Origin of the sequence: Bradyrhizobium sp. DN3, assembly GCF_041357655.1 — a bacterium.
GTDB lineage: Bacteria > Pseudomonadota > Alphaproteobacteria > Rhizobiales > Xanthobacteraceae > Bradyrhizobium.
This window is the reverse complement of record NZ_JAULLN010000032.1, coordinates 1-56,067: the sequence shown is the minus strand read 5'-3', so window position 1 is coordinate 56,067 and position 56,067 is coordinate 1. Positions and strand designations below refer to the sequence as shown.

The 56,067-nt window shown below is 64.2% G+C and carries 53 protein-coding genes and 1 pseudogene (1 of these 54 only partly in view); 24 read left to right on the top strand and 30 right to left on the bottom strand.

Translation table 11 applies throughout. The features are described from left to right. From AAE027_RS33725 to AAE027_RS33710, 4 genes and pseudogenes are all read left to right on the top strand, one after another. Positions 1-154 carry the 3' portion of a hypothetical protein gene (locus AAE027_RS33725; RefSeq protein ID WP_370990290.1) on the top strand. Its footprint begins 53 nt before the window's first position, so the window shows 154 of its 207 coding nt (coding positions 54-207); its start codon lies off the left edge, out of view; it ends in the stop codon at positions 152-154. 25 nt (positions 155-179) lie between these two features. Further along, positions 180-656, top strand: a pseudogene (locus AAE027_RS33720) (copper chaperone PCu(A)C); the annotation flags it as partial. A gap of 521 nt (positions 657-1,177) precedes the next feature. Then, entirely contained in the window at positions 1,178-2,302 is a 1,125-nt protein-coding gene (gene nirK / locus AAE027_RS33715; RefSeq protein WP_164934739.1) for a copper-containing nitrite reductase, read from the top strand. A gap of 52 nt (positions 2,303-2,354) precedes the next feature. After that, a complete protein-coding gene (locus AAE027_RS33710; protein WP_370990289.1) occupies positions 2,355-3,233 on the top strand; it encodes an SUMF1/EgtB/PvdO family nonheme iron enzyme in 879 nt (292 codons plus the stop codon). A gap of 131 nt (positions 3,234-3,364) precedes the next feature. On the opposite strand, the gene AAE027_RS33705 is transcribed toward AAE027_RS33710, so the two are convergent. From AAE027_RS33705 to AAE027_RS33695, 3 genes are all read right to left on the bottom strand, one after another. Then, positions 3,365-4,000, bottom strand: a complete 636-nt coding sequence (locus AAE027_RS33705) for a GNAT family N-acetyltransferase (RefSeq protein ID WP_370990288.1) — start codon at positions 3,998-4,000, stop codon at positions 3,365-3,367. Positions 4,001-4,020: 20 nt separating this feature from the next. Further along, entirely contained in the window at positions 4,021-4,671 is a 651-nt protein-coding gene (locus AAE027_RS33700; RefSeq protein ID WP_370990287.1) for a CoA transferase subunit B, read from the bottom strand. Between the two features lie 68 nt (positions 4,672-4,739). Next, positions 4,740-5,447: a CoA transferase subunit A gene (locus AAE027_RS33695; protein ID WP_370990286.1), complete on the bottom strand. Its 708-nt coding sequence runs from the start codon at positions 5,445-5,447 to the stop codon at positions 4,740-4,742. Between the two features lie 272 nt (positions 5,448-5,719). On the opposite strand from AAE027_RS33695, the gene AAE027_RS33690 reads away from it, so the two are divergent. Continuing rightward, complete coding sequence (locus AAE027_RS33690; protein WP_176945633.1) at positions 5,720-7,612, top strand: AsmA family protein; 1,893 nt, start codon at positions 5,720-5,722, stop codon at positions 7,610-7,612. A gap of 96 nt (positions 7,613-7,708) precedes the next feature. Here the strand turns inward: AAE027_RS33690 and dctA are convergent, their stop codons facing one another. Together dctA and AAE027_RS33680 are read right to left on the bottom strand one after the other, a co-directional pair. Next, a complete protein-coding gene (gene dctA, locus AAE027_RS33685; protein WP_370990285.1) occupies positions 7,709-9,094 on the bottom strand; it encodes a C4-dicarboxylate transporter DctA in 1,386 nt (461 codons plus the stop codon). A 53-nt stretch (positions 9,095-9,147) separates the two neighbouring features. Beyond that, positions 9,148-10,221 carry a 4-oxalomesaconate tautomerase gene (locus AAE027_RS33680; RefSeq protein ID WP_370990284.1) on the bottom strand — a complete coding sequence of 358 codons (1,074 nt, stop codon included), beginning with the start codon at positions 10,219-10,221 and terminating at the stop codon, positions 9,148-9,150. A gap of 119 nt (positions 10,222-10,340) precedes the next feature. Between AAE027_RS33680 and AAE027_RS33675 the strand changes: the two genes are divergently transcribed. The 4 genes from AAE027_RS33675 to AAE027_RS33660 all read left to right on the top strand — a co-directional run bounded on the left by AAE027_RS33675 (position 10,341) and on the right by AAE027_RS33660 (position 14,910). Beyond that, a complete protein-coding gene (locus AAE027_RS33675; RefSeq protein ID WP_370990283.1) occupies positions 10,341-11,321 on the top strand; it encodes a LysR family transcriptional regulator in 981 nt (326 codons plus the stop codon). 388 nt (positions 11,322-11,709) lie between these two features. Beyond that, the gene (locus AAE027_RS33670; RefSeq protein WP_091888259.1) at positions 11,710-13,095 is read left to right on the top strand and encodes an ABC transporter substrate-binding protein; all 1,386 of its coding nucleotides are present in this window, start codon (positions 11,710-11,712) and stop codon (positions 13,093-13,095) included. Between the two features lie 94 nt (positions 13,096-13,189). Next, positions 13,190-14,062, top strand: coding sequence for a carbohydrate ABC transporter permease (locus AAE027_RS33665; protein ID WP_370990281.1), 873 nt, complete (start codon positions 13,190-13,192; stop codon positions 14,060-14,062). Beyond that, a complete protein-coding gene (locus AAE027_RS33660) occupies positions 14,059-14,910 on the top strand; it encodes a carbohydrate ABC transporter permease (RefSeq protein WP_370990280.1) in 852 nt (283 codons plus the stop codon). Before AAE027_RS33665 ends, AAE027_RS33660 begins: the two co-directional genes overlap by 4 nt. A gap of 101 nt (positions 14,911-15,011) precedes the next feature. Here AAE027_RS33660 and AAE027_RS33655 read toward each other — a convergent pair whose 3' ends face one another. Genes AAE027_RS33655 through AAE027_RS33635 form a run of 5 tightly spaced genes read right to left on the bottom strand, consistent with a single transcriptional unit; the run spans position 15,012 to position 22,164 of the window. Continuing rightward, positions 15,012-15,824 (bottom strand): ABC transporter permease, encoded by an 813-nt coding sequence (locus AAE027_RS33655; RefSeq protein ID WP_370990279.1) that lies wholly within the window; start codon positions 15,822-15,824, stop codon positions 15,012-15,014. Positions 15,825-15,828: 4 nt separating this feature from the next. Beyond that, positions 15,829-16,743, bottom strand: a complete 915-nt coding sequence (locus AAE027_RS33650; protein WP_370990278.1) for an ABC transporter permease — start codon at positions 16,741-16,743, stop codon at positions 15,829-15,831. Next, the gene (locus tag AAE027_RS33645; protein WP_370990277.1) at positions 16,740-17,912 is read right to left on the bottom strand and encodes an ABC transporter ATP-binding protein; all 1,173 of its coding nucleotides are present in this window, start codon (positions 17,910-17,912) and stop codon (positions 16,740-16,742) included. Before AAE027_RS33645 ends, AAE027_RS33650 begins: the two co-directional genes overlap by 4 nt. Positions 17,913-17,964: 52 nt before the next feature. Next, complete coding sequence (locus AAE027_RS33640) at positions 17,965-19,443, bottom strand: glycerol-3-phosphate dehydrogenase (protein ID WP_370990275.1); 1,479 nt, start codon at positions 19,441-19,443, stop codon at positions 17,965-17,967. Between the two features lie 33 nt (positions 19,444-19,476). Then, a complete protein-coding gene (locus tag AAE027_RS33635; RefSeq protein ID WP_370990274.1) occupies positions 19,477-22,164 on the bottom strand; it encodes a sensor domain-containing protein in 2,688 nt (895 codons plus the stop codon). 202 nt (positions 22,165-22,366) lie between these two features. Here AAE027_RS33635 and AAE027_RS33630 point away from each other — a divergent pair, with 202 nt between their 5' ends. Continuing rightward, positions 22,367-23,470, top strand: a complete 1,104-nt coding sequence (locus AAE027_RS33630) for an NAD(P)/FAD-dependent oxidoreductase (protein WP_370990273.1) — start codon at positions 22,367-22,369, stop codon at positions 23,468-23,470. Positions 23,471-23,575: 105 nt separating this feature from the next. Here the strand turns inward: AAE027_RS33630 and AAE027_RS33625 are convergent, their stop codons facing one another. Then, positions 23,576-23,755 carry a YdcH family protein gene (locus tag AAE027_RS33625; RefSeq protein ID WP_025034152.1) on the bottom strand — a complete coding sequence of 60 codons (180 nt, stop codon included), beginning with the start codon at positions 23,753-23,755 and terminating at the stop codon, positions 23,576-23,578. A 328-nt stretch (positions 23,756-24,083) separates the two neighbouring features. Between AAE027_RS33625 and AAE027_RS33620 the strand changes: the two genes are divergently transcribed. From AAE027_RS33620 to AAE027_RS33610, 3 genes are all read left to right on the top strand, one after another. Further along, on the top strand, positions 24,084-24,290 hold the full coding sequence (locus AAE027_RS33620; RefSeq protein ID WP_091888239.1) for a YdcH family protein: 207 nt from the start codon (positions 24,084-24,086) through the stop codon (positions 24,288-24,290). 139 nt (positions 24,291-24,429) lie between these two features. Then, on the top strand, positions 24,430-24,648 hold the full coding sequence (locus AAE027_RS33615) for a hypothetical protein (RefSeq protein WP_370990272.1): 219 nt from the start codon (positions 24,430-24,432) through the stop codon (positions 24,646-24,648). A 21-nt stretch (positions 24,649-24,669) separates the two neighbouring features. Then, positions 24,670-24,921 (top strand): hypothetical protein, encoded by a 252-nt coding sequence (locus AAE027_RS33610; protein WP_091888235.1) that lies wholly within the window; start codon positions 24,670-24,672, stop codon positions 24,919-24,921. A 2-nt stretch (positions 24,922-24,923) separates the two neighbouring features. On the opposite strand, the gene AAE027_RS33605 is transcribed toward AAE027_RS33610, so the two are convergent. After that, a complete protein-coding gene (locus AAE027_RS33605; protein ID WP_370990271.1) occupies positions 24,924-25,634 on the bottom strand; it encodes a GGDEF domain-containing protein in 711 nt (236 codons plus the stop codon). Positions 25,635-25,775: 141 nt separating this feature from the next. Here AAE027_RS33605 and purE point away from each other — a divergent pair, with 141 nt between their 5' ends. Together purE and AAE027_RS33595 are read left to right on the top strand one after the other, a co-directional pair. Continuing rightward, the gene (gene purE, locus AAE027_RS33600) at positions 25,776-26,264 is read left to right on the top strand and encodes a 5-(carboxyamino)imidazole ribonucleotide mutase (protein ID WP_370990270.1); all 489 of its coding nucleotides are present in this window, start codon (positions 25,776-25,778) and stop codon (positions 26,262-26,264) included. Then, complete coding sequence (locus tag AAE027_RS33595) at positions 26,261-27,367, top strand: 5-(carboxyamino)imidazole ribonucleotide synthase (RefSeq protein ID WP_370990269.1); 1,107 nt, start codon at positions 26,261-26,263, stop codon at positions 27,365-27,367. Before purE ends, AAE027_RS33595 begins: the two co-directional genes overlap by 4 nt. Before the next feature lie 136 nt (positions 27,368-27,503). Here AAE027_RS33595 and aqpZ read toward each other — a convergent pair whose 3' ends face one another. After that, positions 27,504-28,220, bottom strand: a complete 717-nt coding sequence (aqpZ, locus tag AAE027_RS33590; protein ID WP_370990268.1) for an aquaporin Z — start codon at positions 28,218-28,220, stop codon at positions 27,504-27,506. Positions 28,221-28,487: 267 nt separating this feature from the next. On the opposite strand from aqpZ, the gene rpsU reads away from it, so the two are divergent. Beyond that, positions 28,488-28,784, top strand: coding sequence for a 30S ribosomal protein S21 (gene rpsU, locus AAE027_RS33585; protein ID WP_008546194.1), 297 nt, complete (start codon positions 28,488-28,490; stop codon positions 28,782-28,784). Between the two features lie 128 nt (positions 28,785-28,912). Continuing rightward, a complete protein-coding gene (locus AAE027_RS33580; RefSeq protein WP_370990267.1) occupies positions 28,913-29,563 on the top strand; it encodes a tetratricopeptide repeat protein in 651 nt (216 codons plus the stop codon). Positions 29,564-29,584: 21 nt separating this feature from the next. Here AAE027_RS33580 and AAE027_RS33575 read toward each other — a convergent pair whose 3' ends face one another. From AAE027_RS33575 to AAE027_RS33520, 12 genes are all read right to left on the bottom strand, one after another. Beyond that, on the bottom strand, positions 29,585-30,529 hold the full coding sequence (locus AAE027_RS33575) for a hypothetical protein (RefSeq protein ID WP_370990266.1): 945 nt from the start codon (positions 30,527-30,529) through the stop codon (positions 29,585-29,587). A gap of 93 nt (positions 30,530-30,622) precedes the next feature. Continuing rightward, positions 30,623-30,907, bottom strand: a complete 285-nt coding sequence (locus AAE027_RS33570) for a cupin domain-containing protein (protein WP_128936488.1) — start codon at positions 30,905-30,907, stop codon at positions 30,623-30,625. A gap of 22 nt (positions 30,908-30,929) precedes the next feature. Further along, positions 30,930-32,027, bottom strand: coding sequence for a calcium:cation antiporter (locus AAE027_RS33565; RefSeq protein ID WP_370990265.1), 1,098 nt, complete (start codon positions 32,025-32,027; stop codon positions 30,930-30,932). Between the two features lie 49 nt (positions 32,028-32,076). Continuing rightward, on the bottom strand, positions 32,077-33,555 hold the full coding sequence (locus tag AAE027_RS33560) for a sodium:proton antiporter (protein ID WP_370990302.1): 1,479 nt from the start codon (positions 33,553-33,555) through the stop codon (positions 32,077-32,079). Beyond that, positions 33,509-34,306, bottom strand: a complete 798-nt coding sequence (locus AAE027_RS33555) for an alpha/beta hydrolase (RefSeq protein WP_370990264.1) — start codon at positions 34,304-34,306, stop codon at positions 33,509-33,511. Before AAE027_RS33555 ends, AAE027_RS33560 begins: the two co-directional genes overlap by 47 nt. Positions 34,307-34,517: 211 nt before the next feature. Continuing rightward, complete coding sequence (locus tag AAE027_RS33550) at positions 34,518-35,915, bottom strand: NAD(P)(+) transhydrogenase (Re/Si-specific) subunit beta (RefSeq protein ID WP_370990263.1); 1,398 nt, start codon at positions 35,913-35,915, stop codon at positions 34,518-34,520. Between the two features lie 39 nt (positions 35,916-35,954). Next, positions 35,955-36,272 (bottom strand): proton-translocating transhydrogenase family protein, encoded by a 318-nt coding sequence (locus tag AAE027_RS33545; RefSeq protein WP_091888212.1) that lies wholly within the window; start codon positions 36,270-36,272, stop codon positions 35,955-35,957. 11 nt (positions 36,273-36,283) lie between these two features. Next, complete coding sequence (locus tag AAE027_RS33540) at positions 36,284-37,411, bottom strand: Re/Si-specific NAD(P)(+) transhydrogenase subunit alpha (RefSeq protein WP_370990262.1); 1,128 nt, start codon at positions 37,409-37,411, stop codon at positions 36,284-36,286. Positions 37,412-37,551: 140 nt separating this feature from the next. Continuing rightward, entirely contained in the window at positions 37,552-37,704 is a 153-nt protein-coding gene (locus AAE027_RS33535) for an aa3-type cytochrome c oxidase subunit IV (RefSeq protein ID WP_008136857.1), read from the bottom strand. Between the two features lie 97 nt (positions 37,705-37,801). Then, positions 37,802-38,188, bottom strand: coding sequence for a type II toxin-antitoxin system death-on-curing family toxin (locus AAE027_RS33530; RefSeq protein ID WP_370990261.1), 387 nt, complete (start codon positions 38,186-38,188; stop codon positions 37,802-37,804). After that, entirely contained in the window at positions 38,185-38,451 is a 267-nt protein-coding gene (locus AAE027_RS33525; protein ID WP_370990260.1) for an AbrB/MazE/SpoVT family DNA-binding domain-containing protein, read from the bottom strand. Before AAE027_RS33525 ends, AAE027_RS33530 begins: the two co-directional genes overlap by 4 nt. A 106-nt stretch (positions 38,452-38,557) precedes the next feature. After that, the gene (locus AAE027_RS33520; protein WP_370990259.1) at positions 38,558-40,525 is read right to left on the bottom strand and encodes a M3 family oligoendopeptidase; all 1,968 of its coding nucleotides are present in this window, start codon (positions 40,523-40,525) and stop codon (positions 38,558-38,560) included. Between the two features lie 127 nt (positions 40,526-40,652). On the opposite strand from AAE027_RS33520, the gene AAE027_RS33515 reads away from it, so the two are divergent. From AAE027_RS33515 to AAE027_RS33505, 3 genes are all read left to right on the top strand, one after another. Beyond that, positions 40,653-42,149, top strand: a complete 1,497-nt coding sequence (locus AAE027_RS33515) for a sigma-54-dependent transcriptional regulator (RefSeq protein WP_370990258.1) — start codon at positions 40,653-40,655, stop codon at positions 42,147-42,149. Between the two features lie 347 nt (positions 42,150-42,496). Next, positions 42,497-44,674 (top strand): L,D-transpeptidase family protein, encoded by a 2,178-nt coding sequence (locus AAE027_RS33510; RefSeq protein WP_370990257.1) that lies wholly within the window; start codon positions 42,497-42,499, stop codon positions 44,672-44,674. Positions 44,675-44,956: 282 nt separating this feature from the next. After that, the gene (locus tag AAE027_RS33505) at positions 44,957-46,570 is read left to right on the top strand and encodes a peptidoglycan L,D-endopeptidase MepK (RefSeq protein ID WP_370990256.1); all 1,614 of its coding nucleotides are present in this window, start codon (positions 44,957-44,959) and stop codon (positions 46,568-46,570) included. A gap of 53 nt (positions 46,571-46,623) precedes the next feature. Here AAE027_RS33505 and AAE027_RS33500 read toward each other — a convergent pair whose 3' ends face one another. From AAE027_RS33500 to AAE027_RS33490, 3 genes are all read right to left on the bottom strand, one after another. Continuing rightward, on the bottom strand, positions 46,624-48,387 hold the full coding sequence (locus AAE027_RS33500; RefSeq protein ID WP_370990255.1) for an adenylate/guanylate cyclase domain-containing protein: 1,764 nt from the start codon (positions 48,385-48,387) through the stop codon (positions 46,624-46,626). An 86-nt stretch (positions 48,388-48,473) separates the two neighbouring features. Beyond that, positions 48,474-48,746 (bottom strand): DUF2312 domain-containing protein, encoded by a 273-nt coding sequence (locus AAE027_RS33495; protein ID WP_018641571.1) that lies wholly within the window; start codon positions 48,744-48,746, stop codon positions 48,474-48,476. 194 nt (positions 48,747-48,940) lie between these two features. Next, positions 48,941-49,246 carry a DUF1244 domain-containing protein gene (locus AAE027_RS33490; RefSeq protein WP_247465949.1) on the bottom strand — a complete coding sequence of 102 codons (306 nt, stop codon included), beginning with the start codon at positions 49,244-49,246 and terminating at the stop codon, positions 48,941-48,943. 169 nt (positions 49,247-49,415) lie between these two features. On the opposite strand from AAE027_RS33490, the gene AAE027_RS33485 reads away from it, so the two are divergent. Together AAE027_RS33485 and pyk are read left to right on the top strand one after the other, a co-directional pair. Beyond that, positions 49,416-50,009 carry a DUF1036 domain-containing protein gene (locus AAE027_RS33485; RefSeq protein ID WP_091888194.1) on the top strand — a complete coding sequence of 198 codons (594 nt, stop codon included), beginning with the start codon at positions 49,416-49,418 and terminating at the stop codon, positions 50,007-50,009. Further along, entirely contained in the window at positions 50,006-51,442 is a 1,437-nt protein-coding gene (pyk, locus tag AAE027_RS33480; protein WP_091888192.1) for a pyruvate kinase, read from the top strand. Before AAE027_RS33485 ends, pyk begins: the two co-directional genes overlap by 4 nt. 147 nt (positions 51,443-51,589) lie before the next feature. On the opposite strand, the gene AAE027_RS33475 is transcribed toward pyk, so the two are convergent. Both AAE027_RS33475 and AAE027_RS33470 read right to left on the bottom strand, forming a co-directional pair. Continuing rightward, positions 51,590-52,270, bottom strand: a complete 681-nt coding sequence (locus tag AAE027_RS33475; protein WP_091888190.1) for a TetR/AcrR family transcriptional regulator — start codon at positions 52,268-52,270, stop codon at positions 51,590-51,592. A gap of 448 nt (positions 52,271-52,718) precedes the next feature. Then, a complete protein-coding gene (locus tag AAE027_RS33470; protein ID WP_014492421.1) occupies positions 52,719-52,883 on the bottom strand; it encodes a Flp family type IVb pilin in 165 nt (54 codons plus the stop codon). A 389-nt stretch (positions 52,884-53,272) separates the two neighbouring features. Between AAE027_RS33470 and AAE027_RS33465 the strand changes: the two genes are divergently transcribed. Both AAE027_RS33465 and AAE027_RS33460 read left to right on the top strand, forming a co-directional pair. After that, positions 53,273-54,763 (top strand): hypothetical protein, encoded by a 1,491-nt coding sequence (locus AAE027_RS33465; RefSeq protein ID WP_370990254.1) that lies wholly within the window; start codon positions 53,273-53,275, stop codon positions 54,761-54,763. 306 nt (positions 54,764-55,069) lie between these two features. Continuing rightward, positions 55,070-55,813 carry a protein-L-isoaspartate(D-aspartate) O-methyltransferase gene (locus AAE027_RS33460; RefSeq protein WP_370990253.1) on the top strand — a complete coding sequence of 248 codons (744 nt, stop codon included), beginning with the start codon at positions 55,070-55,072 and terminating at the stop codon, positions 55,811-55,813. Positions 55,814-56,067: the final 254 nt, after the last annotated feature.

Genomic DNA, 56,067 nt, shown 5'->3' with positions numbered 1-56,067 from the left:
TATCCCGCGCTTCGACGACTTCCGCCCCGTCCCGGCAGCTCCAGCGACCGGCCCTGTCGGCATCGCGCGCGCTCTGGCCGCCGCAATCGCTGTCTTCATCGTGCTGTCGCTGGCGGTCTGGGCAACGGTCTTTCTCGCCATACAGCTGCTCTAGTCGCATCTTCGCGAAAGCCTCGATCATGATCTCATCCAGACGCATCCTCGCCGGCGCGGTCGCCTTGTCGTGCCTTGCCGGGCCGCCCGCCTTCGCCGCCGACACGACCCGTGGCGATCTCGTCATCACCGCAGCATGGAGCCGGGCAACGCCTGGTGGCGCCAGAGTCGCCGGCGGCTATCTCACGATCGAGAACAGAGGCCTCGCACCGGAGCGGTTGAAGACCGCATCGACCGCGCATGCGCTGAGAACCGAAATCCACGAGATGGCCGTCAACGACGGCGTCATGACCATGCGTCCCTTAGACAACGGACTCGTCATCGCGCCCGGCCAATCCCTCTCGCTCGCACCCGGCGGCGGACACCTGATGTTCATCGGGCTCGACGCACCGCTGCGCGTGGGCGACGAGGTGCCGGTGACGCTGTCGTTCGAACATGCCGGCGACGTGACGGTGATACTCGACGTTCAGGCCATCGGCGCACAGGCGCCGGACAAAGCCGGCAGCAAGCAGGCCGCCGAGCCCACGCCGCAGCCGAAACAAACGTTGTCGGCGCCGCCGGCGGCAACGTCCGAGGCGGACGAGAGCTTCTTCACCCATCTTCACGCAGAGAAGGCCATGGCGAACGTCACGGTCTCGCCCGGTCGCGCCGGGCCGGTCGAGATCGCGATCCAGCTCGAAGATGCGAACGAGTTGCCGCTGGGCGCCGATGCAGTGGCGGTCACGCTCGGCAATCCCGAGCATGGCGTGGCGCCGGTGACGGTAAACGCCGAACGTGTCGGCCACGATCAGTGGCGCGTCACAATGTCGGCGCCGTTGTCGGGCCGCTGGTCGCTCGGCCTCGACATCCGCATCACGTCCTCGGACGCGGTCAACGTCGTGTCGCCGATCCTACTCCGGTAAGCGACCTAAGTACTGTCGCGGAGGCAAATCCGACTCAAGGTTGTTGCAGCGCAAATCATCTTGCCGTGATCGGCGCACACTGCATCCGTCATCAAAACCATTTCAGATGAAGGATGCTTCCGATGTTCACCCGCAGAGCTGCATTGATCGGCGCCGCCGCGACTGCGCTGATGTTGGCGACCCCCGCTTTGGCCGCTGACGATCTCAAACTGCCTCGACAGAAGGTCGAGCTGGTCGCTCCGCCTTTCGTGCATGCGCACGAGCAAGCGACCAAGCAGGGCCCCAAGATCATCGAGTTCAAGCTCACCATCGAGGAGAAGAAGGTCGTCATCGACGAGAAAGGCACCACCTTCCAGGCGATGACCTTCAACGGCTCGATGCCGGGACCGCTGATGGTCGTGCATGAGGGCGACTACGTCGAGACGACGCTGGTCAATCCCGCCACCAACACCATGCCGCACAACATCGACTTCCATTCCGCGACCGGTGCGCTCGGCGGCGGTGCGCTCACGCTGGTCAATCCCGGCGAGCAGGTCGTGCTGCGCTGGAAGGCGACCAAGACCGGCGTATTCGTCTATCACTGCGCGCCGGGCGGCCCGATGATCCCCTGGCATGTCGTCTCCGGCATGAACGGCGCCGTGATGGTGCTGCCGCGCGACGGACTGAACGACGGCAAGGGCCACGCGCTGAAATACGACAAGGTCTACTATATCGGCGAGCAGGACATGTACGTGCCGCGCGACGAGAAGGGCAATTTCAAGTCCTACGATTCGCCCGGTGAAGCCTTCACCGAGACCGAAGAGGTGATGAAGAAGCTGACGCCGACCCATGTCGTGTTCAACGGCAAGGCCGGCGCGCTGACCGGCAAGAACGCGCTGACCGCCAATGTCGGCGAGAACGTGCTGATCGTGCATTCGCAGGCCAACCGCGACAGCCGTCCGCACCTGATCGGCGGCCATGGCGACTATGTCTGGGAGACCGGCAAATTCGGCAATGCCCCCGAAGTCGGGCTTGAGACCTGGTTCATCCGCGGCGGTTCTGCGGGCGCGGCGCTGTACAAATTCCAGCAGCCCGGCATCTACGCCTATGTCACGCATAACCTGATCGAGGCCGCAGATCTCGGCGCCACAGCGCACTTCAAGGTCGAAGGCAAATGGAACGATGATCTGATGACGCAGGTGAAAGCGCCGGCCGAAATTCCGGCGCAGACGCAGGGCGCGCTGGAGACCGGCCGCAAGACCAACTGACAAACAGAGGGGCCGGCAAGTCGCCGGCCCCTTTTTCTTTGCGGAGATCACCATGCTGATCGCATTCAAGCTGAAGTTGACGCTGGCCTGCGCGGCCGGGCTCGCGGGACCGCTGGCGGTCGCGCCTCTGGTCTCCGAGATGGCGACGCCGCGCGCGGGCGGCGAGCCGGCGATCGTCGAGATCGCCGCCGGCAGCTTGGTCTATCGCGAGGCCGGTGATTTCACGCGCGCCGGGCAGCAGGCCGAAGCGCCGCTGCGAAAGCTGCGGTTCAACAGACCGCTTCACATCATGCGCGAACAGGTCTCCTCCGCCGACTTTCAGCTCTGCGTGCAGGATGGCGCATGCCGCGCGCTGGGCCGCGATGTCGTCGTCGCGCCCGATCGCCCTGCGGTCCAGGTGAGCTGGTACGACGCCGAAGCCTATGCGGGCTGGCTGTCGCGCAAGACCGGCAGGCATTATCGCCTGCCGAGCGACGAAGAATGGGCATTTGCCGCCGGCAGCCGTTTTAAGGATGACGGCGTGCCGGTCGACGCAAGCGATCCTTCGAGGCGCTGGATCAGCCGCTACGAGCGTGAGTCCGAGCGCGACCTCGCCGACACCACCGCCTATCCGTTCGGCAAGTTCGGCCTCAACGAGCACGGTCTCGAAGACATCTCCGGCAACGTCTGGGAATGGACCTCGACCTGCTTCGTGCGCTCGCGGGTCGACGAGACCGGCAATGCCATCCGCCCGACCGTGAATTGCGGCGTGCGCGTCGCGGAGGGCGCGCACCGCGCCTATGTCACCGATTTCATCCGCGACGCCCGCGCCGGCGGCTGCGCGCAAGGCGTGCCGCCCGCCAATCTTGGCTTCCGCCTAGTGCGGGAGCAGACGTCGTGGGTCGCGAGCGTGTCGGCGCGCTGGGGCAAGGTGTGGTCGGCGCGGTCATAGCGCCCCTCCGGCTGTCATTGCCCGCGAAGGCGGGCAATCCAGTATTCCAGAGACGACAGTGATAGTATCGAAAGGCCACGGCGCCCCGCCTTCGCGGGGCATGACAGTTCAAAATGCCAACACAGGGCCGATCAAATTGCCCGAGCAAACATGCGAAAGCCCGGCGCGCCGATGATCGCCTCGAACGTGGGATCGCGCTTCTCTTCCGCAAAGACAAAACCCGCCTTGGCATAGGCGCGTTCGGCAGGTTCGTTGCCGATCAAAAACGAAATTGTCGCCCGGCCAAATCCAGCCGCCCGCCCTTTGTCCAGTGCGTGCCCGATCAGCGCCTGCACCAGGCCGCGACCGCGATAGCCGGGATCGGTTGCGATATACTCTATCATCCAGTCGCCCTCCCCGCCCTGAACCCAGCAGGCGCGCGTATAGGCGCCACGTTGACGGATAGCTTCCAGCTCCGGCGCGGCGAGCCCGGTCGCGACCGCGATTTCCTCGATCGCGCGCCTGGCCGCGGGTCCGGTGCTGGCCGCCGGCAGCGCGCACAACGCGGCGGCAGGCTTGCCATCGACCTCGGCGACCAGGAATTGCGAGACGTGCCACATCGACACGGCGCGTGCGACCGCGATGCGCGCGATGAAATCGCGGCACTGCGCTTCGGGCCAGCCCAGCGCGACGTCGAACCAGCCGCGCGGCCGATAGCCGCGCTGCGCCGCAAGGATGGTTTGGACGATGAAATCGGCGTCTTCGGGACGCGCAGACCGTATCGTCATGCGCGCCCCATTGCGAAGCCTCAGCTATTCTTCAGCGCGACGCGGAATTCGGCTTCGGTCTTGGCCTTGACTTCGTCGAGCGAGACGCCGTCGGCGAGTTCGATCAGGGCCATGCCGCCGTCGCCGTGCTTGTCGATGGTGAAGACGGCAAGATCGGTGACCACCATGTCGACCACACGCTCGCCGGTGAGCGGCAGATTGCACTTCTTCAGGAGCTTCGGACCGTCCTTGGCGGAATGCTCCATCACCACGACGACGCGCTTGACGCCGGCGACGAGGTCCATCGCGCCGCCCATGCCCTTGACCATCTTGCCGGGGATCATCCAGTTGGCGAGATCGCCGTTCTGGGCCACCTGCATCGCGCCGAGGATCGAAAGATCCATGTGGCCGCCGCGGATCATGCCGAAGGAATCGGCGCTCGAGAAATAGGACGTCGAGGGCAGCTCGCTCACGGTCTGCTTGCCGGCGTTGATCAGGTCCGCATCCACCTCGTCTTCATAGGGGAACGGGCCCATGCCGAGCATGCCGTTCTCGCTCTGGAGGCTGACGTCCATGCCGTCGGGGATGTAGTTCGAGACCAGCGTCGGAATGCCGATGCCGAGATTGACGTAATAGCCGTCGCGCAGTTCCTTCGCGGCGCGCGCGGCCATCTGTTCACGGGTCCAGGCCATCGTTGTGCTCCTGTCGATTCTTTAGTGGCGCATGATCTGATCGGAAAACCGGCTTCCACTTTTCCGGATCATGCGCTGGTGCGCGGGCGGGTGTTGCGGAACTCGATGCGCTTCTTGGCCGTGCCGACCTCGACGATGCGCTTCACGAAAATGCCGGGCGTGTGAATGTGGTCGGGATTGAGTTCACCGGCCGGAACCAGATGCTCGACCTCGGCCACCGTGATCCTGGCGGCGGTCGCCATCATCGGGTTAAAGTTGCGAGCGGTCTTGCGATAGATGAGGTTGCCGGCGGTGTCGCCCTTCCAGGCATGCACGATAGCGAGGTCGGCGAACAGGCCGCGCTCCATCAGATACTTCTCACCGTCGAACTCCTTCACTTCCTTGCCTTCGGCGATCAGCGTGCCGACGCCGGTCTTGGTGTAGAAGGCCGGGATGCCTGCGCCGCCGGCGCGAATGCGCTCGGCCAGCGTGCCCTGCGGGTTGAATTCGAGTTCCAGCTCGCCGGCGAGGAATTGCTGGGCGAACAGCTTGTTCTCGCCGACATAGGACGAGATCATCTTCTTGATCTGCCGGGTTTCCAAGAGGCGGCTGAGCCCGATGCCGTCGACGCCGGCATTGTTGGAGACCACCGTCAGGCCCTTGACGCCGGACTCCCGGATCGCGTCCGACAGCTCCTCGGCGATGCCGCAGAGGCCGAAGCCGCCCGACATGATCATCATGTTGTCTTTGAGAATGCCGTCGAGAGCCGACTTGGCGTCGGGATAGACCTTGTTCATGCAAATGACCTTCGACTGAACCTTCGGCTTGCGGGCGTCGCGCCTTATTGGCGGCGATTATTAGGCGAAATTCTCCGAGGCCGTCAATGATACGGGGTTCTCCGTTCCGCCCCTGGGTGGTAGAAGCTGCCCACGCCGTGGGCAGAATCGCCCGCGGCCTTGAAAGCGACAAGAAAACCCATCAAGTTGCGGGGGTTGGGCGTGGGCACGCAGGATTCCCGACCCGCCCTTCTGGCTCCAACGACCAACCCGATCAGGACATGCCATTGACCATGGCCCAAGGAATGAAGCGCCTCGGGACGCCGATCGCGGCGCTGCTCGGCGTGGCGCTGATAGCCCTGATCGCGACCTCCTGGCTCATCAACCGTGACGCGCTGCGCAAGGCGGTGGAAGCGCAGATCCGCGACGTGACCGGGCTCGAGCTCAGTGTCGCAGGCAATATCGACATTTCGGTCCTGCCGGCGAGCTACATCTCCTTCCGCGACGTCGGTCTCAAGGGCGGCGGCGCCAACGATCCCGCGCTCCATGTCGACGTGCTCACGGCCAATTTGCGGCTGCTGCCGCTGCTGCTGCAACGATTCGAGATCGCCGACCTGGCGCTGCTGCGGCCGCGCATCCATGTCAGCCTGAAGCCGGACGGCGAGAGCAACTGGACACCCTTCATCCAGACCATTGCACGCACCATGAAGCCCGGCGCCGACAACCAGGTGTCGTTCTCCGAGATCAGAATCCAGGACGGCGTACTCAATTACGAGGACGCCGCCACGCACGCCACCGAGAAGCTCGAGGACATCGACCTGTCGCTGGCCTGGCCCTCGATCTCGCGCTCCTTTGCCGCGACCGGACAGTTCGACTGGCGCGGCGAGCGCGTCGACGGCTCGATCAGCTTTTCCGATTTCGTCGCTGCCCTCTCCGGCGAGCGCTCGGGGTTGAAGGCGCGGATCGCGAGCGCGCCGCTCAAGCTCGCCTTCGACGGCAGCGTCGCCAATCGCACCAGCCCGATGATGGAAGGCACGCTCACCATCGACAGCCCGTCCTTGCGCAACGCCCTGCGCTGGACCGGACAGCCGCAGCCGGGCAGCGGCGGCTTCGGCCGTTTCGCGCTGAAGGCGCGCGCCAACGTCGTCGGTGCCTCGATCGCGCTCACCAACGTCAACGTCGAGCTCGACGGCAATACCGCCGAGGGCGTCATGACCTACGCCAATAACGGCCGGCAGACGCTGCAGGCGACGCTCGCCGCCGACGCGCTCGACTTCACGCCTTATATCTCGACCTTCCGCCTGCTCGCGAGCGGGGCGCGCGACTGGAACAGACAGCTGTTCGATCTCAACGGATTATCGACCACCGACCTCGACATGCGCCTGTCGGCGGCAAAGCTGACGGTCGGTCCCTCGAAGCTCGGCCGCACCGCGATCGGCGCCAATTTGCGCAACGGCACGCTGGCGCTCTCGGTGGGCGAGGCCCAGATCTTTGGCGGCATCGCCAGGGGCTCGTTCGGCATCGCGCGCGCCGACAGCGTCGCCGACATCAAGGCGCAATTCCAGTTCACCGATGTCGATCTGCAGGCCTGCGCCACCGAGCTGTTCGGCATCAGCAAGCTCTCGGGGCGCGGCAACATCAACGTCTCTCTCCTCGCCTCCGGCTCGAGTCCGTTCGGTCTCGTGCAGTCGCTCGACGGGACAGCTACCGTGACCGGGCATGACGGCGCGATCGCGGGCTTCAACGCCGAGCAACTGCTGAAGCGTCTGGAGCGGCGGCCGCTGTCCGGCGGCGGCAATTTCCGCAACGGCTCGACCCCTTATAACAATCTCACCATCGCGGTGAAATTCGCCGACGGGATCGCGACCGCCGAGGACATCCGCATCGAAGGGCCCGCGGCGAAGATCACGATGACCGGCACCGCCTCGGTGCCGACGCGCGAATACGACATGAAGGGCGTGGCGAGCCTCAACACCACGTCCGGCTTTCAATTGCCCTTCATGGTGCAGGGGCCCTGGGACGATCCCCTGATTTTCCCTGACCCCGAAAGCTTGATCCGCCAGTCGCCTGCGGCGTCTCCCTTCCTCGATCTCCTGAAGCAGCGCATCACCGGGGGCGGAAAGCGCCCCGCGCAGGATGGATCGCCGACGGCGGAGAATGCGAAGGACAGCGCCAAATCCAACTAGAGTGATCAACGTCGCTCTCTTAGGGGTCGGCAGCCTGCGGGCCACGGGCTCGATTTGGCTGCCGAATACTGCAATCGATTTCATGCAAACGCTACGTCAAGCGGCCGATTGCGTCGTCGAGATCCAGCTCTTGTCCTCCCGCACCAGCGCTGCCTCCCCCATCTTCGTCCCGGCCGCGGCCGTGACCGTGCCGCTCTGTCCCAGTTCACGGGCCAGCACCTCGCGGTCACAGGCGTCCTCCCACAGCGAAACGGTGATGGACGCGACACAGTTGCTGATCATGCTGGTCAGCGCCCGCGCCTCCGACATGAAGCGGTCGATGCCGACAAGCAGTGCCACGCCGGTCACGGGCAAATCCGGCATCACGGAGAGGGTCGCGACAAGCGCGACGAAGCCGCTGCCAGTGACGCCGGCTGCCCCCTTGGACGTCAGGAGCATCAGTCCGAGCATCGCGGCGATCTGCCCCCATGACAGGTGAATGTCACAGGCCTGCGCAATGAAGATGGAAGCCAAGGTGAGATAAATGGCGCTGCCGTCCAGATTGAAAGAGTAGCCCATCGGCAACACGAGCCCTGACACGCCTTTCCGGCATCCGAGCTGCTCCAGCTTGCGCAGCGCGCCAGGCAGCGCCGGCTCCGACGACGACGTGCCGAGCACGATCAGCAGTTCTTCCCTGAAGTAGCGGATGGTCTTCCACAGGCTGAAGCCGTTCAGCCGCGCCAGCGTACCAAGCACGACGACCACGAAGACGGAGCAAGCGATATAGAATGTCAGGATCAGCAGTCCGAGCGAACCAATCGAGCGGATGCCGTAGCGGCCTACCGTGAACGCCATGGCCCCAAAGGCGCCGAGCGGAGCGAGTTTCATGATGAAGCCGAAAGATACAAACAGCACGTGAGAGAACGAGGCGACTGCCTTTGTCACCACGACACCCCCATCGCCGGCGCGGCTTAAGCCAAAGGCGATCAGGATGGAGATCAGTAGCACCGGCAGCACTTCGCCATCGGCAAACGCTCCAAAGAACGAATGCGGGATGATGTGCAGCATGAAGTCCGCAAATCCGGTCGCACCTGCCTGCTTGGTGAATTTCGCAGCCACCGACGGGTCCAGCGTATTGACGGAAACATGCATGCCCGCGCCCGGCTGGATCAGCGATACGGCGATCAGCCCGGCCAGCAGCGCGAGCACGGTCAGCAGGTAGAACAGCGCCATGGATTTCACCAGCGTGCGGCCGACCTCGCGGGAATCGCTGATGCTGTTGATGCCGCTGACGATGGTGCAGAACACGATCGGCGCGATCATCATCTTGACCAGCTTGACGAAGCCGTCTCCGAAGGGCTTCAGCGCCGCACCAAATTCAGGCCAGAAATGGCCCGTGAGGACGCCCAGCAGGAGACCGATCAGCACCTGGACGTAGAGAATCCGGTAGAATGGCTTCCGCGCCTCGGTGTTCGGGTGTCCAACCAGCGCTTGCTTGTGCATTCTCGTTTCTCCCATGGCTCTGATCTTCTTGATGGCTGCGGAGGCGGCGGGCTTCAGGCCGCCAAGACCGAATGAGGCACATGCGACCGGCGGGCGAAGACGTGCCCCTCGAAGATCCGCCGGGCTGTCCGCTGCACCCGGGCGACCGGACCGGGCTCCAGCCGAACCACGAGCTGGCCGGAGGGATGAGCGAGCGTGATCGGCACCGGCGGCGCCAGCGATCCCACCATCTCTGCAGCGATCGTTCCGGGCGTGAGGCACGCAGTCGCGATCGCGACAGCGCCGGTCACCGCCAGCGCGCCATGGCAGTCATGCGGCATGAAGTACCGGGTGTTCAACGTCGCCTCTCCCGCAGACGCAATCAGAACCGGTTTTGGGATCACCATTGTCGCGGAATTTGGAAAACCCATCCGGCGGCCGGCCTCGATGCGCAAGTTCTCGAGACGCGCGCGGAAGCCGCTGTCGGCGAACTCCGAAGGTGTCTCACGGCCGGTCCATCCCAGATCCGACGCGCGGACCAGCATGACCGGCATCGCCGCGTCGATGCAGGTCACATCGATTCCTTCGATGCGGTCGATCGGACGTCCCGTCGGCAGCAGGCGACCGGTGCGTGCGCCGGCCGCGTTAGGGAATGACAGTTCGATGGGCGCGGCCGTTCCCGGTACGCCGTCGATCCGCGCCTCGCCCTCGTAAGTCACCCGCCCTCCGGGGGTGGCAACGGTCGCATCAATCAGCTTGCCGGTGTTGACATTGTGGATGCGGACATGGGTGCGATCTGCGGTCGCGGCGACCAGGCCGGCCTCGATTGCGAACGGTCCCACCGCCGCCAGCATGTTTCCGCAGTTCGGCGAGGTATCGACGATCCCTTCACGAACACGTACCTGGGCAAACAGGTAGTCAACGTCGGCGCCGGGCACCGTTGCCGGTCCGATGATCGCGACCTTGTTGATAACGGCATTGCCGCCGCCGATTCCATCGATTCCAAGATCGTGCCCACCTCCCATCACAGACAACAGGACCGCGTCGCGCGACCTGGGGTCGGCCGGAAGATCGCGGGCCAGGAAAAACGGCCCGCGCGAGGTGCCGCCGCGCATGACCACACAGGGAATGGCAATCTGATCGTTCATGGAGTTCTTCCGTTCGGCGTCATCTTCGCCCGAACCGAAGCATCCTCCCTCTGAACTCTTTTGTGAAATGCAAATATCTGAGGTATTATTTCGGTTACAGAAATAATGGGGGTCCTGCCATGAACGCAGAACTGCTCGACCTCAAGGCGTTCATCACCGTCGCGGAGACGGGAAGCTTTGTCCGGACCGCCAAGGCGCTGAACCTGTCTCAACCAGCGCTCAGCCGACGCATTCAGAAGCTGGAAGAAAGCCTCGGTGCGCCGTTGCTCGAGCGGTCGACGCGCCACGTCAATCTCACCATGACCGGCCGCGACTTCCTGCCGAAGGTGCGTCGCCTCATCGACGAGTTTGAGACCTCGGTGCTCGCCATCCATGATATCGGCGCGCGAAGTTCAGGCTTGGTCTCGGTGGCTGCGGTGCCGACAGCAGTGTTCTATTTCCTGCCGCGAGCGATCGGCCGGTTTGCCGAAGCGTATCCGCGCATTCGCATCCGGATTCTGGACATCGGCGCCAATGAGGGATTGGAAGCGGTGGCGCGCGGCGAAGCCGACTTCGGCATCAATTTCATTGGTGCTTCGCATGCCGAGATTGAATTTGAGAAACTGGTTGAGGATCCTTTCGTCCTGGCCTGCCGTCATGACCATCCGTTGGCATCGCGCAAACAAGTCAGTTGGTCGGAGATCGTGCCGCACCGGGTCATCACCGTCGGTCGCAACAGCGGCAATCGCGCGTTGATCGACAATGCGCTGGCGCGACACGGCCTGCAGCTGAACTGGTCCTATGAAGTCGCGCATCTCTCCGGTTCGCTTGGCCTGGTCGAAGCGGGACTCGGCATCGCCGTGCTACCGAAACTCGCGACGCCCGCCGCCGGCCATCCGATCATTCACACCATTCGGTTGATCGAGCCGGAAGTGTCGCGGACGATCGGAATCGTGCGCAGGCGCGGGGCGACACTATCCCCTCATGCCAGCCAATTTCTCAAGATGCTGCTCGAGGCATGGCGCTCTCCTTTCCGGACGAGCGGGCAAGGCAAGCCGCGGTCCCGATCCGCCGAGGCAAGTTCGAACACAGCAGCGACGGGTCTGAAGCGGAAACGCTGATAGCTCGCCGGCAGAGCGGGGCAAGACGTTCCCTGTCGAACCGGAGTTCCTCGGATCAATCCGCCCGTTTCACAGAGACATTTTTGGCCCTGCAGCCAGAGCACCGCTGCCTTGCGAGCGGGTTGCGTTGCGTTCAGTCCTCATACTGCCTAAAACGCCTTTCGCTGGCGGCGAGCAGCTGCGCATTGTCAGGCCAAGCCAGAACGCACAAGGCGAATTGATTGCCGCGAATTGATGCGGCGATTGGATCGATGCGCGCATTAAGCATCTCCGCGAGGCTCTATCCCCACGACATTGGTCTGACAAGATGGCGCTAGATCAGACTTCCGCCATGCGCTAGTGTTTTATACGACCGGTTAAAAACACCGGCCGTTTGAGGGAGAAAAACGTGAGATCCAAGGTTATTGGCGCAGTATCATTGGCGGTCGCTGCGGTTGGGCTGTTTGCGGCCACTGCACCCGCCTTTGCGCAGCAGAAGACGATTACGGTCTGGTGGGGCAAGGGCTTCTATCGCTCCGAAGACGACGCGTTGATCGACACGATCAAGAAGTTCGAAGCCAAGACCGGCATCAAGGTCGAATTGTCGCAGTACGCGATCCAGGACATGATTCCGAAGACGGTCGCCGCGCTCGATGCCGGCACCGTGCCCGATGTCGCCTATTCCGACTCGTATGACGTGCAAGCACAGGGCAAGTGGGCTTACGAGGGCAAGCTCGAGGACCTCACGGATGTCATGGAGCCGATCAAGGGCCGGTTCGTGCAGAACACGCTGGACGCGTCGATCCTCTACAACGACGTGACCAAGAAGAAGGCTTATTACGGCTTCCCGCTGAAGCAGCAGAGCATGCACGTCCAGATCTGGAACGACATGCTGGAGAAGGCCGGCTTCAAGCAGAGCGACATTCCGACCGACTGGACGGGCTACTGGACGTTCTGGTGCGACAAGGTGCAGCCGGCGATCCGCAAGGCGACCGGCCAGCGCATCTATGCCGTCGGCCAGCCGATGGGCGTGGAATCCACCGACGCCTTCCAGTCGTTCTACACCTTCATGGACGCCTACCACGTCAAGCTGGTTGACGACGACGGCAAGCTGCTGGTCGATGATCCCAAGGTCCGCGAGAACCTGATCAAGGCGATGAAGGACTACACCGACACCTACATCAAGGGTTGCACGCCGCCCTCCTCGACGACCTGGAAGGATCCTGACAACAACGTCGCCTTCCACAACAAGACCATCGTGATGACCCACAATTTCACGATCTCGATCGCGGCGAAGTGGTTCGAGGACTCGCAGAACCAGGCTCTCACCCAAGAACAGCGCGACGCCGGCAAGAAGGCCTATGAACAGGACATCATCACGGCGTCCTTCCCCAAGGCGCCGGATGGTTCGACCATCCGCTACCGCTCCGACGTCAAGACCGGGCTGGTCTTCACCGCGGCCAAGAACAAGGCCGAGGCCAAGCAGTTCATCAGCTTCCTGCTCCAGGAAGAGAACGTCCGTCCTTATATCGAGGGCGCACTGGGCCGTTGGTTCCCGGTGACGAAGGAAAGCCAGGAAAGCCCGTTCTGGCAGGCTGACAAGCACCGCAAGGCGGTCTACACGCAGTTCAAGGGCGGCACCGCCGCGTTCGACTTCACCAAGAACTGGAAGTTCACGATCCTCAACAACGAGAACGTGTGGGCGAAGGCGATGAACCGGGTGGTGAGCGAGAAGGTTCCGGTCGACAAGGCCGTCGACGAACTGATCGCCCGCATCAAGCAGGTCGCGGGTTAAGTCATCCGCCCCTCTCCCCGCGTTGCGGGGAAAGGTATAAGAACAACACCGGCCGCGTTTCGCGGCCGGCTTCTCTTTGAAGAGACCGAAAAGAATGGCGATCACGCTCTCTGGCGATCAGGCAATCCCCGGCCCGCCCCTGTCGTCGCGGCTGACCCCGGCGCAGGTCTGGGGCATCGTACTGCTCGCGCCCTATCTGCTCGTTTTCCTCGCCTTCGTCGTCTATCCCGTCGGCTACGGGCTGTGGCTGGCGCGCGCGCCGGCGAACTATGTCGCGCTGTACAACGACCCGATCTTCGCGCGCGCCGCGGTCAACACGCTGATCTTCCTGGTCATCGGCATCAACATCAAGATGCTGATCGCGCTGTTCCTGTCCGGCTTCTTCGCCCAGCAGCGCGCCTGGATCAAATGGCTCTCGGTGATCTTCATCCTGCCCTGGGCGGTGCCGTCGATCCCGACCATCCTGTCGGTACGCTTCATGCTCAATCCCGAATGGGGCATGATCAACCACTTCATCTTCACCCTCACCGGCGACGACGGCCCGAACTGGCTGAACGATCCGACCGTGGCGCTGACCATGGCGATCGCCGTGCACATCTGGAAGTCGCTACCGTTCTGGACGCTGATCCTGATCACCGGCCGCCTTGCGATCTCCCACGATCTGTTCGAGGCCGCCGAGGTCGACGGCGCGAGCTGGTGGCAGAAATTCCGCTACATCACTTGGCCGTCGATGCAGACGCTCTACGTCACCTGCACGCTGCTCTCGATGATCTGGACGCTCGGCGACTTCAACAGCGTCTATCTGCTCACCGGCGGTGGCCCGGCCGACCTCACGCACGTGCTGTCGACGCTCGGCATCCGCTATCTCCGGCTCGACCAGCTCTCGCTGGCCATGGCGTCGATCGTCTGCGCGATGCCGTTCGTCCTGCCGCTCGTGTACTTCATGATGAAACGGTTGTCGCGATGAAGCTCCCCTCCTTGCGCGAAGTCGCGGTCGAAGCGCGGCTGCTGCTGATCGGCATCCCTGTCTTTCTGTGGACGATGATCCCGATCTATCACATGTTCCTGTTCGCGATCTCCCCGAAAGAAGACGCGTTCTCGGGCAAGCTGTGGCCGGATCATCCGACGCTGCATAACTTCGAGATCGTGTTCAAGCAGCAGCATTATTTCCTGCGCGACTTCTACGTCCAGTTCTGGAATTCGACGCTGATCGCGGCGTCCGTCGGCGTGCTGACCCTGTTCATCGCGACCGCAGCGGCGTTCTCGATCTCGCGGCTGAAGGTGCCGGGCGGACGCATGGTGTTGAACCTCGCGCTCTTCACCTATTTCATCCCTGCAGCGTTCCTCGCCGTGCCGATGTACCGCACCATGGGCAATTACGGTCTGCTCAACAATCACTGGTCGCTGATCCTGGCCATGGTGACGATCGCCAGCCCCTATGCGATCTGGGTGCTCAAGCAGGCCTCCGACAAGCTGCCGGTCGAGCTGGATGAAGCCGCCGTCATGGATGGCGCCACGACGCTGCAGATCTTCCGCCTGGTCTATCTGCCGCTGATGATGCCGTCGCTGGTCGCGATCGGCACCTATGCGGTGCTGCTCGCCTGGAACGAATATCTCTACGCATTCCTGCTGCTCTCGAACGACCGCGAGATCACCCTCCCCGTCGCGCTCGGCAATTTCCTCGCCGCCGACGACTCGCCATGGGAGCTGCTGATGACGACCGGCTTCATCTATGCGCTGCCGCCGGCCGCGGTCTACTACGCCTTCCGCCGCTACATGGTGGGCGGGCTCACAGCGGGTGCGGTGAAGTCGTAACAGCCCTTCGTCATGGCGAGGAGCGTAGCGACGAAGCAATCCAGAGTGTTTCCGCGGGGGCATTTCTGGATTGCTTCGCTTCGCTCGCAATGACGATCGGCTCACAGCGGCGCCGCGCTCTCGCCCTGTGAGCTCGACAGCTTCGAGGCGAGCGAGGCGACGACGATGACGACCGCGATCAGGGCGATCACCAGCGTGCAGATCGCGTTGATCTCTGGCTTCACCCCCAGCCGCACCTCGGAGTAGATCCGGATCGGCAGCGTCGCCGAGCCGGGGCCGGTGGTGAAGCTCGCGATCACGAGATCGTCCAACGACAGCGTGAATGCCAGCATCCAGCCGGCGACGATTGCCGGCGCAATCAGCGGCAGCGTGACGGCCACGAAGGCGCGGACAGGATCGCAGCCGAGATCCATCGCGGCCTCCTCCAGCGAACGATCGAGCGAGCCGAGACGGGACTGCACGACCACGGCGACGAAGCACATCGTCAGCGTTGTGTGGGCGATCGTCACCGTCCAGAAGCCGCGCTCGGCATTGAGCGCGACGAACAGCAGCAGCAGCGACAATCCGGTGATCACCTCCGGCATCACCAGCGGCGCATAGAGCATGCCGGAGAACAGCGTCCGGCCGCGAAACCGCTCGCCGCGCGACAGCGCGACCGCGGCGAGCGTGCCGAGCAGCGTGGCAATGGTCGCGGACGAGACCGCAACCCGCAGACTCATCAAGGCCGCCTCGATCATGGGGCGGTCGTTGAAGAACTCGTGATACCAGCGCAGCGACCAGCCACCCCACACCGTCACCAGGCGCGAGGCATTGAAGGAATAGATGACGAGGATGAGGATCGGCAGGTAAAGGAACGCCAGCCCCAGCGCGAGCGAGGCGATGTTGAAGCGGGAGAGACGGGAGAGCTTGCGCATCGTCTCAGCGCCCCTGTTCCAGCTGCCGCTTCTGAAGCCGCTCGTAGAGCAGCAGCGGCACCAGCAGGACCACCAGCAGCACGATGGCCGCCGCGGACGCGACCGGCCAGTCCTTGTTGGTGAAGAATTCGAGCCAGAGGGTCTGGCCGATCATCAGCGCGTTGGAGCCCGCGAGAAGGTCCGGAATGACGAACTCGCCGACGATGGGAATGAAGCACAAGAGCACGCCGGCGCCGACGCCGGGCAGCGACAGCGGGAAGGTGACGAGCCAGAACACCTGCCAGGGCGGCGCGCCAAGATCGCCGGCCGCCTCCTCCAGCGCCGGCTCCATCTTGGCGAGCGTGGCGTAGAGCGGCAGGATCATGAACGGCAGATAGGAATAGACGATGCCGATATACATTGCGCTGTCGGTGGAGAGCCACACGACGGGCTGGCTGACCAGATGCAGTGCCAGCAGGATCTGGTTGAGCAAGCCATCGTGCTGGAGGATGTTGATCCAGGCATAGATGCGGATCAGGAACGAGGTCCAGAACGGCACGATCACCAGCACCATCGCCACCGCCTGCCAGCGCTTGGGCAGCCGCGCCATGCCATAGGCGATGGGGTAGCCGATCAGGAGCAGGAGCGCGGTCGCCGTGACCGCGACGGTGAGGCTGCGCACATAAGCGAATACATAGATGTCGTCGGAGATCAGCAGCCTGAAATTATCGATCGACAACGCAGCAAGCGCCGTCTTCAGCGCTTCCCATCCCGCCGCCAGGTCGAACACGGGCTCGTAGGGTGGCTGCGCAATCGCCGTCTGCGACAGGCTGATCTTCAGCACGAAGGCGAACGGCACCAGGAAGAACAGCACCATCCAGATGTAAGGCGCGATGGCAGCAAAGCGCGCCGGCCGCGCGAAGATGCGGCGTCCGCTCATGACGGCAACACCACGCAGTCGTCGGGCGTGAACCAGGCGACGATGTTCTGGTTCACGCTGTAGGCGTCGACGTCGAGACGCGCGCTGTTGACGACTGAAGCTTGCACCATTCCGCCGTCGTCGAGCTTCACCTTATAGGTGGTGATACCGCCGAGATAGCAGATGTCGGCGATCACACCGTCCAGACTGTTGATCGCCGTTTCACGACCGGCCTCAAACACCGGACCGCGGCGCGAGAGCTTGACCTTCTCGGGCCGGATCGCGACCGACAATTTCGCCTCGCTCACCCGCTCGCGCGGCTCGGCCGCAACCAAAGTCCCGGCCTCGCGCGTGGCAATGACGAGGCGATGACCGTCGCGCAGCTTGAACTCGCCCTCGAACAAATTGACGTCGCCGACGAACTCCGCGATCCAGCGCGAGCGCGGCGCCTCGTAAAGTTCGCGCGGGCTCGCGACCTGCGCCAGCTTGCCGGCATTCATCACGCCGATCCGGCTTGCCATCGTCATCGCCTCCTCCTGGTCGTGGGTGACGATGATGAAGGTCATGCCGAGCCGGCGCTGCAGCTCCATCAGCTCGGCTTGCGTGCTCTCGCGCAGCTTCTTGTCGAGAGCTGCGAGCGGCTCATCGAGCAGCAGGAGCTGCGGTCGGCGGGCCAGCGCACGGGCCAGCGCCACGCGCTGGCGCTGGCCGCCGGAGAGCTGGTCGGGCTTGCGCTTCTCAAGTCCCTCGAGCTTCACCAGTGCGACCATCTCCGCCACGCGCGAGGCGATGTCGGCGCGCGCCATGCCGGCACGCTTCAGGCCGAAGGCGATGTTGTCGCGCACCGACAGATGCGGAAACAGCGCGTAGCTCTGGAACATCATGTTGATCGGACGCTCGTGCGGCAAGGCCTGCGCGATATCCTGACCCCCGAGCAGGATGCGCCCCTCGTCCGGCGCCTCGAAGCCGGCGAGCATGCGCAAAAGCGTGGTCTTGCCGCAGCCGCTCGGACCAAGCAGCGCGAAAAACTCGCCGGCCCTGATGTCGAGCGACACGCCGTCCACGGCACGGAACGTCCCGAACGTCTTGGCGACGCCCTCGATGCGCAGCAACGGCTGCCCGGCCGCCGGATGTTGATCTCCGCTGGTCGCATTGACCGCGGCGTTTGTTCTGGGCAACTCGTCCGTCATGTTCCCTGCCAACCCCAATTCCGCCGCACGCTAGCGGCCGATCGTCCCTAGCTCAACCGGTTCGGGACTGATCGTTCACATCCGACATGAACGAGGCCAGCGCGTCGCGATCCGCCGCGGGCATGGTCAGGCCGAGCTTGGAACGGCGCCACAGGATGTCGTCGGAGAAGCGCGCCCATTCATGGTTCATCAGGTAACGTACTTCGGCGCCGGTCAGTTCGGGACCGAAGGCGGGGCCAAGTTCTTCACGGGTCTTCGCCTCGCCGAGCACCGCCGGCAGGCGCGAGCCATAGGCCGCGACCAGGCGCTGGGCCTGCGGCTCCGAAAGAAAGCGCCAGCGGTCTCGCGCGAGGTCGACCTCGGTGTCGAAACGATCCCAGGCAAAGTCCCCGCCCGGTAGCGCCGCGCCGGCGGTCCAACGCGGCGACATCGGATAGAACGGCGTCAGCTTCGTTATCGCTCGCTCCGCGCGCAGGCGCGACGTCGTGACGTCGCCGCCGAACATCGTAATCAGCGGCGCCTCGCGCCGGCGCGCGTGGAACAGGGTCGTGCCATCGCGTTGCCGCACGGACGCCAGCGTCAGATTGACACCGGAGACCGTCCGGACCACGTCGGTCGGGGTCACGCGCTCGCGGAAATAGCGGCTGGCCGCCTCGCAGAGATAGCTGATGTCGGCTCCCGGCATCGCTACGATCGCGGGATCGCCGGTGAAGTCGTGCGTCACCGTGCCGATCAGGGTGAAGTCGCGCTCGAAGGGCTGGGCAAAGATCAGTCGTCCATCGTTGTTCTGGAAAACGTAGACGTTATCGGAATAGAACAGCCGCGGCACGATGATCTGGCTCATCTGCGTGGCGGCCATGGCGGGCTGCGGCTGCCGCAGCACCGTCTCCGCGACCATCGGCGCCCAGGCGCCGGTGGCGTTGCCCAGGGCCCGGGCCGTGATCGTGCGGCGGTGGCCACGATCGACCACCACAAGCCGCCAGGTGTCGGTTCGGTCGGCGCGGACACAGCGCGCCCCGGTTCGGATCACCGCCCCACGTTCGGCGGCATCGAGCGCCGTGAGCACCACCAGGCGGGAATCATCGACGACGCAGTCCGAATATTGGAACGCCGTACCGAACGGACGCTTCAGCGCGTTGCCGACCGGATGATGCGTGATGTCGAGGGTCGTCGCGACAGGCAGCCCATTCCGGCTGGAGAGGCTGTCATAAAGCAACAGGCCGGCACGCAGCAGCCATGGCGGGCGCTCCTCGGAATGGGCGGGGATGACGAAGTGCATCGGCCGGACCAGATGCGGCGCGATCCTGAGCCAGGTCCGGCGCTCCGCCAGTGCCCGCCGCACCCGCCAGAAGCCGCGCCGTTCCAGAACCGACAGATCGCCATGAATGAGCCGCGGCGTCGCCGACGACGCGCCGGCGCCGAGATCGCCCTGCTCGAACAGGATGACCCTCAGGCCACGGCCAGCCGCATCGCGCGCGAGGCTGACACCGTTCAGGCCGCCGCCGATGATCGCAAGGTCGTAATCCGCCATAAGGCCGTCGAGAAGGAGCGAAGCGCCCCATCATTAGCCGGTCTTGAGCGCAAGCTCCATGACCTCAGCACGGCCGACGAGGCCTGCATATTTCCCGATCGGCAAGGGCTTGCCGAGCAGATAGCCCTGCACGCCATCGCAGCCCTCCTTGGCAAGGAAGGCGAGCTGGTCGAGGGTCTCGACGCCCTCGGCGATGATCGACATTTCGAGGCCGTGACCGAGATCGATCACCGCGCGCACGATTGCCGCCGATTGCGGATTGCGGCCGAGATTGATGATGAAGGCGCGGTCGATCTTGATCTTGTCGAACGGAAACGCCTGGAGATAGCTCAGCGAGGAATAGCCGCTGCCGAAATCGTCCATGGAGATCCGCACGCCGAGCGCCTTCAGCCGGCGCAGCAGCGCAAGGCCGCGGTCGAAGTCCTCGATCAGCACACCCTCGGTGATCTCGAGCTCGAGCCGGCCGGGTGCAAGGCCGGTCTCGATCAGGATCGAATGGACCAGCCCGACCACGTCACCATGCATGAACTGCGCCGGCGACAGATTGACCGCGACCTGGAGCGGTTTTGGCCAGGACGCCGCCTCGCGGCAGGCCTCGCGCAGGATCCACTCGCCCATCTCGACGATCAGGCCACTCTCTTCCGCGATCGGGATGAATTCGGCCGGCGAAACCTGGCCACGCACCGGATGCTGCCAGCGCGCCAATGCTTCGAAGCCGATGATCTCGCTCTCGGCGACGCTGTGGCCGGCGGCGCCCTGCGGCTGGAAGGCGAGCGAGAGCTCGCCATTCTTGATCGCCATCGAGAGGTCCTGGTGCAGCACGCGGCGGTCGCGGATCTGCTGGTCCATCTCCGGCTGGTAGAGGCTGATCGTGCCGCGCGACTTCTGCTTGGCGCGGAACAGCGCCGCGCCGGCATTGGCAAGCAGCGAGGCGCCATCAGCGCCATTGTGGGGGAAGATCGACATGCCGGTGGTGGCGCCAGCACGGACCGCTCGGCCGTCGATCTGGAATTCCCGGGCGACGGCCTCACCGAGCTGCTGCGCCAGCGCCAGACCCGCCTCCGGCTGCTTGCCATCGATGATGAGGCCGAACTCGTCGCCGGACAGGCGCGCCACCACGCCGCCGCGCGCCGAATCCTGGAGCCGCTGGGCCACCTCGATCAGGAGCTTGTCACCGAGCGCATGGCCGAAGACATCGTTGACCTCCTTGAGGCCGTCGAGGTCGACGCAGAGGACGGCGAACTCCTCGCCGGTGCCTTCGCAGGCCTCGATCATCTGGGTCAGCGCCTGGAGGAAGGCGGCGCGATTCGGCAGGTCGGTGAGGCCGTCGTGATAGGCCATATGCGCCATGCGCGACTCGGTCTGCCGGCGATCGGTGACGTCCTCGTGGGTCTTGATCAGATATTGCGGCTCGCCGGCATCGCTGAGCACAGTGGCGCGGCGGGTCAGGAACAGCCGCAGGCCGTCCTTGGTGGAGATCGGATGCTCCTCGGTGATCATCCCGCGCTTCTTGATCGCGGCCTCGTCGCGCGCGATGATCAGCTTGGCTTCCTTGGGATTGAAGATATCGGCGGCGGTCAGGCCCGTGGCCTCCTCGCGCCTGCGGTTGAGAATCGTCTCGGCGCTGCGGTTGGCGAGCAGATAGCGGCCATCCTTGACCTGCTCGACGATCAGCGCCACCGGGATGTTGTCGACCACGAGTTCGAGGAACTTCTTGGTGCTCTCCAGCTCCTGCGACAGTGAGCGGCGGTCGGTGATGTCCTCGAAGACCAGCAGCAAGAATCCGGGCCGATTGCTTTCATTGCGGACCGCGATCCGGATCGAGGCGACCATGCGCCGCTCCGCGCCACGCTCGACCTCGAATTCGTTGCGGAACTGGCCGTCCGGCGAATTGAGCGCCGCCCGGTCGGCCGCCTCGATGCTGGCCGCTGACGCTGGCGCAAACAGCTCGCGCGCATTCTTGCCGACGACATGATCCCGCGAGAAGCCCCAGAAGCACTCATAGGCGGTGTTCGCAAAGATGTAGCAGCCGTCCTCGATGTTCTTCGCGGCAACACAGGCCGGCACGTGGTCCAGCACCGTTTCCAGGAACTGCTTGGTGGAGGCGAGCTGCTGCGACAGCCTGCGCTGTTCGCTGACGTCGAGATGCGTCGCCACCGAGCCGCCGTTCGGCAGCACGTGAAATTTCACCAGGATGGCCCGTCCATCCGGCAATTCGGTGATCAAACCGTTGCTGCTTGCCGCCTTCTCGTAGAACTCGTCGTCGGAGGCGCCGCCGAGCACCCCGCGCTTGCGTCGCAGCGCGAGGAGTTCGTAGCCATTCATGTTGGCCCGGACATCCGACCGCGTCAGGCCATAGATATCGAGATAGCGGTCGTTGCAGAAGATGACGCGCCGCTGCGCGTCCGTCATCACCACGCCCTGGTTGAGATTGTTCATGGCGGAGGAGACGAAGGCATTGCGCCGCAGCTGCAAGCGCCTGGTCCGGCGCAGCGAGGAATGGATCCACAGCGCGATCGCGGCGAGGAACGAGCAGACGACGATGCCCGCGATCAGGACTTCCCAGATCACGCTGGGATCGAGCTTGGCGAGATCACCTGGAGCGGTGAAGCTGTCCGACAGCGCAAAGGCGCGTGCGGGCGCGACCGCGCCGGCCAGGCACAGGATGGCCTGCACAGCGATCGGAAGCGTGCTGCCCACGTGCCAGTTCTTCTCAGCCATCAGCCACCCGCGATTTCAACGTCGGATTGTCTGGCTTCACGGGTTTGGATCGGGTAAACGCCTGTACGTGCAACGGAAAAATTTGACGCGAAATACGGCAATTGCCCTGACATGATAAATGCTTCCTTAACGGAGAACGGCCGCGCGCCCTCGATTCCAGAGCCGCTGCCACCGGCGCTTCCAGCGGACGTCCTGCACGACCATGGATAAAGTCGATTGCGTCGTCATCGGAGCCGGCGTGGTCGGGCTCGCGGTGGCTCGGCGGCTCGCGCAGGCTGGACGCGAGGTCATCGTGCTCGAGGAAGCCGAGGCCATCGGCACCATCACCTCGTCACGCAATAGCGAGGTGATCCATGCCGGCATCTACTACCGCGCCGGCAGCTGGATGGCGCGCATGTGCGTCGGCGGCAAGCACGCGCTCTACCGCTACTGCGCCGAGCGCGGCATCCCGCACAAAAATTGCGGCAAGCTGATCGTCGCGACCAGCGCGAAAGAGACGGAGAAGCTGCAATCGATCAAGGCACATGCCGAGGCCAACGGCGTGCTCGACATGCAGCTGCTTTCGGGCGAGGCCGCACGCGCGCTGGAGCCGGCGCTCGCCTGTGACGCCGCGCTGCTGTCGCCGTCGACCGGCATCATCGACAGCCACGCCTACATGCTCTCGCTGCGCGGCGAAGCCGAGGAGGCCGGCGCGGCCTTCGCGTTCCACACGCCACTGGTCCGTGCCAAGGCAGCCGCCGGCGGTATCGAGATCGAGGCTGGCGGCGAGGCGCCGATGACGCTGCAATGCGACCTGCTCATCAATGCTGCGGGGCTCTCGGCAACGACGGTGGCGCGCAACATCGACGGCATACCGCTGGACCGGATTCCGCCGGCCTATCTTGCCAAGGGAAATTACTTCAGCTGCAATGCAAGGGCGCCGTTCTCGCACCTGATCTACCCGGTGCCCGAGCCCGGCGGGTTAGGGGTGCACCTGACGCTGGACATGGCAGGGCAGGCCCGCTTCGGCCCTGACGTCGAGTGGATCGAGACGATCAATTACGAGGTCGATCCGTCACGCGCCGAGCGCTTCTATCCCGCGATCCGTAAATACTGGCCGACGCTGCCCGACGGGGCGTTGATGCCGAGCTATTCAGGCATTCGCCCGAAGATCGTGCCGCCGGCGGTGGCCACGCAGGATTTTCTGATGCAGGGCCCGCGCGATCACGGCGTCGCAGGCTTGATCAACCTGTTCGGCATCGAATCGCCGGGACTGACGTCGTCGCTTGCGATCGCCGATCACGTCGCCGAACTCGCAGACATCTAGGCGCCGCGCATAATTTGCACGACGCACATTGCAGCAGGGGTGAGCGCAAAGGCACTCATCCCCGCTTGAAAGGGTACGATCAACTCTACGCTGTTACGGGGGTCACTAGTGGAGCGTGTCGCCTTGCTTCAGACGCTCGATCTGGTCCTTGACCATCAACTTCCGGCGCTTCAACTCAACAATTTGCAGGTCGTCTGTTGAAAGGTGCACGAGAGCTTCGTGCAATTCGTTTTCGAGAAGTTTGTGCTTCCGTTCCAATTCAACAAGATGTGCCTGAATTGTCATTCGAAACCTCCTCGGTAGGGTTGAACCTCAGGATTCGATCCGGACGAGAGACTGTACATCACCGATTCGTTCTGTCGATGGGTATCCGTCGTCGCGGCGTCATTTTTGAAAATTCATATGTAACGAAGCGTGAGTAAGGAACCACGCAAGAAAAATCCATGATATCAATGCGCCTGCGCAGCGACGCAGCGACTCGCAGAAATATGTTGCGGGAGATAGGCGGGCAATGGCCGCAGATCGCTTGCGGTCACGCCGCGCAAGGACGATAATTTCCACAGGGCATCCACAGCCCAGATCTCACGCCTATCGGTTTTCGGCCACCGCAGACATGACCAATGAAAACGAGCGTGAGCTCGAAGTCGAGCTCACCCGGTTGCAGCAGGAACACCGAGATCTCGATGCGGCGATCGATGCACTGCATCAATCGCCCGCGCCCGACCTGTTGCGGTTACAGCGGTTGAAGAAGCGTAAGCTCTTGTTGCGCGATCGCATCGCGTTCATCGAAGACCAGATCACGCCCGACATCATCGCCTGAGCCCTCCGCCGATCTTTCGCGGTGGCTCGCCGTATCTGAATTCGCTTGACTCAAAAAGAACAAAATAGGAACATTCAGGACGTCCCGGCTCCAGACAGGCCAGGGAAAACGCCAAGGAAAAGGCAGAAGGACAACGCAGATGTCGGCAACCGCCCTTCTCGACAACAGCCATTATGAACAAGCCTGCGATCAGGCGATCGCGATGTGCGACGGCAATCTGCGCAGCACCATCAAGGCGCTGATCATGGCCAATGAATATCTGGAAGCCGAGCTGGCGGAATTGCAGGCGGCGATTTCCGCCGGCTGCATTCCGGAGACCTCGCTCAGCAAGATGCGGAGCAAGAGCAGCGCCGCCTGAGTTCAACATCGGAGCAACGCCATGTCGGATGTGACCTACTACGTTGCAATGCCCTTCCTGATCGATGCTGACGGATCGCCCGTCGCGGGCGCCGCAGAGGAGTGCCAGAGTTCGGCGGCCGCGTTGCGGCGCGCCGAAATCTTGTCGCGCGGTGCCGGTCACATCGGCGCGATCGCGTTCAGCCGCAGCGGCGATCCCATGACCGGCGAATTCGGCGACGCCACACTGCTGCGCAAGTTCGGCAATGTGCCGCAAGATCTCACCACGCTGTAGGATCAGCTGCTGACGGGCCTGATCCGTGGCTCGTGACGCCGGTGCGCCTTGCGCACATACATGGCGGCATCGGCTTCCTCGAGGGCGCGGCCTGCGTCGGACTGCGGCCCCAGCAGCGCCACGCCAGCGGAAGCGCCCGCAGCCACGTGCCGGCCCTGAAACGTGAAAGATAGTTCGTCGATCGCCTGCTCGAGGATGGCGGCCTTCGCCTTGGCGTCGGTCTCGCTGAGATTCCACAGCAGCAGCGCGAACTCGTCGCCGCCAAGACGACCGACCATATCCGAGGCGCGGACCTGCCGCGTTAGCGTCGCGGCAATCGCCTTCAGCACCTCGTCGCCGGCGGCGTGTCCGAAGGAATCGTTGATCGGCTTCAGCCGATCGACGTCGAGCACGATCAGCGCGCCGCTGGCGCGGTAGCGCTTCATGTAGGCAATGGCACGGTTGAGCTCGCGCTCGAAGCCGCGCCGGTTCGGAATCTCGAGCAGGAAGTCGGTGTCGGCGGCCGCCTCGAGCTCCGCGACGCGCCGCTCCGCCGCCTTGAGCTTGCTCCGCAAGCCGCGGATGGTCGCCTTGATGGCTTCCGTGGCGCCATCGGCCGGCGTTCGGCGCCGCGCCGGCCTGGCCGGACGCTTGGCAGCGGCTTTGGAGCGGCTGGCGCTGGTCTTTCGGCCCGTTTTGGCCTTCGCAGCACTCGCCCTTTTTGGTTTCTTCATGGGCATCCTGCTCAATGAAGGCTTGCGGGGATTCACCAAGACAGGATAGTGCATTCCCTTCTCCTTGCCACCGCCTTGCGAGCCGCCGGCCGGAACCTTTAATCTGGCCTATCTTTCTGTTTTCCGGGCACATTTGACGTCATGACCGCGCCGATCGCCATCATCATGGGAAGCCAGTCGGACTGGGACACGATGCGGCATGCCGCCGATACGCTTGCCGCGCTCGGCGTCGTCGCCGACACCCGCATCGTTTCGGCGCACCGCACCCCCGACCGGCTGTTCGCTTTCGCCAAGGGCGCCAAGGCGGCGGGTTACAAGGTCATCATCGCCGGCGCCGGCGGCGCCGCGCACCTGCCGGGCATGGCGGCGTCGCTGACGGAACTGCCGGTGTTCGGTGTGCCCATCGAATCGAAGACGCTCAAAGGCCTCGATTCTCTGTATTCGATCGTTCAGATGCCCGCCGGCATCCCGGTCGGCACCCTCGCCATCGGCAAGGCCGGCGCGATCAATGCGGCGCTGCTGGCGGCTTCCGTGCTGGCGCTGTCCGACCCCGCCCTGTCCGGTCGCCTGGCCGCCTGGCGCAAGGCGCAGACCGAGGCGGTTGCCGAGCGTCCGGAGGACAAGGCGTGACCGACGCCAGGCAGGTGAAGCTGAAGCCCGGTGACACCATCGGAATTCTCGGCGGCGGACAACTGGGCCGGATGCTGGCCATGGCTGCGGCGCGGCTCGGGCTGCGCTGCCAGATGTTCTCGCCCGATCCGGATTCGCCGGCCTTCGACGTGGTCCTGAATGCGACCTGCGCCGAATATGCCGATGTCGAGGCGCTCGAGCTGTTCGCCAACGACGTCGACGTCATCACCTACGAATTCGAGAACGTGCCGGCGGCCGCCGCGATGGTGCTGGATGCGCGCCGCCCGGTGCTGCCCAACCGGAAGATCCTCGAGACCACCCAGGACCGGCTGGCCGAGAAGGATTTCGTGACGCGGCTCAGCATCGGCACGGCCGCCTATGCCGACGTCACCTCCGTCTCGTCGCTGCGCGAGGCGATCGCGCGAATCGGTCTTCCGGCCGTACTGAAGACCCGCCGCTTCGGTTATGACGGCAAGGGCCAGGCCATCATCCGCGAGGGCGACGACATCGCCAAGGTGTGGACCAGTCTCGCCACCAAATCGGCGATCCTGGAGGCCTTCGTGCCGTTCGAGCGCGAGATCTCCGTGATCGCCGCGCGCTCGGCCGCGGGTCAGGTCGAGTGTTTCGACGTCACCGAGAACGAGCACCGCGACCACATTCTGAAGATATCGCGCGCGCCCGCGCCGATCCCGGATTCTCTCGCCGAGGAAGCGCGCAGCGTCGCCGGCAAGATCGCGACCGCGCTGGACTATGTCGGCGTGCTCGCCGTCGAGATGTTCGTGCTCGCCAATGGCACCGGACCGAAGGTGCTGGTCAACGAGATCGCTCCGCGCGTGCACAATTCCGGACACTGGACGCTGGACGGCGCATCCATTTCGCAGTTCGAGCAGCACATCCGCGCCATCGCCGGCTGGCCGCTCGGCAAGCCCGTGCGCCACGGCGAAGTCGTCACCATGACCAATCTGATCGGCGACGAGATCAAGGACTACGACAAGTGGCTGACCGTTCCCGGCGCCACGGTGCACATCTACGGCAAGGGCACGCCGCGCCCCGGCCGCAAGATGGGACACGTCACCGAAGTCAGGCCGACGAAAGGCACCTGAGGGGACCGCAGCAATCGCTGCGATCCCCCTAAAGCGCGATGAGATCAGGATGAATCGTCATCGCGCGTTAGGTTATAGTTTGAGCACGATCTTTCCGGAAAACCGCTGCACACTTTTCCGGATCATGCTCTAGCGATTACGCGGTCTTCACGCCTGCGACGATGCCTGTGGGCTCCTCGCTGAGCCAGCGGTAGATCACCCCGCCCAGCGCGCCGCCGATCAATGGCGCGACCCAGAACAGCCAGAGCTGCGACAGCGCCCAGCCGCCGACGAACAGCGCGGGACCCGTGCTGCGCGCCGGGTTCACCGAGGTGTTGGTGACGGGGATGCTGACGAGATGGATCATCACCAGCGAGAGCCCGATTGCGAGCGGCGCGAAGCCCGCGGGCGCACGGCCATGGGTGGCGCCCATGATGATGAACAGGAACATCATGGTCATCACCACCTCGGTGAGGAAGCACACGATCATGCTGTACTGGCCGGGCGAATGCGCGTCATAGCCGTTGGACGCGAAGCCCTTGGTGACGTCGAATCCGGGCGCCCCGCTCGCGATGACATAGAGCAGCCACGCGGCAACGATCGCGCCCGCCACTTGGGCGATCACATAAGGCAGGATCTGGCCGACCGGAAAGCGCCCGCCGGCGGCAAGGCCGATCGTGACGGCCGGATTGAGATGGCAACCCGAGATGTGGCCGATCGCATAGGCCATGGTGACGACGCTGAGCCCGAACGCCAGGGACACACCGACGAGACCGATGCCGACCTGGGGAAAGCCGGCGGCAATGACCGCGCTGCCGCAGCCTGCGAATGTGAGCCAGAAGGTGCCGATGGCTTCGGCAGCGTATTTTTTCATATCCTTGTGTGGTCCCCTGATTTCAAGATTCCGGAGCAAAGCTCCGGAAACGGCCCCGTCATTGGCACCGAATCGCCCAAATCGGGGCCGCACAAAGGTATTTTCGCCGCATTTAATGGCCGAACTTGGCCCAAAATCCCCCTTGGCCGGTGGACATCTGCAGTTTTGTCTGATACATCCGCGCGCTCAAGGTTAAGGGCTTGCGCGTTTCGCCATCCCCTTTGACTTATCAGAATTCAAATCCGATCCACCTGAAGAGGATGCCGCGTGCAGGTTCTCGTTCGCGATAACAATGTCGATCAAGCCCTCAAGGCGCTGAAGAAGAAGATGCAGCGCGAGGGAATTTTCCGCGAGATGAAGCTCCGCGGCCATTACGAGAAGCCCTCCGAGAAGAAGGCCCGCGAAAAGGCCGAAGCCGTGCGCCGTGCGCGCAAGCTGGCCCGCAAGAAGCTACAGCGCGAAGGCCTGCTGCCGATGAAGCCGAAGCCGGTGTTCGGCGCGGGTCCCGGCGGTGATCGCGGTGGTCGTGGCGGCCCCGGTGCAGGTCCGCGCGGACCGCGCTGATCTACCGGATCTTGCAAGACTTCAGTTTTCGATGACGCGGGCCCCTGGCCCGCGTTATTGTTTTGAGAGCGGCGCCTTCGCTGGGACGGGGGCACTACCGATGCGGCACCAGCGCGAGCGAACCGTAGATGGCCTCCCCTTTCCCCGCGCGCAGCTTGGCGCGGCTGCGCCAGATCTGGCAGCAGCCGTTCGTGCTGGCTTTGATGGGGATTGCGCTGTGCAGCTGCTCCTTCGATCTGGGATCGCTGATGCCGGAGAAGGAGAAGCCTCAGGAGGCGCCGAAGGCGACTGCGGCCGCCGAAAGCGCGGTCAGCGCCGTCAATGTCAGCGAAGCCCAGGTCCACACGGCAAAGGCCCAATCCTTGGCGAAGTCAGGCGAGAGCGCAGCTGCGCTCGACGAGTTCAATCGTGCGGTCGGGCTCGATCCCTACAATGCGCAGGCGCTCTATGGCCGTGCCTTGATCTATCAGGGCAATAACCAGCACGATTTCGCTATCGCCGATTTCAGTGCTGCGAGTGGGCTCAACCCGCAGAAGGCCGAGCCGCTGCTCGGCCGCGCCACCAGCTATCTCGCGCTCGGCAAGGTCAAGGAGGCCGCAGCCGATCTGGACGAGGCTTCCGAGGCCGATCCGCACAACGCCCAGGTCTGGACCACCCGCGGACAGGCCTATGAGCGGCTGGGCGACAGGGCCAAGGCAGCGGCGTCCTACACCAAGGCGGTCTCGCTTCGCCCACGCGACGATGCCGCCCGCAGCGGCCTCGCCCGCGTCGGCGGCTGACAGCGCGGCTCAGATGCCGTCCTAATCGGGGGTGGCGGGCTTCGGCAGAACGGCGTGGAACATCGACTTCATGCCGGACAGCATTTCATCGGCGACATTGGTCTTCGGCCGCTGCATGGTCGTGGTCGCGCCGGCGTCGGCACGCAGATCGAGCGGGGGTGCGATCACCGGCACGGGAATATCAGCCGGCGGCGTCACCCGATTCGGGTCGTCATTGCCGACCGAGGCCGTATAGGGCGGGTTGACCGGCGACGAGCCGCCATTGCCATAGGCCTCGGATGACGGCGTCGACACCGTGATCGGCGGCGGCAGCGGACGCACCGTGGACGGCTCCGCAGTGATCACACGCGGGGCCTCCGGGATGCGGGCGGCTTCTCTCAACCCAGGCTCCGCCGGCCTTTCAGCGGACTTGGTTTCGGAAGACTTGGTCTCGGCCGATTTGGCCTCAGCAGCTTTGCCCTCAGGCGATTTGCGCAGACGCTCGATCGCGGCGCGCACGAGGTCGTTGGCGTCGGGGCTCGCGGCTGGGGAAGCCGCAGCCGGCGCCGAATTGGCCTCCACCGCTGGGGCGGTGGCGGGAGCCGCGGCAGCCGGAGCGGTGGCCGCAGGGGCGGACTTGGCGACCGCCTTCTCGCGTGCGGGGGTGCGGCCACGCGGGCTGGTCTCGGCAGGAGCCACGTCTGCGGCCTTGGTCTCGGCAGGCTTCTCGGCCCCCGCCTTGTCCGTCACGTTCTTCTCGGAAACGCTCTTCTCAGAGACACCCTTGGCCTTGACGCCGGGTGCGGGAAGGTTGGCGGTGTCCGCCGGCTTGCCCTCACTGCCAGTCTTGGCAGGCGCGACCACAGTCGCAGGAGCATCAGGCGCGGGCTTGGCATTGATGTAGTGATTAACGATGTAGGCCCCGATGATCGTCGCGAGCACCGAGGGGAAAATATCCATCGAGATTTTAGCGAGGTATTTCAGCATTTCTCGGCCACTCCCCGCGCGATCTGATGCGGGAACTTTGGGGCATTGTGAGGGATCAACTGCGACGGATCGATGGCAAACAGTAACGCCAACTTACGGTTTTAGCTCGATTTCAAGGAACACGATCTCGGTTGAGGTTTCGTTAAGTACGTCATGCTGCACGCCGGCCTTGCGGAAATAGGATTTGCCGGCCGCAAGCTGCGCCTTGGACCTCTCGCCGCCGGGCGCCACGATGGTCATTTCCCCCGCCACCACGGGAACAATCACATAATCCATGCCGTGGGTGTGATGCCCGGTGGCGCTGCCCGGCGCAAGCCGCCACTCGGTCACACGAACCTGCTCGTTGTCGACCTGAACCTCGGACCTGGCGGCAAGCATCGGGAACTCTCCTTATCGCGCCTCAGGGCACGAAGACCATGAACACGTAGACGGCAAATACCACCATATGGACCAGTCCGAACAGGACGTTGGTCCTGCCCGTGCCGAAGGTCAGCATGCTCAGGAAGAAGGTCAGGAGCAAAAGCACGCTGCCCTGGGCGTTGAGGCCGAGCTCGAGCTCCTTGTCGAGCGCGTAGGTGGCAACGCCGACGGCCGGGATGGTCAGCCCGATGGTGGCCAGCGACGACCCGAGCGCAAGGTTGATGCTCTTCTGGAGGTCGTTCCTGCGGGCCGCCGAAACGGCCGCGACGCCTTCCGGCATCAGGATCAGGAGGGCGACCAGAAGTCCGGTAAAGGCCGGCGGCGCACCGATCTTGGCCGCGACGGCGTCGACCACCAGCGAGAACTTCTTGGCGAGCAGCACGACCGCCAGTAGCGCAATCAGCAGCAGCACGACGCTGAGCACCAACATCCGGCCCGATAGATGCGCTCCACCGCTGCCGCCGTCCGCCCGCTCGTGAACGAAGTAATCCTTGTGCAGGACGGTCTGGGTGTAGAGAAACACCCCGTACAGCGCGAGCGTGACCACGTCGACGAAGCCGAGCTGAATCGACGAATAGACCGGCCCGGGCGTGGTGGTGGTGTAGTTCGGCAGAATCAGCGTGATGGTTGCCAGCGCGAACAGCACGCTGAGATAGACGTTGGCGCCGGAGAGCTGAAAGCCCTGCTCGCGATAGCGCAGGCCGCCGATGAAGATGCAGAGCCCGACGAGGCCGTTGCAGACGATCATGACCACGGCGAACACGGTGTCGCGCGCAAGTTCCGGCGCGGGCTTGTCGCCCAGCATGATCGTTGTGATCAGAGCCACCTCGATGATGGTCACCGACAGCGTCAGCACCAGCGTGCCATAGGGTTCGCCGACCCGCTCCGCGATCACCTCGGCATGATGAACCGCGGCGAATACCGTGCCGAACAGGATGACCAGAAGGACGATGGCGAAGACGAGCCCGCCCAGCGACAGCGTGAACACGTAGTCCGTCGCGCTGACGGCCGCGAACAACAGCACCGCCAGCGTCGGGAAGATCCAGGCCGACCGGGGCATCGGACTATGCGCGCTCATCCACTACTTCCATTTGCTCGAATGAGCAGTAGCAAATCAGGCGCGAGATTCAATGCCAGTGCAGGATCGGCGCGACCGGCAGCAGTGTCAGCAGCAGGAACAGCGGGATCAGCACAGCGCCGGCGCGCAAGAGATAGCCGAAAAAGCTCGGCATCTCGATGCCGTTCTCGCTGGCGATGCTGCTCACCATGAAGTTCGGCGCGTTGCCGATATAGGTGAGCGCGCCCATGTAGACCGCGCCCATGGAGATCGAGGCGAGCGTGCCCGAGAGCTCATGCATCAGCGCTTGCGGGTCGCCGCCGGCGAGCTCGAAGAACAACAGATAGGTCGGCGCATTGTCGAGGAACGCGGACATCAGGCCGGTGAACCAGAAATAGGCGACCTCGCGCGGCACACCGTCCGGCGCCGTCACAGCCGACAACAGCCAGGCGAAGGCGCCGTGATGGCCGGCATTGAGCATGGCAATGACCGGGATGATCGCGACAAAGATCCCCGCGAACAGTTTCGCGACCTCGCGGATCGGCTCCCAGGTGAAGCCGTTGGCCAGCCTGTGCTCGTCCGGCGTCAGCCACACCGACAGCGCCGCAATGGCCAGCAGCACCGAATTGCGGACGACGTCCTCCAGGTCCAGCTTGGTGCCGAGAATGTCGAACGCCACGCCGGGCTTCCACATCGCCGACGCCAGCAGGCTCACGACGATGGCCGCAATTAGCACCAAATTGACGAGGCCGCGGATGCGCGGCGGCTCCCCACGCCCGGCTTCGCCGAGCGGCGGCTCGCTACGAAAGCGCCAGACATCAATGACGACGAAGATCGCGAGCAGCAGTCCGGCGACGATTGCGGTCTGCAACCAGATGGTCCGCGTGGTCCAGAAGAAGTCGACGCCGTGCAGGAAACCGACGAAGAGCGGGGGATCACCGAGTGGGCTCAACGCGCCGCCGACATTGGCGACCAGGATGATGAAGAAGATGATGACATGGGCGTTGTGACGCCGCAGCCGATTGGCGCGAATCAGGGGACGGATCAGGATCATCGCGGCACCCGTGGTGCCGACAATGCTCGCACCCAACGTGCCGAGCGCGAGGATGCCGACATTGGTCGCTGGCGTCGCCTTGATGTCGCCGGTGATGAGGATGCCGCCGGCCACGACATAGAGCGAGAACAGCAGCACGATGAAGCCGAGATATTCGGCAAGCATGGCATGGACGAGCGCCGCCAGCGTCGCCATGCTGCCGGCAAAGATGACGAGCGCGGCGAGTGCCAGCAGCGACCAGGCCGCGGCGATCTTGCCGTAGTGATGATGCCAGAATTTTGGAAACAGCAGCGGCCCCAACGCGATCGACAGCAACAGGCCGGCAAAGGGCAGCGCATAGGGCCAGCGCATCGCAACACCATCGAGCAAGGTCGCGGCCCATGCGTGTTGCGGCGACAGCGTGAGGATCGCGGCGAAGGCCAGGCTCCAGGGCCACGTGACGAGCCGTTTAGGATTCAATGAAGCGCCTTGCCGTTTCGATCGCACCGAAAGCATCGAGATTGTCATGTCCGCCGCCCGCGAAGCGAACGAACTGCTTCGGTTCATGTGCGAGCGCGAACAGACGCTCTCCGAACACGATCGAAATGGCAAGGTCATTGGTGCCATGCATCACCAGGAGCGGCACCGTGACGCGCGTGATGCGCTGGTCGGAATGGAACGGATCGCGCATCAGCAGGCGCACCGGAACGAACCAGAACGACGATGCTGCAACGTCGACCGTCGACGTATAGGGGGCTTCCAGGATGAGCTTTCCAACACGATGTTCCGAGGCGAGCGCAACCGCCGCGCCCGTCCCGAGCGAAAAGCCCCAGGCGATGATTCGTTCCGCCGCGTAGCGCGCGATCGTGAAGGCGTAGGCGGCTGCGGCATCGCGCAGCAGGCCTTCTTCGCTCGGCGCACCGCTCGAGCCGGCGTAGCCGCGATAGGACAGCGCGACGAGGCCGGTGCCGTCAGCCGTCATCGCCCTGAAACGGCTGACGCGGCCGGCGAGAAAATCGCCATTGCCGGGAAAATACAGGATCACGGGACGGCCGGGCTTCGCCGGCACGTGCCAGACGATGACCTTCTCACCGTCGGACGTGGTCAGAATGTGTTCTTCCGCCTCGGGAAGGCCCGCGGCATCGGGGGCGGTGCGCCCGACGGGCGGGATCGGAAACAGCATCTCGCGCTGCCGGACAAACAGCACGAGGAGACCGACCCAATAGACGGTCACGAGCAGGATGGCGATCCACTTGACGATGGTCATGATGCGCGGCCGGCCTTTCGGCTCAGGGCTTGCGACGGCTCCGCAGCAATTTCATGACATCGGGCCGGAGGCTCGCCGGGACAGCGCGGCAGCCGCAGGCCGCCTTGTGAGCGGCGTGCCAGGCGACGCGCTGCGCGCGCGTCGCTTTGGGCGGCATGCGATGGGACCGGTGGCATTCCTTGTTGATGGCCACGGTCCGTTTACCTCCGCGCTACATCGCCTTGACGATGTTCTCGGTGACCTTCTTGGCGTCGCCGAGCAGCATCATGGTGTTGTCGCGATAGAACAGCGGATTGTCGATGCCGGCATAGCCGGAGGCGAGCGAGCGCTTGATGAACATCACCGTGCCGGCCTTCCAGACCTGGAGCACCGGCATGCCGTAGATCGGCGAGGTCTTGTCCTCTTCGGCGGCCGGGTTGGTGACGTCGTTGGCGCCGATCACGAAGGCGATGTCGGCCTGCGCGAATTCGGAGTTGATGTCCTCGAGCTCGAACACCTCGTCGTAGGGCACGTTGGCTTCGGCGAGCAGCACGTTCATGTGGCCGGGCATGCGGCCGGCGACCGGGTGAATGGCGTATTTCACCTCGACGCCTTCCTTCTTCAGCATGTCCGCCATCTCGCGCAGCGCGTGCTGGGCCTGCGCCACCGCCATGCCGTAACCGGGCACGATGATGACTTTGGAGGCGTTCTTCATGATGAAGGCAGCATCGTCGGCCGAGCCGAGCTTGGCCGGCTTCTGTTCGCCTGTAGCCCCGCCGGCGGCCGCGGTCTCGCCGCCGAAGCCGCCGAGGATGACCGAGATGAAGGACCGGTTCATCGCATGGCACATGATGTAGGACAGGATCGCGCCCGAGGAGCCGACCAGCGCGCCGGTGATGATCAGCGCGGAATTGCCGAGCGTGAAGCCGATGCCGGCGGCGGCCCAGCCGGAGTAGGAGTTCAGCATCGAGATCACGACCGGCATGTCGGCGCCGCCGATCGGGATGATCATGAGCACGCCAAGCGCCAGCGCCAGGATGGTGATCATCCAGAAGTCGAACGCGCCACCAGTGAGGACCAGGCGGACGATGAAGAACACCAGCGCCGCGGCGAGTGCGATATTGATGATGTGGCGGGCGGGCAGGATGATCGGCGCGCCGCTCATCCGTGCCGACAGCTTCAGGAACGCGATCACAGAGCCGGTGAAGGTCAGCGCGCCGATGGCGACGCCGAGCGACATCTCGACCAGGCTCTGCGGATGGATGTTGCCGGGGGTGCCGATGTCGAAGGCTTCGGGCGCGTAGAACGCGCCGGCGGCGACCAGCACGGCAGCCATGCCGACCAGCGAGTGGAAGGCGGCGACCAGCTCCGGCATCGAGGTCATCGGCACGCGGCGGGCGATCACCGCGCCGACACCGCCGCCGATGGCGACCGCGAGGATCACGAGCACCCAGGCCACGCCGTCGGCCGGCGGATGGCTCGCGAGCGTGGTGGCGACCGCGATCGCCATGCCGATCATGCCGAACAGATTGCCCTGGCGCGACGATGCCGGGCTCGACAGCCCGCGCAGCGACAGGATGAACAGCACCCCCGCCACGAGATACAAGAATGCAGAGAGATTGGCGCTCATCTCAGGTCCCCATTAATCCCTTCAGCCCGAGGTGGCCGCTTACTTCGACTTCTTCTTGTACATCGCCAGCATGCGCTGGGTGACAAGGAAGCCGCCAAAAATGTTCACGCAGGCGAAGATGAGCGCGACGAAGCCGAAGCCGCGCGCCCAGCCCGAGCCGCTCGAAACCATGCCGACGCCGACCGCGAGCAGCGCGCCGACCACGATCACCGAGGAGATCGCGTTGGTCACGCTCATCAGCGGCGTGTGCAGCGCCGGCGTCACCGACCACACCACGAAATAGCCGACGAAGACGGCGAGGACGAAGATCGACAGCCGAAAGATGAAGGGGTCGACGACCTGTGCAACATGCTCCATGGCGGCTCTCCTTAAACCTTCGGCTGGAAGTTCGGGTGGATCACGGCGCCGTCTTTCGTGAGCGCAGTGGCCTTGACGAGCTCGTCGTCCCAGTTGACGGCGAGCTTCTTCTCTTTCTTGTCGACCATGGTCTCGATGAAGGAGAACAGATTGCGGGCATAGAGGCTGGAGGCCGAGGCCGCGACGCGCCCGGCGACGTTGGTGTAGCCGACGATCTTGATGCCATCGAGGTCGACGACCTCGCCGGCCTTAGCGCCCTCGACATTGCCGCCGCGCTCGACGGCGAGATCGACCAGCACCGAGCCCGGCTTCATCGACTTGACCATGTCAGCGCTGACGAGCTTCGGCGCCGGCCGGCCCGGGATCAGCGCGGTGGTGATCACGATGTCCTGCTTCTTGATGTGCTCGGCGGTGAGCGCGGCCTGCTTGGCCTGGTACTCCTTGGACATCTCCTTGGCGTAGCCGCCGGCGGTCTGCGCGTTCTTGAACTCCTCGTCCTCGACGGCAAGGAATTTCGCACCGAGCGACTCGACCTGCTCCTTGGTGGCAGGCCGCACGTCGGTCGCAGTCACGACGGCGCCGAGACGACGCGCGGTCGCGATCGCCTGGAGGCCGGCGACGCCGACGCCCATCACGAACACCTTGGCCGCGGGCACAGTGCCGGCCGCCGTCATCATCATCGGGAAGGCGCGGCCGAAGGCCTCCGCGCCCTCGATCACGGCGCGATAGCCGGCAAGGTTGGCCTGCGAGGACAGCACGTCCATCACCTGCGCGCGCGTGATGCGCGGCATCAACTCCATCGCGAAGGCGGCGACACCGGCATCGGCCATCGTCTTCAGCGAGGCCTCGTTGCCGTAGGGATCCATGATGGCGATGACGAGCGCGCCACGCTTGTATTGTGAAAGCTCCGACGCCTCGGGACGCTTCACCTTGATGATGATATCGGCGTCCTTGAGCGCGTCAGCGCTGACAGTGGCGCCCACGGCGGTGAATTCGGAATCCGGCAGGCCTGACTTGATGCCGGCGCCCGGCTCGACGGCGATCTCGGCACCGAGCGCCTTAAACTTCTTCACCGTATCAGGCGAAGCAGCGACCCGCGGCTCTGACGGATCGATTTCCTTGGCAACGGCGATCTTCATAGGTCCTCCGGCGGCGCGGGACAGCGCACGCGCAAACTAAGCGTAACTCCCGCAGCGTTCGATACCGGTTCTGGGACCGGTTTGTATGCAAGTATTCTGGGCAGCTGCTGCCGCTGGCGTGTGCAGCTACCGAAGACGGATCAGGTGAGGAAAATCGCCATCAGGATCACGATGAGCGCGACCGAGGCCGTGCCGTACTTCACCAGCTTGATGAAGCCCTCATAGGTCTGCTCGTGCGCAACGTAGTCGTTGCCGTCGGCGGTGGTGTACGCCACTTCGCTATGGTCAGCCATGGATTGTCCCCAGTCGAAAGTCGAATTCTGGGGCTGGGATACCGCAAAGTTTCGGGCAGGGCAACGGCACGCGGGCGCGGTTTTTCCGCAAATCAGGTCATTTGGAATTCCAATTGTCGCGGATCCAGCGCGTGAGGCCCTGCTCGCTGACTTCGCCCGCAGCGAGCGAGAGGATAATCGCGGCCGCTTCCGCCTCGGGCACGATGAAGTCGATGCTGTTCACGCCGAGAAATGTGTACAGCGCAAGGAGTGACATGCGCTTGTTGCCGTCAACGAAGGGACGGTTGCGTGCAATGCCGAAGGCGTAAGCGGCCGCCAACTCAGCGAGATCGGCGTTCTCAGAAGACCATTTGTTCCTCGGCCGATCGACCGCAGGGTCCAGCATACCCTCATCTCGAAAGCCACTTGCTCCGCCATGGATCACGAGCTGCTCGTCGTGGATCGCAATGATCATTCGACGCGTCAGCCAGAACGGCTCGCTCATTTGGCCAGCTCGGCGAGGGCGTTCTGATAACGCTTGATGCCTCGCCGCGCGACTTCCATCGCTTTTTCAAAATCAGGATCATGAGGCGTCAGCAAGACGCCACCGTCCGGTTGCTCGACCGGGAACAGTTTGTCGCCCTCTCTGAGATTCAGACGAGCAGCAAGCTCCTTCGGCAGGATAACGCCGATCGAATTTCCGATCTTGCGCACCTGAAGCACGGTGGAGGCGCTCTTCAAATCCTTCGGATCCGCGTTCTCGCCCATAGCCGCACCTCATTACTCGTTATACGTTTGTATAACATCTTTGCGACCCACCGTTCAACAAATGTTTTACGCCTTCCCTGCCTAGAAATGAGGCAGGCTCGCCCCCTCAGCCCATCGTCTCCAGCTCGTCGATCATCCCCGCGATGACGCTGAGCCCGCCATCCCAGAACTTCGGATCCTTGGCATCGAGTCCGAACGGCCGCAGCAGCTCGGAATAGTGCTTGGTGCCGCCGGCGGCGAGCATGTCGAGATAGCGCTCGGCAAAGCCCTCGGCCGCATGCTCGTAGACCGCATAGAGCGAGTTCACGAGACAATCGCCGAACGCATAGGCGTAGACATAGAACGGCGAGTGGATGAAGTGCGGGATATACATCCAGTAGTTCTCGTAGCCCGCCTTGATCTCGATCGCCGGCCCCAGGCTCTCGCCCTGCACCGACAGCCAGATCTCGCCGAGTCGTGTAGCGGTGAGCTCGCCGTTCTTGCGCTCGGTGTGGACCGCGCGTTCGAACGAATAGAACGCGATCTGCCGCACCACGGTGTTGATCATGTCCTCGACCTTGCCGGCGAGCAGCGCCTGGCGCTGCTTTGCATTCTTGGTCTGGGCAAGGAGCCGCTTGAACGTGAGCATCTCGCCGAACACGCTCGCGGTCTCCGCCAGCGTCAGCGGCGTCGGCGCCATCAGCGCACCGTTCTTCGCGGCGAGCACCTGATGCACGCCATGGCCGAGCTCATGCGCCAGCGTCATCACGTCGCGCGGCTTGCCCTGGTAGTTCATCAGCACGTAAGGGTGCGCCGACGGCGTGGTCGGATGCGAGAACGCGCCCGGCACCTTGCCCGGCCGCACCGGTGCGTCGATCCAGCGGTCGGTGAAGAAGCGCTCCGCGATGTCGGCCATCTTAGGCGAGAAGCCGCGATAAGCCGTCAGCACCATGTTCCGCGCATCGGGCCAGCCAATGACGTCGGTCGCGGCAAAGGGCAGCGGCGCGTTGCGGTCCCAATAGGCGAGCCGCTTCTTGCCGAACCACTTCGCCTTCAGCGCGTAGTAGCGATGCGACAGCTTTGGATAGGCAGCGTGCACGGAAGCGACCAGCGCATCCACCACCTCGCGCTCGACGCGGTTGTTGAGGTGGCGGGAATCCGCGACGTCCTGAAAACCGCGCCAGCGGTCGGAGATGTCCTTGTCCTTCGCGAGCGTGTTGGTGATCAGCGCAAAGGTGCGCTCATTGGCCTTGAAGGTTTTCGCGAGGGCTTCGGCGGCGGTCTTCCGCTTTGCGCCGTCACGGTCCTGTAGGAGATTCAGAGTCGGCTCGATCGCGAGCTCTTTTGCGCCGACCTTGAAGCGCAGGCTCGAGATGGTCTGGTCGAACAGCCTGTTGAACGCGGAATAGCCGGTCTGCGCCTTCTCCAGGAAGAGCTGCTCGAGCTTGTCGTCGAGCTGGTACGGCTTCTCTTTGCGCAAATCCTCGATCCAGGGACGATAGTGCGCGAGCTCGGCGGCCTGCATCGCGCGGTTCAAAATATCGTCATCGATCCGGTTGAGCTCGAGCGCGAAGAACAGAAGATGCGTCGACGCCGCCGTCAGGCGCTCGGACACGTCGCCGTAAAACTTTGAAATCGCAGGGTCCACGCTGTCGCCGGCATGGACGAGACCGGCATAGGAGCCGAGACGGCCGGCGAGATCGTCGATTGCCTCATAGCGTCGCACGGCTTCCGCGAGCCATTTTCCGCCATCTTCGTTTGCTGTCCCTGTCGCGAGCTTGCCTTTGTAGTCGGTCTCGAACGCGACGCAATCGGCATCCATCCTTTCGAGATCGCGCGCCACTTCCGGCGCATCGATCCCGGAATAGAGATCGGCCAGGTTCCACTCCGGAAGCTTGCCGGTCTTGCTTGCAGGCTTTGCGGGTGAAGGATTTGCCGGTGAAGATTTGGCGAGTGAAGGCTTGGCGGACGAAGGCCTGGAGGACTTTGCTTTGACGGCGGATTTCCTGGTGCTCGGCTTGCGGGGAGCGGGCTTGCTGGAAGCGGCCTTCTTGAGAGCAGACTTTTTGAGAGCGGGCTTGGAGCGCGAATTCATTGTGTGGGAAACCTGTGTTCAACAGTCGCGACGGCGGGCGTGGGCATCAAGGTTTAAGAGTGCGTTAATCGGCTTCGGCCAGAGTGCCCCGATTCGAGACAGATAGTTGTAGCGTGCAGGGAACACCATGGCTGCCAGTATTTTGATCGCCGACGACGACGCTGTAGCCCGCCGGCTGGTCGAAAACATGGTGCAGAAATGCGGCTATGAGACGATCGTCGTGGAGTCCGGCGACGCTGCGATCGCCGCACTCACCGCTCCCGACGCCCCGGCCATCGACGGCGTCATCCTCGATCTCGTGATGCCCGGCCTCGACGGCATGGGCGTGCTGGCGAAAATCCGCGAAGCCGGCCTCAGCATCCCCGTCATCGTGCAGACCGCGCATGGCGGCATCGACAACGTGATCTCGGCGATGCGTGCCGGCGCGGCCGATTTCGTCGTCAAGCCGGTCGGCCTCGAGCGACTTCAGGTTTCGCTGCGCAACGCGCTCAACGCCTCCGCGCTCAAGGGCGAATTGCAGCGCATCCGTCACAGCCGCGAGGGCCGGCTGACCTTCTCCGACATCATCACCCGCTCCGAGGCGATGGCGGGCGTGATGCGCGCCGCGCAGAAGGCGGCGAACTCCTCGATTCCCGTGCTGATCGAGGGCGAGTCCGGCGTCGGCAAGGAGATGTTCGCGCGCGCCATCCATGGCAGCGGCGAGCGCAAGGCAAAACCTTTTGTGGCCGTGAATTGCGGCGCGATTCCCGACAACCTCGTCGAGTCCATCCTGTTCGGCCACGAGAAAGGCGCCTTCACCGGCGCCACCGAGCGGCACATGGGCAAGTTCGTCGAGGCTCATGGCGGCACGCTGTTCCTGGACGAGGTCAGCGAGTTGCCGCTGACCGCGCAGGTCAAGCTGTTGCGCGCGCTTCAGGAAGGCGCGGTCGAGGCGGTCGGCGGCCGCAAGCCCGTCAAGGTCGACGTGCGCATCATCTCCGCGACCAACCGCAAGCTCCTGGAGCGGGTGAAACAGGGACACTTCCGGGAAGATCTGTTCTATCGCCTGCACGTGCTGCCGCTGACGATCCCGTCGCTGCGCGCCCGGCGCGAGGACATTCCGCATCTGCTGCGGCATTTCCTGGCGCGCTTTGCCGCCGAGGAGAACCGCCCCATCACCGGCATCAGCGGCGAGGCGGTGGCGCACCTCGCCCAGCTCGACTGGCCCGGCAACATCCGCCAGCTCGAAAACGCGGTCTACCGCGCGGTGGTGATGAGCGACGGCGACCAGCTTGGCCTCGGCGATTTCCCCCTGCTCGCCTCGCAGCCGCATCCCGCAGCCGACATTCCGACTGCGCCATTGCTGCTCGAGCCGATCGCGGCGCCTTCCTTGGTATCAGGTAACGAAATACCGATCGCTCCCTTCCCGTCAGCGGGAGCTCTCTCCATGCTGACCGCGAGCGGCGATGTCCGCCCGCTGGAGGACATGGAGAACGAAATCATCCGCTTCGCGATCTCGCATTATCGCGGGCAGATGTCCGAAGTCGCCCGCCGCCTCAAAATCGGTCGGTCCACGCTCTACCGCAAACTCGACGAAGCAGGCGTGCCTGGCCATGGCGGGAAAAGCGATGAGGAGACGCACTGAGCCATACCTGAACAGCGGCTTGGCCGATGTTGCGACGAGGCCGCAAGCCCTTCGCATTTCGGCGAAATTTGGCCGTGACATGAACCGTGACCTGGAAGTGACAGACACAGGGAAAAGCGCGCGGGGCAAGCGCATAATCCGTTGCCAAAGAGGCTGCCTTGACGTCAGTTTGTCGTGAGTTGTCCCGGGTAGCGCTGGCCGCAAAAGCGGGGCCTGTATATCGTCTGCGTATGAATCGTTGCGTGCAGGCGTGCGACTTTCGAGAGGCCGGCGCGATTTAGCCGAAGTTTTAGAGACGATAACGAAGCTGTTCCACGAGGGACAGCTCACCCGAGGGGTGTGACACAATGCGTGACTGTTTGAACCACCGTGCAGGCTTTGACCGTGTCTTGATGACGGTCGCGGCGACCTTCCTCACGGTGTCGGCCAGCTCAGCCCTGGCGCAGGATCAGACGCGCAGCAGCGCCGCCGAGCTCGCGATCGAAGCCGCGATCCCGCGCCCCGAGCCGGCCAACGTCCCGCCTCCGACCGCTTCCGACATCAAGCTCGACACCACCGCCACCATCCCGGACTCTGCGAAAGAGCCCGTGAAGGCCGAAGTCGCACCGGCGCCCGACAAGGTCGAGACCAAGCCTTCCGACGTTGCCACCTCGCCCGCCACCGAGGCGCCGAAGAACGAGACGGCCAAGACCGAACCCGCGAAGACCGAACCCGCGAACACAGAACCCGCCAAGGCCGACACTGCGACGGCGCCTGCGGCACCTGCTGCGACTCCGGCCGCCGAGCCGGTGAAGGCCGCGAGCAACGTTCCCGCTGCCGACCAGCCGGTCGCCGACAAGCTCAGGGACATCATCGGCGCCAAGACCTCGCGCAATTTCGACCGCAAGAACGAGCGCGCCGCGATCGAGAAGTTTTACGCTGCGCGCGATTTCGCGCCGGTGTGGACACAAGGCGGCAGCCTGACCGCTGCGGCCAAGGGCGTCATCGCGCGGCTGAAGGATGCAGCCTCCGACGGCCTCAACCCCGCCGACTATCCGGTGCCGGATTTCGCCACCGCCACCACGCCCGATGCGCTCGCCGATGCCGAATTGAAGCTCATCGCCAGCATGTTCGACTATGCGCGGCAGGCCCAGAGTGGCCGCATGCACTGGTCGCAGGTCAGCGGCGACATCCTCTATCCCGAACATCCGGTCGACCCGAACGAGGTGCTCGCCAAGGTCACGACCGCGACGGACGCCTCCGCGGCGCTCGACAGTTACAATCCGCCGCACAAGCTCTACAAGGAGCTGAAGGCCAAGCTCGCGGAACTGCGCGGCCAGGGCAACGGCCCCGCGATCGAGATCGCCGACGGTCCGGCGCTGAAATACACCCCGGCCGGCAAGAAGCAGGCCGAGATCGTCGTGGAAGATCCGCGCGTGCCGCAGCTGCGCGCCAAGCTCGGCATCACCGAGAACGCGAATGACACCCGCTATGATGCGGCGGTCGCCGATGCCGTGCGCAAATTCCAGAGCGGCGTCGAGATGAAGGCGACCGGCATCCTCGACGACAAGACCGTCAAGGCGCTCAACACCCCCAAGCGCGACAAGCAGATCGACGTGGTGCTGGTGAACATGGAGCGCTGGCGCTGGCTGCCGCGCGACCTCGGCGCGCCCTCACTTGGCGATGCCTATGTCATCCTCAACATTCCCGACTACACGCTGAAGGTGATGCAGCGCGGCCAGCAGGTTTGGACCACCCGTGTCGTCACCGGCAAACCTGGCACGCATGCCACCCCGCTGCTCAGCGAGACGATGAAGTACATCACGGTCAATCCGACCTGGAACGTGCCGCCGTCGATCGTCTACAACGAATATCTGCCGGCGCTTCAGCAGGACCCGACCGTGCTTCAGCGCATGGGCCTCAAGCTCGAGCAGAACCGCGACGGCTCGGTGCACATCTCGCAGCCGCCGGGTGAAGCCAATGCGCTCGGCCGCATCCGCTTCAATTTCCCGAACAAGTTCCTGGTCTATCAGCACGACACGCCGGACAAGCATCTGTTCGCCAAGGAAGATCGCGCCTTCAGCCACGGCTGCATGCGCGTGCAGAACCCGGATCAGTACGCATCCGTGCTGCTCAACATCACCATGCCAAGCGACAAGTACACGCCGGAGCGCGTGCGCAGCATGTACGGCAAGAGCGAGATCGACCTGAAATTCCCGACCCCGATCCCGGTCAACATCACCTATCAGACCGCGTTCGTGGATGACGCCGGCAAGCTGCAATTCCGCAAGGACGTCTATGGCCGCGACGCAACCATGATCAACATCCTGAAGAACAATCGCGGCAAGGACCTCGAGGCTATCGTGGCGCATTCCCAGCCGAGCTATTCGCGCCCGGCGACGACGCTCCCCTCAGGCGTCGCGGTGGCCAACAATGGCGGCGGCTTCGGCTCATCCGGCCCGAATTTCTTCGAGCGACTGTTCGGAGCACCGACCCCGCCGCCGGCGCCGGTCGGCCGCCGGCCGCAGCGGGTGTTCACCCGCTGAGGCTCAGCTCCTTATTCTTTAGAATTCTGCAATGGAATCAGCGACCCCGTCCCCTGGATGGGGTCGCTTAATGTTAACCACCCTCCACCCGGGGCCCGGGCAGCGGGCGTTTTTTTGCCACAGTCAACCGTTTAGGATCGTATTCTGACTTGGTTTGGGGGCGGGAAGGTCAACCTCGAATTAACCTTCTCGCTTTAAGAAAGCGTTCACCCTCTTTCGCGCTGCTAACGGGGTTGGCGGGAGAGTCCATTTTGAACGCTCGTCGACTGGGTGGGCTCATACGTGCTGACTGGTCTCGCACGCCAATTCGCTGTGCTGTCGTTGTCCCATGCGGGAGTGAAGGCCGGGTCCCGGATCGGCCTCGCTTCCGTATTGCTGCTTGCCGCCGCAGGTTCGGTTCATGACGCCGCCGCGCTGAACGAAACCAAGACGCTCTCGTTCCATCACACCCATTCCGGCGAAGACCTCACCGTCACCTTCAAGCGCGACGGCCGCTATGACGAAGCCGCGCTGAAGCAGCTCAACCACTTCCTGCGCGACTGGCGCACCCAGGACGAGACCGTCATGGACCGTCGCCTGTTCGACATCCTCTGGGAAGTCTATCGCGACGTCGACGGCAAGCAGCCGATCCAGATCATCTCCTCCTACCGCTCCCCCGCCACCAACGCCATGCTCCGCCGCCGCTCCTCCGGTGTGGCGCGCTTCAGCCAGCACATGCTGGGCCATGCGATGGACTTCTATATCCCGGGCGTGCCGTTGGAGCAGATCCGCTTCGCCGGTCTGCGGCTCCAGCGCGGCGGCGTCGGCTTCTATCCGACTTCCGGCTCGCCCTTCGTGCATCTGGACACCGGTAGCATCCGGCACTGGCCGCGCATGACGCATGACCAGCTCGCCCGCGTCTTCCCGGATGGAAAAACGGTGCATCTGCCGACCGACGGCGTTCCGCTGAAGGGCTATGAGCTCGCCAAGGCCGAGATCGAGCGACGCGGCAGCGGCGACGATTCCGGCAGCAAGACGAATTTCTTCGCCGCCTTGTTCAAGGGCAAGTCGTCAGCTCCGGCCGCCAGCAGCAGCGACGAGGATGACGAGGGCGCACCCGCCGCGGCCGCGAAACCGTCCGCGCCGACCGTGGTCGCCGCCGTGGCCAAACCCGCCGAGCCGGTGCCGACGCCGCGCGCCAAGCCGCAAATGGCCGCAACGCTCCAGCTGGCCTCGGCCGATGCGCAGATCGTTGCGCCGCCCAAGCCGAAGCCCGCGCCCCTGGCTGACAAGCCAGCGGCCGGCAAGCCCGAGACCCCGGCCGACATCATCAATGCCCGCGGCTTCTGGGATGATATCCCGGCTGCGCCACAGCAGGCGACGCCGGCGCAGGTCGCCGCGTTGAAGGCGCGCCAGGCGCTCGCCGCCGCCACCGATCCGCAAGCCACCGCGAGCGTCTCCAGCGCGGCCTATCAGGCGCTGGCCTTTGCGCCGGCATCCGCCTCGCCGGTCGATCGCGCCAACGTCGTCGCCGCCTCCGCGCCGATCCCGCGCTCAGCACGTCCTGCTTCCGCGACGCGCAGCCTCGCTCAGGCGACGGAGATCAACACGGTGGTCGGCAAGAGCATCGATGGCAGGGTCGCCACCGCGACCCGGCTCTCCGCGGCCAAGGGCGACAGTGTCTGGCTCAAGATCGTGATGCTCTCACCGAGCGCCAGCCGTGCGATGTCGGTGACGCTGATGGGCGAGCTCGATACGGCGGCGCTGCGCCGCTTTTTCGTCAAGCCGCAGGCCGTGATCGCGATGGGTTTTGTCGAGGACCCGATGCAGGGCCTGTCCTGCGACAGCTTCTCGGGCAGCGCGACCGCAAAGCTCCAGACGACGTCCTTCGTCATGCGTACCGCCGCGCTGCGCTGAGAGCCGCGGCCCGGCAAGCTCTCCCCTGCCCCATTCTTCCTCCCGCGCATCGATCATGCCGGCAGGCCAGCCCTGACGAGGCCGGATTCGTGACGCTCGCGATCGATCTCGCGCTTGTAGTGCAGGGTTGCAAGATAGGCTGCCACCGAGAACCTGGGTTCGCGCTTCAGGACCTCCGCGGCGTGAGCGCCAGCCGCGACGGCATTGTTCATCTGCGCGAATATCGCTGCAAGGAATGCGTGATGGGTATAGTCGGGCCGCGTGATCCTTGAAAACGCCTCGGCGGCCTCGGCGTATTTCTCCGCACAATAATACGCCCGACCGAGATGGCTCCAAAATCGCTCGGGATGATGAGGGTTGAGGCGCATCGCTTTCCTGATCCAGTCGATGCCCTCCTCAGGCAAGCCCAGCCAGGTCAGGAGCTCTCCCTGCTGCACGACGATCAGATCGTAGTTCGGGTTGAGGGCCAGCGCACGCTCCTGATGATAGGTGGCCTTTTCATAGTCGTGGCGCGTCAGATTGAGCGCGGCGAGGATCCGGTGCACGTCCGCATCGTTGTCGTCGAGCGCCAATGCGATCTCGAGTTCAGAAGCCACCTGCTCGAAGGTCGCGTCGCGGTCAGCGCACCAGCCATAGATCCAGCACTGGCCGAGCACACACGCCTTCCAGGCGTGAGCGTGGGCGTAATTCGGATCCATTGCCAGCGCCCGGTTGAGCAGGGTCTGCGCCTGCGCGTTGTCCTCGCGTGTTGAACGGTGATGCAGGAGCTTTGCAGCCAGCACGCATTCGTAAGCGCGCATGTTCTCGGTCGGCTTCCGCTTGGTGCGGTCATGCGCTGCCGCTTCCACGCGACCAGGCAACGTCGCGACGATTGCGCGGGTCATCTCGTCCTGGATGGCGAAAATATCCTCGAGCTCGCGATCGTAACGTTCGGCCCAGATATGGCGGTCGGTTTCCGCATCGATCAGCTGCACGGTGACGCGGACGCGCCCCCCGGCCTTCCGCACGCTGCCCTCGATGACATAGTCGACGCCGAACTCGCGGCCGATGTCCTGGACCTTTACCGCCTTGCCCTTGTAGACGAAGGTTGAGTTCCGCGAGATGACGAGCAAGTCGTGGAAGCGCGAGAGCTCGGTGATGATGTCTTCCGTGAGACCGTCGGCGAAGAACTCCTGTTCCGGATCGCCGCTCATGTTGGCGAACGGCAGCACGGCGATCGACGGCTTCTTTGAGACAACCGGTGACGTAACAGCCTTGGTCGCGTCGGGCAGACTTGCAGGCCCCTCCGCCAGCCGAATGCGGAAGACGCGGATCGGGCGAGTGATGTTCTTGACGCTCTGCTCGCCGAGATCGTCGAATTGAACTCCGTCGAGCCGGTCGCCAACCTGATCGCGCACCGCGCCTGAAACGCAGATCCCTCCAGGCTCGGCTAGCGTTTCCAGTCGCGCCGCGACGTTGACCCCGTCACCGAAAATGTCGTCTTGATCGACGATGACATCGCCGAGATTGATGCCAATGCGGAATTGTATCCATCGCGGCGGCGGGACATCGGCATTGCGCCGCGCCATGCGGCGCTGAACCTCGGCGGCACACAGCACGGCATCGACGACGCTGTGGAATTCGGCGAGCATGCCGTCGCCCGTCGTCTTGATGATGATGCCGCGATTTTTGGCAATGGCCGGATCAATGAGCTCGACCCGGTGGGTCTTGAGGCGCGCAAGGGTGCCCGCCTCGTCGACTTCCATCAGCCGGCTAAAGCCGACCATGTCGGCGGCGAGGACCGCGGCAAGCCTGCGCTCTGGTCCCGGCACATCCATCGCTCGGTCCCTTCACCGAGCACTCTAGCAGATGACGGGACTTCGCCCAAGCTTGGTGCGCTGCAACGCCTACCGGGCGAAACGCCTCAGAGCATCCCCAGCGCCTGCATGTAGGTCTCGAGAATGGTCTCGGCCTCGGCGCGCTCGTTGGGGTCCTGCTTGCGCAGGCGCACGATGGTGCGCAGCGCCTTAACGTCGTAGCCGTTGCCCTTGCTCTCGGCGTAGACGTCGCGGATGTCGTCGGAGATCGCCTTCTTCTCTTCCTCCAGCCGCTCGATGCGCTCGATGATGGATTTGAGCTGGTCCTTGGCAAATTTCGTCGCGGGCTCGTCGTCGCGGACGGCGGCGGAGGTGGCCATCTTGGTACTCCCAATGGAACTGGCAAAACGAGGTGACGCCGGCATCCTCACCGCGCGTGCTGGGTAGACCCTTAGGGTTGGCGCCCTCCGCGTTCAAGGCAGCATCGCGCTCGTCCACAGCGCGCCCACACCTTCCTGCAGCGAGGCGAAGAAAGCTGTTGTGTGGCGCGACTCAGCAGGCCGCAGGCTGCCGTTCAGTGCCCGTGGGGATGGACCTTCTTCATCGCCTCGATCTGCTCGGGCGTGGCCGTGCCCTGGTATTTCGATTTCCAGGTCTCGTAGGGCATGCCGTAGACGGCCTCACGGCTCTCGTCCTTGCTTAAGGCGACACCTTGGGCGTCGGCGGCATCCTTGAGCCAATTGGACAGGCAGTTGCGGCAGAAGCCGGCCAGATTCATCAGGTCGATGTTCTGGACGTCCGTCCGCGTCCTCAAATGATCGACCAGGCGCCGGAAAGCGGCCGCCTCGAGCTCCGTTCTGGTTTTGTCGTCGATTGCCATAACTGGATTCCTTAAGACCTGCCCCGATGGCCGTCACCCTTACGGGATCAGGTGGGTCCTGTCACAGATTTTGCCATATCACGGCGCAAACGGGCCGAAACCCCGGCCTTGGGTCAGTTCCCGGCCCCTACGCCAAATCGTCAATGATCTGATATAGCTTTTCGCGACTATGATCGCCGAATCTCCCCGCTCCCTCCTTCGCATGCTCGCCCGGTTGGTCCCGGTGCTGGCGGTCGCGCTGCTGTGCCTCTGGACCAGCCCGGCGTCTGCCGATTTCCGCCTATGCAACAACACGTCGAGCCGGGTCGGGATCGCGCTGGGCTACAAGGACGCCGAGGGCTGGACCACCGAGGGCTGGTGGAACATCTCGTCCCGCTCCTGCGAGACCCTGCTGCGGGGAACGTTGGTCGCCCGTTACTATTACATCTACGCCATCGACTACGACCGTGGCGGTGAATGGTCGGGTCAGGCCTTCATGTGCTCGCGCGACAAGGAGTTCACCATCCGCGGCACCGAGGATTGCCTGGCGCGCGGCTACGACCGGACCGGCTATTTCGAGGTCGATACCGGCGAGCAGCGGGCCTGGACGGTCCAGCTCACCGACGCCAACGAACAGCCGGCGCAGCAGCGCGTGCCCGGCCTGCCCGGCCCGGTCGGTCCGGGCGGGGTGCCGGGTTTGCCCAATAGCCCGCCCGGTGGTACGCCCCCCGCGCCTGGCCTCCCGCCAGGCGCTGCCCCGCCCCCGTCTGGAAGTAAGCCATGAGGCGCCTTCGCCGTATCAAGATTCTCGCGACCCTGGGACCCGCCTCTTCAGACCTCGCGATGATCCGCCGCCTGTTCGAGGCCGGCGCCGACCTGTTCCGCATCAACATGAGCCACACCCCGCACGACAAGATGCGGGAGCTGGTGGCGACGATCCGCAACGTCGAAAGCAGCTATGGCCGGCCGATCGGCATTCTGGTCGACCTCCAGGGCCCGAAGCTCAGGCTCGGCGCCTTCACTGACGGCGCGGTCCAGCTCCAGAACGGCCAGACCTTCACGCTCGATTCCGACAAGGCGCCGGGCGATGCCACGCGCGTCCACCTGCCTCATCCGGAGATCCTGGCCGCGCTGCGGCCGGGACATGCGCTGCTGCTCGACGACGGCAAGGTGCGGCTGATCGCGGAGGAGACCTCGAAGGAGCACGCGGTGACGCGTGTCGTGGTCGGCGGCAAGATGAGCGACCGCAAGGGCGTCAGCCTGCCCGACACCGACCTGCCGGTCTCGGCCATGACGCCGAAGGACCGCGCCGACCTCGAGGCTGCGCTGGTTACCGGCGTCGACTGGATCGCGCTGTCCTTCGTGCAGCGCGCCGACGACGTGCTCGAAGCCAAGAAGATGATCCGCGGCCGCGCCGCCGTGATGGCCAAGATCGAGAAGCCGCAGGCGATCGACCGCCTCGCCGACATCATCGAGGCCTCCGATGCCCTGATGGTGGCGCGCGGTGATCTCGGCGTCGAGCTGCCGCTGGAGCGGGTGCCGAGCCTGCAGAAACAGATGACGCGGATGGCGCGCCGCGCCGGTAAGCCGGTGGTGATCGCGACCCAGATGCTGGAATCGATGATCCAGTCGCCGGTGCCGACCCGCGCCGAAGTCTCCGACGTCGCCACCGCCGTCTATGAGGGCGCCGACGCCATCATGCTGTCGGCGGAATCGGCGGCCGGCAAATTCCCGGTCGAGGCGGTCTCGACCATGAACCGCATCGGCGAGGAGGTCGAGCGCGACCCGACCTATCGCTCGGTGATCATGGCGCAGCGCCCCGCGCCGGAATCCACCGCGGGCGATGCCATCGCCGACGCCGCGCGCCAGATCGCCGAGACGCTCGACCTGCCCGCTTTGATCTGCTGGACCAGTTCGGGCTCGACCGCCGTGCGCGTCGCGCGTGAGCGGCCGAAGCCGCCGATCGTGGCGATCACGCCGAACATCTCGGCCGGCCGCCGCCTCGCCGTGGTCTGGGGCGTGCATTGCGTTGTAGCCGAGGATGCGCGCGACCAGGACGACATGGTCGGCCGCGCCGGCCAGATCGCGTTCCGGGACGGCTTCGTCCGCGCCGGCCAGCGCGTCATCATCGTCGCCGGCGTGCCACTCGGCATCCCCGGCACCACCAACATGGTGCGCATCGCCTCGGTCGGCCCCGAGGGGGACGCACATATCTGATTTCCGGTCGCTCCGACAAAAAATGCGAAAACAACCCCATGCACAGTAGACGGCGCATTCGGCGCCCGAGCTGCGGTTTTTCGAAAAACCCTGTGCGACCAATGGCCTGAGCGCAATCAGGCCTCGCCCCGGGCCGCACGGCGACTTCTACGCGCCCACCAGCGCCTTCGCGGTCGGTAACAGCGTCTGCTGCACCACCAGACCCCTGGCGCGCGCGTCCATGACGCCGACGGCGCGCAGCGCCAGCAGCGTCACGGTCTGCACCGCATCGCGCATCTTGACGGGATCTTCGAGATTGTCAGGCGCGAGCGGCCCGACCAGGGCCTCATGCAGCGCGCCAAGCAGCGCGGTGGCGGCGAGCGCGGTATCCTGCGCCGGCAGATGGCCGGCGCGCACGGCGGCGTCGATCCGCGAGGCGATCTCGCCCGCGATCTCGCGCCGGCTGGCAAGACGCGAGGCGCTGACATCGACATCGACGGGCTCGGCCAGGATGCCCCAGGCCAGCCTGCGCTGCGACAGCGTATGGACCGCCACGGTGGTGACGGCAGCCGCCAGCGCCGAGGACGGCCCCGGCGCGGCGTCGGCCGCCCGCCGGATCGCCGCGAGCTCGTCGCGGGAGACCTCGGCGATCAATTCGGAGATCAGCTCGGCCTTGGAGGGGAAGTAGCGGTAGACCGTGCCGGCCGCGACATTGGCGCGGACCGCGACCGGCGCAATCTGCACCGCCGCCATCCCGCCCTCCGCCGCAGCCTCCCGCGCCGCGGCCAATATCGCACTGCGCCGGGCCGCAAGGCGCTTCACCACTTGATGCGTCCGCCGATAAACCATGGCGCGCTTCCTGTCCCACACGCCAGCCACACGCCCTGCGGCCGAACGCTTCGTCACTGCAAAGATACAAATCGCCCCGCAAAGACTGAACAACTATTCAGGGTGGATGACAAGATGCAAATGCGTGGAGCGTCACAGCGAACGGGCTGGAGCGCCAGCCACGCCGCGAAGGCGACAGCGCGATGAGATCAGGCTTGATGGCCTGCCGCACAACAGGTGCGCTGGGGATGGGGTGTCCCCGCAATCAATAGCCCAAGACCCAAGAGGAGAGAGCCCTCACCCGGCGCTTCGCGCCGACCTCTCCCGCAAGCGGGAGAGGTCATAGGAGCTTGCGGCGACTCAAGCGATTCCGCCTGAAGCCCCCCGCTGTAACGCCGCGAGAAGCGACGCCCAAAAGAAAAGAGCCCCGTCCAGGACGGGGCTCTCGAAATTCCTAAGTCGTCCAGTCTTACTTCAGGCTGCTCGAGATCGAGCCGAACTTGGTGTTCAGCGAGCTGCCGAGGTTGTTGACGACGGTGATGATCGCGAGCGCGATGCCGGCGGCAATCAGGCCGTATTCGATGGCGGTGGCGCCGGATTCGTCTTTCACGAAACGCGAAACGAGGTTCTTCATAGACTGCTCCAAAGATTAAACGGGGCTACAAACTGGTCTGGTCTTTTCGGCTTCCCAGCGCCGCCCGACCATGAAACCGAACCTAGAGGCAAAGAATTTCGCCGCAGTTAATTCGACTGCGGAAACACGGAGCGGTTTGCGTGTATTCGTCGATGGTAAATCGAAATTGAAAACAATCGGTTAAATTGTCGGGACATGAAATCGGCCCGGCGCCGCCGGTTTACCCGAAGTTATGACCACGCATGGTCCAATGCCGCCCGCTCGGCCTGAAGCGCGATGAGATGAATCGTTTATCGCGCTTCAGGTTATTGTTTGAGCATGACCTTCCCGGAAAACCGCGACACACTTTTCCGGATCATGCTTGGACCGACACAGGACCACGAGGCGGCATGTCCCTTTCCTTTGCCAACAGCATTGCGGTGCAGAGCCGCGCGCGCGCCCTGGTGCCGTTGTGCGTCGGTGCAGGCACCTATCTGTTCTTCCTCTTTGTCAGCGACACGCTGCTTCAGGACTCCGACTCGTTCTGGCAGATCAAGATCGGGCAATGGATCCTCGACCACGGCGCAATGCCGTACACGGACTTCTATTCCTTCACGCGGACCGGTGCGCCCTGGATTTCGACGTCGTGGCTGTCGCAGGTGATGTTTGCGTTCTCCTACACGCAATGGGGCTGGGCCGGGCCAGTGATCCTCACCGCGATCGGGATCGCGCTCTCGACCGCGATCTTCGTCCATCTGCTAGATGCGCAGATCGAGGCACCGCGCGCGGTGCTGTTCGCGCTGCTGGCGCTGCTGTTGGCGCTGCATCACGTGCTGGCGCGGCCGCATATCCTGGCGCTGCCCGTCATGGTGGCGTGGCTCGGCCTCTTGATGGCGGCGGCCGACCGCAGGAGCGCGCCGTCCTGGGCCTGGCTGCCGCTGATGGCGCTCTGGGCGAATTTGCACGGCGGCTTCGTGCTGGGCCTTGCGCTGATCGGTCCGATCTCGCTCGAGGCGGTCGAGCATGCCGAGAAGGGACGACGGCTCCAACTGTTCCTACGCTGGGTGCTGTTTGGCGTCGGCGCATTGATCGCGAGCTGCTGCACGCCTTACGGCTGGCGAACGCTGATGGGCGCGACCAACATCCTCAGCCTCGGCGAGCTGCTGTCGCTGATCTTCGAATGGATGCCGGCGAACTTCGCCACGTTCACATCATTCGAGGGCGCGCTGCTCGGCCTGATCGCGCTCGGTTACTACCGCGGCCTCGTGCTCTCGGCGCCCAGGATCTTCCTGATCCTGTTCCTGACCTGGAGCGCGCTGACCCATGTCAGGAGCATCGAGGCCTTTGCCTTTCTGGTGCCGCTGGTGCTGGCAAAGCCGCTCGGCGAGATGTTTTCGCGGCCGCCGGCTGACGCCACTGGCGCCGACCACGGGCCGGCCCGCTACGTCACCGCGCTCGGCGCACTGATGATTGTCGGCGCGAGCTGGACCTCGACCTCGCTCTATATGGGGCATCACCGCTTCGGCTTCACGATGACACAGACGCCGGTTGCAGCGGTCGACCTGCTCGAGCAGCGCAAGGTGCAACGCATCTTCAACGCCTATCAGTTCGGCGGCTATCTGATCTCGCGCGACATCCCCGTCTTCGTCGACGGCCGCGCCGAGCTCTATGGCGAGAAATTCGTCATGGACTTCTTCAAGGCGACGGAGGGCAAGAAGCCCGAGCTGCTGCCGCGCCTGCTCGATGAATACAAGATCGACGCGACGCTGTTGGTCGCCGATGCGCCGGGCCCGCAGATCCTCGACCAGCTCAAGGGCTGGAAGCGGATCTATGCGGATGACATCGCCGTGATCCATGTGCGGGAGAATGCGGAAGGGGCGGCCGCGACGCTGTCGAAATGAGGATGTAAGTCCAGGCCGCGCTTCCAAATGAGAGCTCCGCTTCCAGGTGTGGAGCGGACTGCTGCAGGCACTGCGGCCATTTCGCCGTTTGACCCAAGACGGACGTTAGGTGAGGAATCCCGCTTGAGAGCATTTTGGTCGGCAATGCGTGCCCTTCCAGATGCGGTGATGGATCGTGACCGCTGGAGGCCCCATGACGCAGTGCGGTCGTTCGCCGGACGCCGTGTTTTGCTGAGGTGATGCGTCGAATCGGCTCATTGCGCTCGAGCGCTCGACGTGAGCCCATTACTTCTCGGAGAGCGCACGATGAAGGCCTTGCTGCTGCTCGTGTTTGCCATGGTTGTCGTGGCCCGGGAAGCGACCGCTCAGGACGCCCCAAAGGACGCGCAATGCGTCCGCGAGCGCGTCGCCATGGTCGAAACCATCCGGGCATACGCCCGATCCGCCGCCAGTGCCTTGGGACAGCAAGGCCTGTCGGAGAGTGTCCTTGAGGCCATGGAGCAAACGAAACGCCATCTATTCATCCCCGAGCAATCTTGCTCCATCGCATACGCGGACAGACCGATGCCGATCGGTCTCGGGCAGACCATATCGCAGCCGTACATCGTGGCCTTGATGACCCAATTGGTCGAGGTCGCGCCGGATCACGTTGTGCTGGAAGTGGGGACGGGTTCGGGCTATCAGGCCGCCGTCCTTGCGCACCTGGCGCGAAAGGTCTGCACCATCGAGATCATCCCGCAATTGGCCGAGACCGCCGCGAAAACATTAAGAGACCTCGCGTATGACAACGTGAGCGTCAAGCTTGGCGACGGATACGATGGCTGGCCCGAATGCGGTCCTTTTGACGCCATCGTCGTGACTGCCGCGCTCGGGCAGCCACCGCCGCCCCTGATTGAACAGCTTAAAGTAGGTGGCCGGCTCGTTATGCCGGTGGGACCCGGTTACACCACTCAGCAGCTCACGGTCGTCGAAAAAATCGCCCCCGACAAGACGACGACGCGCGCCGTCGCCCTCGTGCGCTTTGTCCCCTTTACGCGTTCACAAAACTAAGCTCGCAAACGTCCCGTTCTTGCTGAGCCGGCATTTGTCGAGGCGGCTGGCGCCTCGCGCGAATGCACGTTTGGAGCGGCAGCAATTAGCCCATCAGCCAAGTGGCGGCCTCTCTGGTGGAGGGTCTGCTTGTCGGCGCATAGCGGACTAGATTTGCTCACCCTAAGTTCTTCGCATGTTGACCCTGAGCCGACGTGCACGAAGTTTCAGAGGGGCGCTCTCGCCTTCATCAAAACGAACAGGTGAGAACCGGC

Excerpts from the sequence above, each read along its gene's own strand:
- AAE027_RS33515 (WP_370990258.1), top strand. The coding sequence starts at position 40,653 with ATGGCTGCCAGTATTTTGATCGCCGACGACGACGCTGTAGCCCGCCGG.
- AAE027_RS33465 (WP_370990254.1), top strand. The coding sequence starts at position 53,273 with ATGTCCCTTTCCTTTGCCAACAGCATTGCGGTGCAGAGCCGCGCGCGC.
- AAE027_RS33635 (WP_370990274.1), bottom strand. The coding sequence starts at position 22,164 with ATGGCTGAGAAGAACTGGCACGTGGGCAGCACGCTTCCGATCGCTGTG.
- AAE027_RS33560 (WP_370990302.1), bottom strand. The coding sequence starts at position 33,555 with ATGCTTTCGGTGCGATCGAAACGGCAAGGCGCTTCATTGAATCCTAAA.
- AAE027_RS33475 (WP_091888190.1), bottom strand. The coding sequence starts at position 52,270 with ATGGTTTATCGGCGGACGCATCAAGTGGTGAAGCGCCTTGCGGCCCGG.
- AAE027_RS33555 (WP_370990264.1), bottom strand. The coding sequence starts at position 34,306 with ATGACCATCGTCAAGTGGATCGCCATCCTGCTCGTGACCGTCTATTGG.
- AAE027_RS33570 (WP_128936488.1), bottom strand. The coding sequence starts at position 30,907 with ATGCTTGCCGCCAGGTCCGAGGTTCAGGTCGACAACGAGCAGGTTCGT.
- AAE027_RS33545 (WP_091888212.1), bottom strand. The coding sequence starts at position 36,272 with ATGGAGCATGTTGCACAGGTCGTCGACCCCTTCATCTTTCGGCTGTCG.
- AAE027_RS33625 (WP_025034152.1), bottom strand. The coding sequence starts at position 23,755 with ATGACAATTCAGGCACATCTTGTTGAATTGGAACGGAAGCACAAACTT.
- AAE027_RS33530 (WP_370990261.1), bottom strand. The coding sequence starts at position 38,188 with ATGAGCGAGCCGTTCTGGCTGACGCGTCGAATGATCATTGCGATCCAC.
- AAE027_RS33675 (WP_370990283.1), top strand. The coding sequence starts at position 10,341 with ATGAACGCAGAACTGCTCGACCTCAAGGCGTTCATCACCGTCGCGGAG.
- AAE027_RS33550 (WP_370990263.1), bottom strand. The coding sequence starts at position 35,915 with ATGAGCGCCAATCTCTCTGCATTCTTGTATCTCGTGGCGGGGGTGCTG.
- AAE027_RS33680 (WP_370990284.1), bottom strand. The coding sequence starts at position 10,221 with ATGAACGATCAGATTGCCATTCCCTGTGTGGTCATGCGCGGCGGCACC.
- AAE027_RS33470 (WP_014492421.1), bottom strand. The coding sequence starts at position 52,883 with ATGAAGAACCTCGTTTCGCGTTTCGTGAAAGACGAATCCGGCGCCACC.
- AAE027_RS33535 (WP_008136857.1), bottom strand. The coding sequence starts at position 37,704 with ATGGCTGACCATAGCGAAGTGGCGTACACCACCGCCGACGGCAACGAC.
- AAE027_RS33460 (WP_370990253.1), top strand. The coding sequence starts at position 55,070 with ATGAAGGCCTTGCTGCTGCTCGTGTTTGCCATGGTTGTCGTGGCCCGG.
- AAE027_RS33640 (WP_370990275.1), bottom strand. The coding sequence starts at position 19,443 with ATGGCGGATTACGACCTTGCGATCATCGGCGGCGGCCTGAACGGTGTC.
- dctA (WP_370990285.1), bottom strand. The coding sequence starts at position 9,094 with ATGCACAAGCAAGCGCTGGTTGGACACCCGAACACCGAGGCGCGGAAG.
- AAE027_RS33485 (WP_091888194.1), top strand. The coding sequence starts at position 49,416 with ATGATCGCCGAATCTCCCCGCTCCCTCCTTCGCATGCTCGCCCGGTTG.
- AAE027_RS33660 (WP_370990280.1), top strand. The coding sequence starts at position 14,059 with ATGAAGCTCCCCTCCTTGCGCGAAGTCGCGGTCGAAGCGCGGCTGCTG.
- AAE027_RS33510 (WP_370990257.1), top strand. The coding sequence starts at position 42,497 with ATGCGTGACTGTTTGAACCACCGTGCAGGCTTTGACCGTGTCTTGATG.
- AAE027_RS33710 (WP_370990289.1), top strand. The coding sequence starts at position 2,355 with ATGCTGATCGCATTCAAGCTGAAGTTGACGCTGGCCTGCGCGGCCGGG.
- aqpZ (WP_370990268.1), bottom strand. The coding sequence starts at position 28,220 with ATGAAAAAATACGCTGCCGAAGCCATCGGCACCTTCTGGCTCACATTC.
- AAE027_RS33565 (WP_370990265.1), bottom strand. The coding sequence starts at position 32,027 with ATGAGCGCGCATAGTCCGATGCCCCGGTCGGCCTGGATCTTCCCGACG.
- AAE027_RS33700 (WP_370990287.1), bottom strand. The coding sequence starts at position 4,671 with ATGGCCTGGACCCGTGAACAGATGGCCGCGCGCGCCGCGAAGGAACTG.
- AAE027_RS33645 (WP_370990277.1), bottom strand. The coding sequence starts at position 17,912 with ATGACGGACGAGTTGCCCAGAACAAACGCCGCGGTCAATGCGACCAGC.
- AAE027_RS33695 (WP_370990286.1), bottom strand. The coding sequence starts at position 5,447 with ATGAACAAGGTCTATCCCGACGCCAAGTCGGCTCTCGACGGCATTCTC.
- AAE027_RS33500 (WP_370990255.1), bottom strand. The coding sequence starts at position 48,387 with ATGGATGTGCCGGGACCAGAGCGCAGGCTTGCCGCGGTCCTCGCCGCC.
- pyk (WP_091888192.1), top strand. The coding sequence starts at position 50,006 with ATGAGGCGCCTTCGCCGTATCAAGATTCTCGCGACCCTGGGACCCGCC.
- AAE027_RS33575 (WP_370990266.1), bottom strand. The coding sequence starts at position 30,529 with ATGCTGAAATACCTCGCTAAAATCTCGATGGATATTTTCCCCTCGGTG.
- AAE027_RS33615 (WP_370990272.1), top strand. The coding sequence starts at position 24,430 with ATGTCGGCAACCGCCCTTCTCGACAACAGCCATTATGAACAAGCCTGC.
- AAE027_RS33690 (WP_176945633.1), top strand. The coding sequence starts at position 5,720 with ATGGCCCAAGGAATGAAGCGCCTCGGGACGCCGATCGCGGCGCTGCTC.
- AAE027_RS33650 (WP_370990278.1), bottom strand. The coding sequence starts at position 16,743 with ATGAGCGGACGCCGCATCTTCGCGCGGCCGGCGCGCTTTGCTGCCATC.
- AAE027_RS33605 (WP_370990271.1), bottom strand. The coding sequence starts at position 25,634 with ATGAAGAAACCAAAAAGGGCGAGTGCTGCGAAGGCCAAAACGGGCCGA.
- AAE027_RS33630 (WP_370990273.1), top strand. The coding sequence starts at position 22,367 with ATGGATAAAGTCGATTGCGTCGTCATCGGAGCCGGCGTGGTCGGGCTC.
- AAE027_RS33610 (WP_091888235.1), top strand. The coding sequence starts at position 24,670 with ATGTCGGATGTGACCTACTACGTTGCAATGCCCTTCCTGATCGATGCT.
- AAE027_RS33540 (WP_370990262.1), bottom strand. The coding sequence starts at position 37,411 with ATGAAGATCGCCGTTGCCAAGGAAATCGATCCGTCAGAGCCGCGGGTC.
- AAE027_RS33655 (WP_370990279.1), bottom strand. The coding sequence starts at position 15,824 with ATGCGCAAGCTCTCCCGTCTCTCCCGCTTCAACATCGCCTCGCTCGCG.
- nirK (WP_164934739.1), top strand. The coding sequence starts at position 1,178 with ATGTTCACCCGCAGAGCTGCATTGATCGGCGCCGCCGCGACTGCGCTG.
- AAE027_RS33620 (WP_091888239.1), top strand. The coding sequence starts at position 24,084 with ATGACCAATGAAAACGAGCGTGAGCTCGAAGTCGAGCTCACCCGGTTG.
- purE (WP_370990270.1), top strand. The coding sequence starts at position 25,776 with ATGACCGCGCCGATCGCCATCATCATGGGAAGCCAGTCGGACTGGGAC.
- AAE027_RS33520 (WP_370990259.1), bottom strand. The coding sequence starts at position 40,525 with ATGAATTCGCGCTCCAAGCCCGCTCTCAAAAAGTCTGCTCTCAAGAAG.
- AAE027_RS33490 (WP_247465949.1), bottom strand. The coding sequence starts at position 49,246 with ATGGCAATCGACGACAAAACCAGAACGGAGCTCGAGGCGGCCGCTTTC.
- AAE027_RS33665 (WP_370990281.1), top strand. The coding sequence starts at position 13,190 with ATGGCGATCACGCTCTCTGGCGATCAGGCAATCCCCGGCCCGCCCCTG.
- AAE027_RS33580 (WP_370990267.1), top strand. The coding sequence starts at position 28,913 with ATGGCCTCCCCTTTCCCCGCGCGCAGCTTGGCGCGGCTGCGCCAGATC.
- AAE027_RS33495 (WP_018641571.1), bottom strand. The coding sequence starts at position 48,746 with ATGGCCACCTCCGCCGCCGTCCGCGACGACGAGCCCGCGACGAAATTT.
- AAE027_RS33705 (WP_370990288.1), bottom strand. The coding sequence starts at position 4,000 with ATGACGATACGGTCTGCGCGTCCCGAAGACGCCGATTTCATCGTCCAA.
- AAE027_RS33525 (WP_370990260.1), bottom strand. The coding sequence starts at position 38,451 with ATGGGCGAGAACGCGGATCCGAAGGATTTGAAGAGCGCCTCCACCGTG.